Annotated in this window: 50 protein-coding genes; 16 read left to right on the top strand and 34 right to left on the bottom strand. The window is 72.8% G+C overall.

What is annotated here, in order from left to right; genetic code table 11:
- Positions 1-343: hypothetical protein (locus tag E1285_RS09345; RefSeq protein WP_132150171.1), on the bottom strand; the 343-nt coding region annotated here is incomplete at its 3' end.
- A gap of 31 nt (positions 344-374) precedes the next feature.
- Entirely contained in the window at positions 375-1,616 is a 1,242-nt protein-coding gene (locus tag E1285_RS09350; protein ID WP_243722666.1) for an MFS transporter, read from the bottom strand.
- Positions 1,617-1,798: 182 nt separating this feature from the next.
- Here E1285_RS09350 and E1285_RS09355 point away from each other — a divergent pair, with 182 nt between their 5' ends.
- Together E1285_RS09355 and E1285_RS09360 are read left to right on the top strand one after the other, a co-directional pair.
- The gene (locus E1285_RS09355) at positions 1,799-2,371 is read left to right on the top strand and encodes a dihydrofolate reductase family protein (protein WP_132150173.1); all 573 of its coding nucleotides are present in this window, start codon (positions 1,799-1,801) and stop codon (positions 2,369-2,371) included.
- A 133-nt stretch (positions 2,372-2,504) separates the two neighbouring features.
- A complete protein-coding gene (locus E1285_RS09360; RefSeq protein WP_347814069.1) occupies positions 2,505-5,345 on the top strand; it encodes an FAD-linked oxidase C-terminal domain-containing protein in 2,841 nt (946 codons plus the stop codon).
- On the opposite strand, the gene E1285_RS09365 is transcribed toward E1285_RS09360, so the two are convergent.
- A complete protein-coding gene (locus tag E1285_RS09365) occupies positions 5,342-6,094 on the bottom strand; it encodes an IclR family transcriptional regulator (RefSeq protein WP_132150177.1) in 753 nt (250 codons plus the stop codon). The genes E1285_RS09360 and E1285_RS09365 overlap by 4 nt on opposite strands.
- A 113-nt stretch (positions 6,095-6,207) precedes the next feature.
- Here E1285_RS09365 and E1285_RS09370 point away from each other — a divergent pair, with 113 nt between their 5' ends.
- The 5 genes from E1285_RS09370 to E1285_RS09390 all read left to right on the top strand — a co-directional run bounded on the left by E1285_RS09370 (position 6,208) and on the right by E1285_RS09390 (position 10,536).
- Positions 6,208-7,005, top strand: a complete 798-nt coding sequence (locus E1285_RS09370; protein WP_132150179.1) for a 2-keto-4-pentenoate hydratase — start codon at positions 6,208-6,210, stop codon at positions 7,003-7,005.
- Positions 7,002-7,898 carry an acetaldehyde dehydrogenase (acetylating) gene (locus E1285_RS09375; RefSeq protein WP_132150181.1) on the top strand — a complete coding sequence of 299 codons (897 nt, stop codon included), beginning with the start codon at positions 7,002-7,004 and terminating at the stop codon, positions 7,896-7,898. The genes E1285_RS09370 and E1285_RS09375 overlap by 4 nt, the downstream gene beginning before the upstream one ends.
- Entirely contained in the window at positions 7,895-8,926 is a 1,032-nt protein-coding gene (gene dmpG, locus E1285_RS09380) for a 4-hydroxy-2-oxovalerate aldolase (protein WP_132150183.1), read from the top strand. The genes E1285_RS09375 and dmpG overlap by 4 nt, the downstream gene beginning before the upstream one ends.
- Before the next feature lie 77 nt (positions 8,927-9,003).
- The gene (locus E1285_RS09385) at positions 9,004-9,594 is read left to right on the top strand and encodes a TetR family transcriptional regulator C-terminal domain-containing protein (protein WP_207946495.1); all 591 of its coding nucleotides are present in this window, start codon (positions 9,004-9,006) and stop codon (positions 9,592-9,594) included.
- A 93-nt stretch (positions 9,595-9,687) separates the two neighbouring features.
- A complete protein-coding gene (locus E1285_RS09390) occupies positions 9,688-10,536 on the top strand; it encodes an SAM-dependent methyltransferase (protein WP_132150185.1) in 849 nt (282 codons plus the stop codon).
- A gap of 72 nt (positions 10,537-10,608) precedes the next feature.
- On the opposite strand, the gene E1285_RS09395 is transcribed toward E1285_RS09390, so the two are convergent.
- The 7 genes from E1285_RS09395 to E1285_RS48390 form a co-directional block, all read right to left on the bottom strand.
- Positions 10,609-11,457, bottom strand: coding sequence for a universal stress protein (locus tag E1285_RS09395; RefSeq protein ID WP_132150187.1), 849 nt, complete (start codon positions 11,455-11,457; stop codon positions 10,609-10,611).
- Between the two features lie 75 nt (positions 11,458-11,532).
- The gene (locus E1285_RS09400) at positions 11,533-12,393 is read right to left on the bottom strand and encodes a universal stress protein (protein WP_132150189.1); all 861 of its coding nucleotides are present in this window, start codon (positions 12,391-12,393) and stop codon (positions 11,533-11,535) included.
- A 153-nt stretch (positions 12,394-12,546) separates the two neighbouring features.
- Positions 12,547-14,148, bottom strand: coding sequence for a class I adenylate-forming enzyme family protein (locus E1285_RS09405; RefSeq protein ID WP_207946496.1), 1,602 nt, complete (start codon positions 14,146-14,148; stop codon positions 12,547-12,549).
- Positions 14,149-14,161: 13 nt separating this feature from the next.
- Entirely contained in the window at positions 14,162-15,409 is a 1,248-nt protein-coding gene (locus E1285_RS09410; RefSeq protein WP_132150191.1) for an ABC transporter substrate-binding protein, read from the bottom strand.
- Positions 15,410-15,422: 13 nt separating this feature from the next.
- A complete protein-coding gene (locus tag E1285_RS09415) occupies positions 15,423-16,619 on the bottom strand; it encodes a branched-chain amino acid ABC transporter permease (protein ID WP_243722667.1) in 1,197 nt (398 codons plus the stop codon).
- Positions 16,612-17,502: a branched-chain amino acid ABC transporter permease gene (locus E1285_RS09420; RefSeq protein ID WP_132150193.1), complete on the bottom strand. Its 891-nt coding sequence runs from the start codon at positions 17,500-17,502 to the stop codon at positions 16,612-16,614. The genes E1285_RS09415 and E1285_RS09420 overlap by 8 nt, the downstream gene beginning before the upstream one ends.
- A 19-nt stretch (positions 17,503-17,521) precedes the next feature.
- Entirely contained in the window at positions 17,522-19,213 is a 1,692-nt protein-coding gene (locus tag E1285_RS48390; RefSeq protein ID WP_132150195.1) for an ATP-binding cassette domain-containing protein, read from the bottom strand.
- Between the two features lie 193 nt (positions 19,214-19,406).
- Here E1285_RS48390 and dacB point away from each other — a divergent pair, with 193 nt between their 5' ends.
- Positions 19,407-20,933, top strand: a complete 1,527-nt coding sequence (gene dacB, locus E1285_RS09430) for a D-alanyl-D-alanine carboxypeptidase/D-alanyl-D-alanine-endopeptidase (protein ID WP_132150197.1) — start codon at positions 19,407-19,409, stop codon at positions 20,931-20,933.
- Between the two features lie 61 nt (positions 20,934-20,994).
- On the opposite strand, the gene E1285_RS09435 is transcribed toward dacB, so the two are convergent.
- From E1285_RS09435 to E1285_RS09465, 7 genes are all read right to left on the bottom strand, one after another.
- Positions 20,995-21,981 carry a hypothetical protein gene (locus tag E1285_RS09435; protein ID WP_132150199.1) on the bottom strand — a complete coding sequence of 329 codons (987 nt, stop codon included), beginning with the start codon at positions 21,979-21,981 and terminating at the stop codon, positions 20,995-20,997.
- A complete protein-coding gene (locus E1285_RS09440) occupies positions 21,978-24,425 on the bottom strand; it encodes an SMC family ATPase (RefSeq protein WP_132150201.1) in 2,448 nt (815 codons plus the stop codon). Before E1285_RS09440 ends, E1285_RS09435 begins: the two co-directional genes overlap by 4 nt.
- Positions 24,425-25,600, bottom strand: coding sequence for an exonuclease SbcCD subunit D (locus tag E1285_RS09445; RefSeq protein WP_132150203.1), 1,176 nt, complete (start codon positions 25,598-25,600; stop codon positions 24,425-24,427). Before E1285_RS09445 ends, E1285_RS09440 begins: the two co-directional genes overlap by 1 nt.
- A 30-nt stretch (positions 25,601-25,630) precedes the next feature.
- A complete protein-coding gene (locus tag E1285_RS09450; protein WP_132150205.1) occupies positions 25,631-27,388 on the bottom strand; it encodes an ATP-binding protein in 1,758 nt (585 codons plus the stop codon).
- Between the two features lie 199 nt (positions 27,389-27,587).
- Positions 27,588-28,610, bottom strand: coding sequence for a phosphotransferase (locus tag E1285_RS09455; protein WP_132150207.1), 1,023 nt, complete (start codon positions 28,608-28,610; stop codon positions 27,588-27,590).
- Entirely contained in the window at positions 28,607-29,686 is a 1,080-nt protein-coding gene (locus tag E1285_RS09460; RefSeq protein WP_132150209.1) for a TIGR03857 family LLM class F420-dependent oxidoreductase, read from the bottom strand. Before E1285_RS09460 ends, E1285_RS09455 begins: the two co-directional genes overlap by 4 nt.
- A 76-nt stretch (positions 29,687-29,762) precedes the next feature.
- Positions 29,763-30,398 carry a TetR/AcrR family transcriptional regulator gene (locus E1285_RS09465; protein WP_132150211.1) on the bottom strand — a complete coding sequence of 212 codons (636 nt, stop codon included), beginning with the start codon at positions 30,396-30,398 and terminating at the stop codon, positions 29,763-29,765.
- 143 nt (positions 30,399-30,541) lie between these two features.
- Between E1285_RS09465 and E1285_RS09470 the strand changes: the two genes are divergently transcribed.
- The 3 genes from E1285_RS09470 (at position 30,542) to E1285_RS09480 (ending at position 34,565) form a co-directional block, all read left to right on the top strand.
- A complete protein-coding gene (locus E1285_RS09470; RefSeq protein WP_132150213.1) occupies positions 30,542-31,636 on the top strand; it encodes a hypothetical protein in 1,095 nt (364 codons plus the stop codon).
- A gap of 47 nt (positions 31,637-31,683) precedes the next feature.
- The gene (locus E1285_RS09475; protein ID WP_132150215.1) at positions 31,684-33,465 is read left to right on the top strand and encodes an FAD-dependent oxidoreductase; all 1,782 of its coding nucleotides are present in this window, start codon (positions 31,684-31,686) and stop codon (positions 33,463-33,465) included.
- A gap of 119 nt (positions 33,466-33,584) precedes the next feature.
- Positions 33,585-34,565: an LLM class flavin-dependent oxidoreductase gene (locus E1285_RS09480; protein WP_207946497.1), complete on the top strand. Its 981-nt coding sequence runs from the start codon at positions 33,585-33,587 to the stop codon at positions 34,563-34,565.
- A gap of 62 nt (positions 34,566-34,627) precedes the next feature.
- On the opposite strand, the gene E1285_RS09485 is transcribed toward E1285_RS09480, so the two are convergent.
- The 5 genes from E1285_RS09485 to E1285_RS09505 form a co-directional block, all read right to left on the bottom strand.
- Positions 34,628-36,766 carry a hypothetical protein gene (locus tag E1285_RS09485; protein WP_132150217.1) on the bottom strand — a complete coding sequence of 713 codons (2,139 nt, stop codon included), beginning with the start codon at positions 36,764-36,766 and terminating at the stop codon, positions 34,628-34,630.
- Between the two features lie 70 nt (positions 36,767-36,836).
- Positions 36,837-37,445 carry a GNAT family N-acetyltransferase gene (locus E1285_RS09490; RefSeq protein WP_132150219.1) on the bottom strand — a complete coding sequence of 203 codons (609 nt, stop codon included), beginning with the start codon at positions 37,443-37,445 and terminating at the stop codon, positions 36,837-36,839.
- A gap of 67 nt (positions 37,446-37,512) precedes the next feature.
- Positions 37,513-38,076 (bottom strand): GNAT family N-acetyltransferase, encoded by a 564-nt coding sequence (locus E1285_RS09495; protein WP_243722668.1) that lies wholly within the window; start codon positions 38,074-38,076, stop codon positions 37,513-37,515.
- 30 nt (positions 38,077-38,106) lie between these two features.
- Positions 38,107-38,781 carry a response regulator transcription factor gene (locus E1285_RS09500; RefSeq protein ID WP_132150221.1) on the bottom strand — a complete coding sequence of 225 codons (675 nt, stop codon included), beginning with the start codon at positions 38,779-38,781 and terminating at the stop codon, positions 38,107-38,109.
- Positions 38,778-39,908 carry a histidine kinase gene (locus E1285_RS09505; RefSeq protein ID WP_132150223.1) on the bottom strand — a complete coding sequence of 377 codons (1,131 nt, stop codon included), beginning with the start codon at positions 39,906-39,908 and terminating at the stop codon, positions 38,778-38,780. The genes E1285_RS09500 and E1285_RS09505 overlap by 4 nt, the downstream gene beginning before the upstream one ends.
- 218 nt (positions 39,909-40,126) lie before the next feature.
- Here E1285_RS09505 and E1285_RS09510 point away from each other — a divergent pair, with 218 nt between their 5' ends.
- On the top strand, positions 40,127-40,510 hold the full coding sequence (locus tag E1285_RS09510; RefSeq protein ID WP_207946498.1) for a DUF6223 family protein: 384 nt from the start codon (positions 40,127-40,129) through the stop codon (positions 40,508-40,510).
- Between the two features lie 49 nt (positions 40,511-40,559).
- Here E1285_RS09510 and E1285_RS09515 read toward each other — a convergent pair whose 3' ends face one another.
- A complete protein-coding gene (locus E1285_RS09515) occupies positions 40,560-40,997 on the bottom strand; it encodes a MarR family transcriptional regulator (RefSeq protein ID WP_207946499.1) in 438 nt (145 codons plus the stop codon).
- Positions 40,998-41,098: 101 nt separating this feature from the next.
- On the opposite strand from E1285_RS09515, the gene E1285_RS46500 reads away from it, so the two are divergent.
- Positions 41,099-41,446 (top strand): hypothetical protein, encoded by a 348-nt coding sequence (locus tag E1285_RS46500; protein ID WP_207946500.1) that lies wholly within the window; start codon positions 41,099-41,101, stop codon positions 41,444-41,446.
- The gene (locus E1285_RS46505; protein ID WP_243722672.1) at positions 41,443-41,772 is read left to right on the top strand and encodes a class I SAM-dependent methyltransferase; all 330 of its coding nucleotides are present in this window, start codon (positions 41,443-41,445) and stop codon (positions 41,770-41,772) included. Before E1285_RS46500 ends, E1285_RS46505 begins: the two co-directional genes overlap by 4 nt.
- A 5-nt stretch (positions 41,773-41,777) precedes the next feature.
- Here E1285_RS46505 and E1285_RS09525 read toward each other — a convergent pair whose 3' ends face one another.
- The 6 genes from E1285_RS09525 to E1285_RS09550 form a co-directional block, all read right to left on the bottom strand.
- Positions 41,778-42,167 carry a VOC family protein gene (locus E1285_RS09525; protein ID WP_132150227.1) on the bottom strand — a complete coding sequence of 130 codons (390 nt, stop codon included), beginning with the start codon at positions 42,165-42,167 and terminating at the stop codon, positions 41,778-41,780.
- Complete coding sequence (locus E1285_RS09530; protein ID WP_165966530.1) at positions 42,164-42,931, bottom strand: ArsR family transcriptional regulator; 768 nt, start codon at positions 42,929-42,931, stop codon at positions 42,164-42,166. Before E1285_RS09530 ends, E1285_RS09525 begins: the two co-directional genes overlap by 4 nt.
- Positions 42,932-43,004: 73 nt before the next feature.
- Complete coding sequence (locus tag E1285_RS09535; RefSeq protein WP_132150229.1) at positions 43,005-43,733, bottom strand: methyltransferase domain-containing protein; 729 nt, start codon at positions 43,731-43,733, stop codon at positions 43,005-43,007.
- Positions 43,733-44,083: a metalloregulator ArsR/SmtB family transcription factor gene (locus tag E1285_RS09540; protein WP_132150231.1), complete on the bottom strand. Its 351-nt coding sequence runs from the start codon at positions 44,081-44,083 to the stop codon at positions 43,733-43,735. The genes E1285_RS09535 and E1285_RS09540 overlap by 1 nt, the downstream gene beginning before the upstream one ends.
- Before the next feature lie 60 nt (positions 44,084-44,143).
- Positions 44,144-44,557, bottom strand: a complete 414-nt coding sequence (locus tag E1285_RS09545) for an arsenate reductase ArsC (protein ID WP_132150233.1) — start codon at positions 44,555-44,557, stop codon at positions 44,144-44,146.
- Positions 44,554-44,946, bottom strand: a complete 393-nt coding sequence (locus tag E1285_RS09550) for a metalloregulator ArsR/SmtB family transcription factor (RefSeq protein ID WP_132150235.1) — start codon at positions 44,944-44,946, stop codon at positions 44,554-44,556. The genes E1285_RS09545 and E1285_RS09550 overlap by 4 nt, the downstream gene beginning before the upstream one ends.
- Before the next feature lie 123 nt (positions 44,947-45,069).
- On the opposite strand from E1285_RS09550, the gene E1285_RS09555 reads away from it, so the two are divergent.
- Positions 45,070-45,537, top strand: coding sequence for an ArsI/CadI family heavy metal resistance metalloenzyme (locus E1285_RS09555; RefSeq protein WP_132150237.1), 468 nt, complete (start codon positions 45,070-45,072; stop codon positions 45,535-45,537).
- Between the two features lie 31 nt (positions 45,538-45,568).
- Here E1285_RS09555 and E1285_RS48115 read toward each other — a convergent pair whose 3' ends face one another.
- Together E1285_RS48115 and E1285_RS09565 are read right to left on the bottom strand one after the other, a co-directional pair.
- Positions 45,569-45,928 carry a DUF397 domain-containing protein gene (locus tag E1285_RS48115; RefSeq protein WP_132150239.1) on the bottom strand — a complete coding sequence of 120 codons (360 nt, stop codon included), beginning with the start codon at positions 45,926-45,928 and terminating at the stop codon, positions 45,569-45,571.
- Positions 45,925-46,752 (bottom strand): helix-turn-helix transcriptional regulator, encoded by an 828-nt coding sequence (locus tag E1285_RS09565; protein WP_132150241.1) that lies wholly within the window; start codon positions 46,750-46,752, stop codon positions 45,925-45,927. Before E1285_RS09565 ends, E1285_RS48115 begins: the two co-directional genes overlap by 4 nt.
- Positions 46,753-47,325: 573 nt before the next feature.
- Here E1285_RS09565 and E1285_RS09570 point away from each other — a divergent pair.
- Entirely contained in the window at positions 47,326-47,736 is a 411-nt protein-coding gene (locus E1285_RS09570; RefSeq protein ID WP_132150243.1) for a hypothetical protein, read from the top strand.
- A 180-nt stretch (positions 47,737-47,916) separates the two neighbouring features.
- On the opposite strand, the gene E1285_RS48120 is transcribed toward E1285_RS09570, so the two are convergent.
- Genes E1285_RS48120 through E1285_RS09585 form a run of 3 tightly spaced genes read right to left on the bottom strand, consistent with a single transcriptional unit; the run spans position 47,917 to position 50,143 of the window.
- Positions 47,917-48,300, bottom strand: coding sequence for an ABC transporter ATP-binding protein (locus tag E1285_RS48120; RefSeq protein ID WP_279510013.1), 384 nt, complete (start codon positions 48,298-48,300; stop codon positions 47,917-47,919).
- Positions 48,213-49,274, bottom strand: coding sequence for a tellurite resistance/C4-dicarboxylate transporter family protein (locus E1285_RS09580; protein ID WP_207946502.1), 1,062 nt, complete (start codon positions 49,272-49,274; stop codon positions 48,213-48,215). Before E1285_RS09580 ends, E1285_RS48120 begins: the two co-directional genes overlap by 88 nt.
- Positions 49,275-49,294: 20 nt before the next feature.
- Positions 49,295-50,143, bottom strand: coding sequence for a universal stress protein (locus E1285_RS09585; RefSeq protein WP_132150245.1), 849 nt, complete (start codon positions 50,141-50,143; stop codon positions 49,295-49,297).
- Between the last annotated feature and the right edge of the window lie 106 nt (positions 50,144-50,249).

Below are 50,249 nucleotides of genomic sequence, written 5' to 3' on the forward strand. Positions count from 1 at the left end.
ACCAGGAGAACGACGCGCCCCGCGGGCAGCCGCGCGGCTCGTACTCCGGCCGGTCCGGGCCCACCGACGGGTAGTCGGTCTGCTGCGCCTCCCAGGTGATGATGCCGTCCTTGACGTACACCTTCCAGGAGCAGGACCCGGTGCAGTTCACCCCGTGGGTGGAGCGCACCACCTTGTCGTGCGACCAGCGGTCACGGTAGAAGGCGTCCGCCTCCCGCCCTCCCGCCTTCGTCACCGTCCGGAGATCGGACGACACCTGGGCACGGGTGAAGAATCTGCGGGTCCCCACCAGCGCCTCTTCCAGCGGCCCGTCCAGACCCGGCCTGCCCTTGGTCGAACTCACCCTCGAATCCCTTCCTTCCGCATCATGCGCACTAGGCGGTCGCGCGGCTCGCCGCGGCCCGCTTGACGGCCGTCGCGGTGAACACGCCGGCCGCCGCCGCCACGATCGCGAGCAGCAGCAGGCCGATCCGGTAGGACCCGAGGCTTCCCCACAGCGCCCCCATCACCAGCGGCGGGACGAACCCGCCGAGGCCGCCCGCCGCGCCGACCACGCCGGTGACCGCGCCGACCTTGTCCGCCGGGGCGAGCCGCCCGACCAGCGCGAACGTCGCGCCGCTGCCCGCGCCGAGCGCCGCCGCCATGGTCAGGAACGCGATCGTCCCGAGCGGCATCAGCGCCGGGGCGAACGACTGGACCGCCGCGCCCGCGGCCGTGACGGCCAGGGAGGCGGTCATCACCGTGACCGCGCCGACCCGGTCCGACAGCCAGCCGCCGAGGGGACGCAGGAGCACGGCCAGCAGCACGAACCCGCCCATCCGGGTCGCCGCGTCCGCCTGCGAGAGCCCGTACTCCGCCTTCAGGTAGGTGGGCAGGTACACCGAGAACGCCACATAGCCGCCGAACGCCACCGCGTACAGCGCCGACATCTGCCACGTGACGCCGAGCCGGACCGTGGCCGCCAGCCGCCTGGCCATCGACTCGGCCGGCGCCGTCCGTCCCGGCGCCTCCCGCAGGACGAACCACGCCGTCACCGCGTAGACCGCGAGCAGCACGGCCATCACCTCGAAGGCGAACGCGATCCCGAAGGCGTCGACCTCCCTCACCGTCGTCAGCGCGGCGATGGCCGTGCCGCCCATCCCGGCGCCGAAGACCCCGAGCGCCAGCCCGCGCCGCTCCGGCGGGAACCACCCGCTGACGAACGGCACACCCACCGCGAACACCGTCCCGCCGATGCCGAGGAAGAACCCGCCCGCCAGCAGGGCCCCGAGCGACGAATGACCGAGGAGCCCCAGATAGAGCACGGGCAGGATCGTGATGAGCGACAGCGCCGGGAACATCACCCGCCCGCCGAACCGGTCGGTCAGCGCCCCCACCGGGATCCGCCCGAGCGACCCGACCACCACCGGCACCGCGACCAGCAGCGCCTGCTCGAACGACGACAGCCCCAGCGACTCCTGGAACCGGGGTGCGAGCGGGCTCAGCAGCGCCCACGCCCAGAAGTTCACCGCGAACCCGAGGGTCGCCATCGCCAGCATGACCATCGGCCGGCCGGCGCCCTCGGCGCGCCCCGGTCCCGGCGGACCGGTCCCGGCGTTCCGCCGCGTCTCCGTCACGTCCCCGCACCACTTCCGTCACAGCAGCAGAATTTCCGTTGGACCTTCCCTGCCGCCAACCGGGTAACCATGATCGGCTTCCTGCCGCTCCTCACCCCGGCGGATCCGCCTGCACCCGCCGCCGATGATTCTGCGCCCCCCTGGCGGTCTGCCTGAGAGCACGCCACGAAGAGGAGGTACGTATGCGCAAGCTCGTCGTCACCGAGAACATCACCCTCGACGGGGTCATCGACATGGCCGGGAACTGGTTCGATCCGCTCGACCCGGACGTCGACCAGACCGACATCACCGCGGCGAACACCGAGCATCAGGAGGCCGCCGACGCGCTGCTGGTCGGCCGGAACACCTTCGAGTCCTTCCGCGGGTTCTGGCCGGCCCAGACCGACGACCCGACGGGCGTGTCGGCGTACCTCGACACGGTGGACAAGTACGTCGTCTCCAGCACGCTGGACGATCCCGGATGGCAGAACTCCACCGTCCTGCGCGGTCCGCTCGCCGACGAGGTCAAGGCACTCAAGGAGGCCCCGGGGCGAGACATCGTCGCCACGGGCAGCATCCGGCTCGTGCACGCCCTGATCGCCGCGGGCCTGGTCGACGAGTACCGGCTGTTCGTCTTCCCGGTGGTCGTCGGACACGGCGCGCGGCTCTTCGAGTCGGGCGCCGTGCGGCTGGAACTGCTGGAGACCCGCCCGTTCCATTCGGGCGCCGTGCTGCTGCGCTACTCGGCGGCGGGCGGGAACGGCCACCCGGCGTGAGACCGGCAGATCAGGTCCGCCGCCGGCGGCGCCGGTCCGCGGCTGATGACCTACCGTTATGACCATCCCATCGAAGGAGTTCAGCGCGGGGTTCGCGGCCGGGCGCGGCGGCCCCCGGAGAGGGAGGCCGGGCTTGACCGATCACCAGGGGGACCTCGTCGCGGCGCTGCGGCGGGCCGGGGTGAGCGGGGTGGACGACTCCGCGCTCGCGCGGTCGATGTACTCGTCCGACGCCTCGCTCTACCGGGTGCCGCCGCGGGTCGTGGTGACGCCCCGGGAGGCGGGCGAACTGCCGGCGGTCCTGGGGGTGTGCCGGGAGTCCGGAGTGCCGCTGACGCTGCGGGGCGGGGGGACGTCCATCGCGGGCAACGCGGTCGGGCCCGGTGTCGTGGCGGACGTGAGCCGGCATCTGAACCGGGTCCTGGAGATCGACCCGGACGCGGGGACGGCGCTGGTCGAGCCGGGGATCGTGCAGGCGCGGCTCCACCAGGTGGCGGCCGGGCACGGGCTGCGGTTCGGGCCTGATCCGTCCACGCGGACGCGGGCGACGCTCGGCGGGATGATCGGCAACAACGCCTGCGGGTCGCGGGCGCTCGGATACGGGCGGACGAGCGACAACGTGCTCGGGCTGGACGTGGTCACCGGTTCCGGGGAGCGGCTCCGCCTCGGGGACGTCCCCGGCGGCGGCGGGGAGTCGGTGCTGCTCGAGCGGCTGCGTGGGCTGGTGGGCGAGAACCTCGCCCTGGTGCGGACGGAGTTCGGGCGCTTCGGGCGGCAGGTCTCCGGATACTCGCTGGAGCATCTGCTGCCGGAGAAGGGGTTCGACGTCGCGCGGGCGCTGGTGGGCACCGAGGGGACGCTCGCGCTGACCCTGGCGGCGCGGGTGCGGATGGTGCGCGAGCCCGAGTGCCGCGTGCTGGCCGTCCTCGGGTTCGGGTCGATGGCGGAGGCCGCCGACGCCGTCCCGGCGATCCTGCCGCACGGGCCGGTGGCGTGCGAGGGGCTGGATTCGCGCATCACGGGCGTCGTGCGGGAGCGGCGGGGGGCCGTTGCCGTGCCGCCGCTGCCGGACGGGTCGGGGTGGCTGCTGGTGGAGCTCGCCGGGCCGGAGACCGGGGCGCTGCGGAGCACCGCCCGGAAGGTCGTCGCCGAGTCCGGGTGCCTTGACTCGGCGCTGGTCGAGGACATGGCGCTCGCCGACGCGCTGTGGCGGATCCGCGAGGACGGCTCCGGGCTGGTCGCGCGGACACCCGGGGGCGAGCAGGCACACGCCGGGTGGGAGGACGCGGCGGTGCCGCCCGAGCGGCTCGGCGTGTACCTGCGGGAGTTCGAGGCGCTGCTGGGCGAGTACGGGCTGTTCGGCGTCCCGTACGGGCATTTCGGGGACGGCTGCATCCACGTCCGCATCGACTTCCCGTTCGGGCGGGCGAACGGGCGCGGCGTCTTCCGGGATTTCCTGGGTGAGGCGGCGGCGCTCGCCGCCCGGCACGGCGGCACGATGTCCGGCGAGCACGGGGACGGGCGGGCGCGCAGCGAGCTGCTGCCGCACATGTACTCGCCCGAGGCGCTGGCGCTGTGCTCGGCCGTCAAGGACGTCTTCGACCCCGATGACGTGCTCAATCCCGGCATCATCGTCCGTCCGGCGCCCGTGGACGGCGGCCTGCGCGCGGTGCAGGCCGTCCCGTTCGAGCGCGGCCTCGCTCTCGCCTACCAGGACGATCGCGGGGATCTGTCGCGGGCGGTGCACCGGTGCACAGGGGTCGGCAAGTGCCGCGCCGACAACACTGCGGCCGGTGGCGTCATGTGCCCCTCGTACCTGGCGACCCGGGAGGAGAAGGACTCCACGCGCGGGCGGTCCCGGGTGCTGCAGGAGGTCGTCAGCGGGAAGCTCGGGCCGGACGGCTGGAAGTCCGAAGCCCTGCACGACGTGCTCGATCTGTGCCTGTCGTGCAAGGGCTGCGCTTCCGACTGCCCGACCGGCATCGACATGGCGTCCTACAAGGCCGAGGCGCTGTACCAGCGGTACCGGCGGAGGATCAGGCCGCGCGCCCACTACGCGCTGGGCCGGCTGCCCCGCTGGACGCGGCTGCTCGGCAGGGCCCCCGCCATGATCAAGATCGCCAACGCGGGGATGCGCTGGTCCCTGATGAGGCCCCTGGTCTCGTGGGGCGCGGGCATCGACCGGCGGCGCACCCTGCCCGCCTTCGCGCCGGTGACGTTCCGCCGCTGGTTCGCGTCCCATCGGAGCGCGGACGGACGCAACGGCGAGGTCGTCCTGTTCGTGGACAGCTTCACCGACGCGTTCTCGCCCGATGTCGGCAAGGCGACCGTGAGGGTGCTGGAGCACGCCGGATACCGGGTCACGGTGACCGAGCGTCCCGTGTGCTGCGGCATCACGTGGATCTCGACCGGGCAGCTGGACGGGGCGCGCAAGCAGGCCCGGCGCACCGTCCAGGCGCTGCTCCCGCACGTCCGGCGCGGCGCCAAGGTCGTCGGGATGGAGCCGTCCTGCACGGGCGTGCTGCGGTCGGACGCGGAGGAACTGCTGAGAGGGGTGGACGCCGCCGCGGCGCGCGAGGTGGCGGCCGCGACCCGCACCCTCGCCGAACTGCTCGCCGAAACCGGGGACTGGACCCCGCCCGACCTGTCGGAGGTCACCGGGATAGCGCAGCCGCACTGCCACCACCACGCCGTCATGGGCTGGACGAAGGACGCGGCGCTGCTGGAGAAGGCGGGAGCCGAGGTCGGCCGGCTCGGCAACTGCTGCGGGCTCGCGGGCAACTTCGGCGTCGAGAAGGGGCACCACGACGTCTCGGTCGCGGTCGCCGAGTACCAGCTGCTCCCGGCCGTGCGCGGAGCGGGTGAGGACGACGTCGTCCTGGCCGACGGGTTCAGCTGCCGCACGCAGCTCCGCGAACTGGCGGGCCGCGACGGCGAACACCTCGCGCAGCTCCTGGCCCGGCACCTGCCCTAGCGGGTCCGCTGCCGCTGGCCGAGCGTGCGGGACAGGGTGAGGGCGGCGGTGTGGACGGCGGGGGCGACGACGGCCGGGCGCATCCGGTTCGACCATCCCGAGACCGACAGGGCGCCGACCGCCAGGCCGTCGGGGCCGAGGACGGGGCTGGCCGCGCAGACGATGCCGGAGCCGGACTCCTCCCGGTCGTAGGCGACGCCCTCGCGGTGGATCGTCTCCAGTTCCCGCGCGAGCAGGCCCGGCGCGGTGACGCTGCGCTCGCTGGCCTTGACCAGCCCGGCGTCCAGGACGGCCTTGACCACGTCCGGCGGGGAGAACGCCAGGATCGCCTTGCCGACGCCCGTGACGTGCGCGGGCAGCCGGCCGCCCACCTGGGACGGGAGCCGCGGCCCGCCGGACGAGCCGAGGATCTCCACGTAGACGACCTCGCCGCCTTCCAGGACCGCGAGGTGCACGGTCTGCCGGGTGGCCTCCCGCAGGTCCGACATGTACGGGACGGCCGCGTCCCGCAGGACCCGCTGGCGCGGTACCCGCTGCCCGATCTCGAACAGCTTCAGGCCGAGCCGGACGCGGGTGCCCTGGCGTTCCAGCAGCCCGGCCCCGACGAGGTCCAGGGCGATCCGGTGGGCCGTCGACCTGGGCAGGCCGCTGCGGCGGGCGAGTTCGGCGGAACCGAGGCCGTCGTCGTCCGCGCGGAACGCGGTCAGCACCGAGACGGCGCGGCGCAGGAAGGTCTCGTCGGACGCCATGGCCCCAATCTAGGCGAGTTGTCCCACCACGCGGGACGGCGGCGTTGCCCGCGGCGGCCGGGGCGGGAGAGGCTCGGACCTGCGCGGACGGCGCAACGAGGAAAGGACAGCCCATGGACCCGGGTTCGGTGGAGAAGGCCGCGGCCGCGCTGCTCGACGCGTACGCGACCGGTACTCCCATCTCGCCGCTGACGGCGAATCATCCGGACATGTCGGTCGCCGACGCGTACGCGGTCCAGCTCGCGCAGGTGGAGGCGTGGACCGGCGGCGGGGCGCGGATCAAGGGCCACAAGGTCGGGCTGACCTCGGCGGCGATGCAGCGGCAGATGGGCGTGAACCAGCCGGACTTCGGCGTGCTGCTGGACTCGATGTTCTTCCAGGACAGCGCCCCGATCGACACCGGCCGGTTCCTGCAGCCCCGGATCGAGCCGGAGGTCGCGTTCGTGCTCGGCCGCCCGCTGGCCGGTCCCGGCGCGACCGCCGCCGACGCGGTCGCCGCCGTCGAGTACGTGCTCCCGGCGCTGGAGGTGATCGACTCCCGCATCGCGGACTGGAAGATCACCCTCCCGGACACGATCGCCGACAACGCCTCCAGCGGCGGTGTCGTGCTCGGCACCCGCCCGGTCCGGCTGGACGGCCTGGACCTGTCGCTGATGGGCTGCCTGCTCCACCGCGACGGCGACCTGATCGACACCGGCGCGGGCGGCGCGGTGCTGGGCTCGCCGATCAACGCGCTGGTCTGGCTCGCCAACGTCCTCGGGGAGCGCGGGGTGGCGCTGGAGGCGGGCCACGTGGTGCTGCCCGGCTCGATCACCGCCGCGGTTCCGGTCGCGCCGGGCGAGACCCTCACCGCCGCGTTCGCCGGGATCGGCACGGTCACCGCCCGTTTCGGAAAGGAGGCACAGGCATGAGCAAACTGAGCGCCGCGATCGTCGGGCCCGGCAACATCGGGACCGACCTGCTGGTCAAGCTGATGCGCAGCGAGCTGATCGACGTCCATTCGATGGTGGGGGTGGTCCCGGAGTCGGACGGCCTCGAACGCGCCCGCGAGCTGGGCGTCCCGGCGTCGGCGGAGGGCGTGGACTGGCTGGTGTCGCAGCCGGCGCTGCCCGACATCGTGTTCGAGGCGACGTCGGCGAAGGCGCATCTGGCCAACGCCCCGCGCTACGAGGCGGCCGGGATCACCGCGGTCGACCTGACGCCCGCCGCGACGGGGCCGCTGGTGTGCCCGCCGGTGAACCTGGACACGCTGTCGGACGCCCCGAACCTCAACATGATCACGTGCGGGGGGCAGGCGACGATCCCGATCGTGCACGCGGTCTCCTCGGTGGTGCCGGTGCCGTACGCGGAGATCGTCGCGTCGATCGCGTCCCGCTCGGCGGGTCCCGGCACCCGCGCCAACATCGACGAGTTCACCCAGACCACCGCCCGCGCCATCGAGAAGGTCGGCGGCGCCGGGCGCGGCAAGGCGATCATCATCCTGAACCCGGTGGACCCGCCGATGATCATGCGGGACACGGTGTTCTGCGCGATCCCGTCCGACGCCGACACCAGGGCGATCTCCGAGTCGATCGAGAAGATGGTCGCCGAGGTCGGCACGTACGTGCCCGGGTACACGCTGCGCGCGGAGCCGCAGTTCGACGAGCCCCGCGACATCTGGAACGGGATGGCCCGCGTCGCGGTGTTCCTGGAGGTCCGCGGCAACGGCGACTACCTGCCGCCGTGGGCCGGCAACCTCGACATCATGACCGCGGCCGCGGCCCGGGTCGGCGAGCAGCTCGCGCGCAGGAAGGCCACCACATGAGCGACACCGCACAGAAGATCAGGATCACCGACTCGACGCTGCGCGACGGCAGCCACGCGATGGCGCACCGCTTCAGCGAGGAGCAGGTCCGCGGCGTCGTGCACGCCCTGGACGGCGCCGGTGTGGAGGTCATCGAGGTCACGCACGGCGACGGCCTCGGCGGCTCGTCGTTCAACTACGGCTTCTCGCTGGAGGACGACGTCAAGCTCGTCGCCGCGGCCGTGGACGAGGCGACCCGCGCCAGGATCGCCATCCTGATGCTGCCGGGCGTCGGGACGGTCGAGGACCTGAAGCTGGCGCACGGCGCCGGCGCGGCCGTCGCCCGCATCGCGACGCACTGCACCGAGGCGGACGTGTCGCTCCAGCACTTCGCCGCCGCCCGCGACCTCGGCATGGAGACCGTCGGGTTCCTGATGATGGCGCACCGGGTCGAGCCGGAGGAGCTGGCGAAGCAGGCCCGGATCATGGTGGACGGCGGCGCGCAGTGCGTCTACGTCGTCGACTCCGCCGGCGCGCTCGTCCTCGGGGAGGCGCAGGACCGGATCAGCGCGGTGGTCAAGGAGATCGGGCGGGAGGCGCAGATCGGCTTCCACGGCCACCAGAACCTGTCGCTGGGCGTCGCGAACTCGGTGCTGGCGCAGCAGAACGGCGCCCTGCAGATCGACGGGGCGCTGTGCGCGCTCGGCGCGGGGGCGGGCAACTCCCCCACCGAGGTGCTCGTCCCGACGTTCGAGCGGCTCGGCGTCCCGACCGGGGTGGACGTGCAGGGCGTGATGGCCGCCGCCGACGACGTGGTGAAGCCGTTCCTGCACCGGCTGCCGTTCGCCGACCGCGGCGCGATCACGCAGGGGTACGCGGGCGTGTACTCCAGCTTCCTGCTGCACGCCGAGCGCGCCGCCGAGCGCTACGAGGTCCCGGCGCACGAGATCCTGCAGAAGGTCGGCGAGGCCGGGTACGTCGGCGGCCAGGAGGACATGATCATCGACGTGGCGCTCCAGCTCCGCGCCGAGCGCGAGCGCGCGTCCTGACCGCGGCACGGGAGCCCGCCGGCCGGGCGGGCTCTCGTGATCTTTGCACGATGCAAACGCTGGGATAGCTTGGCTGGATGACCCACGAGGACCATCGCGCGTCGACTCCTCGCGGGCGGGCGCGCCGCGACCAGCTCATCCGGATCGGACTCGATCTGCTCGCCGAGGGCGGCTGGGCCGCGATCACGGCCCGGGCCGTCGCGGACCGCGCCCGCACCCGGCCGGGCCTGCTCCACCACTACTTCAACGGGCTCCCCGGGCTGCACGTCGCCGTCGCGCAGCGCGCCAGCGAGATGATCGTCGAGCCGGTGGTGGACGCGCTGGTCGCGGCGCCGGACACCCCGGCCGCGGTGCGCGCGGTGCGCGAACTCGTCCCGGACATGGTCGCGGGGGAACGCAAACTCAGGCTGGCCGCGGAACTGCTGGTCAGGGCGCTGCGCGACCCGCGGATGGGGGCCGAGCGGCGGGACTGGTCGCGCGCCCTGCGCGGCCGGATCGCCGCGCGGCTGGAGGAGCTGTGCCCGGACTGGCCGGCCGAACGCCGCGAGGGCACCGCCATGCTGTTCACCGCCCTCCTGGACGGGCTGCTGCTGCAGCTGATCCTCGACCCGGACCTGCCGACGGACCCGGCGCTGGACGCGACCGCCGCCCTGGTGGCGAAACCATGATCGTTCTCTGCCGGACCGGAGGCGCGGCGGGCCCCCGGCCGCTAGCCTGAAACCCCTACATAACGGCGTCTTTCGGACGGTCAGGAGCGCACGGTGGGCACAGACGGAGTCCCGGACGAGATCCCCCACGACATTCCCACGTCCGCCCGCGTGTACGCGTGGGGGCTGGGCAGCAAGGACAACTACGAGGTCGACCGGCAGTTCGCGCTGCAGAGCCTGCCCCACTTCCCCGAGTTCGTCGACCTCGCCCGGCAGAACCGCCTGTTCCTGTACCGGGCCGTCCGGTACCTGGCCGCCGAGGCGGGGATCCGGCAGTTCCTCGACATGGGCTGCGGGCTTCCCACCGACAACAACGTCCACCAGGTCGCGCAGAAGTTCGCGCCCGACTCCCGCGTCGTCTACGTCGACATCGACCCCATCGTGCTCGTGCACGCCCGCGCGCTGCTGGCCGGCGACAACTCCACCACGGTGATCACCGCCGACATGCGCGACCAGGCGGCCGTCCTGGAGCACGACGACGTCAAGCGCCTCATCGACTTCGACGAGCCCGTCGCCGTGCTGTTCCTGTCCATCGGCCACCACCTGCTCGACGCCGACGACCCGCCCGGCGTCCTGCACCACGTCATCGACCGCGCCGTCCCCGGCAGCCACCTGGCCTTCACCCAGGTGGTCTGCGACGATCCCGAGCGCCGCGCCGAGCTGGACGCCACCGCGAACGGCGCCGGCATGCCGTGGCGGGGCCGCAGCCGCGCGGAGGTCGACGCGCTCTTCCGGAGCGACCTGAGGCCCGTCGAGCCGGGGCTGATCGACATCGTCAACTGGCGTCCCGACCCCGACCAGCCGCCGCTCGCCCCCGTCCCGGAGGAGCTGTCCGCGTTCGCCGGGGCGTCCAAGATGGGACGCGACCTCACCGAGTACGGCGGCATCCTCCGCAAGCCGTGACCGGACCGCCGCCCCGGTGACCGGCCACGGTCATCAGGGACCGGTCATCAGGGATCGGCCATCCGGCGTCGGTCATCCGGCGTCGCGCGGCGGGCGCGCGACGAGCACCGGGCTGGAGGCGTGGTGCAGGAGGGCCTGGCCGACCGAGCCGAGCAGCATGCTGCGGAAACCGCCGAGCCCGCGGGACCCGACCACCAGGAGACCGGCGTCCACGGCGGCGTCGAGCAGCACCTCGCGGGGCTCCCCGGTCAGCACCGCCGTCCGGACCCGCAAGCCGGGGTACTTCTCGCTCCAGGGCGCGACGAGCCGGGCGAGCCGCTCCCCGGCGAACTCGCGCAGCGACTCGGCGTCCACCAGCGGCGCCGGGCCGACCTCCACCTCGCGGGGCCAGGCCGCCAGCGCCACGACGTCGGCGCCGCGCAGGGCCGCCTCCGCGAACGCCAGGCCGAGGGCCTCCAGCGATGCCGGGGACCCGTCCACGCCGACCACCACCGGCCCCTCCGCCGGGTGGTCACGCACGACCACGACGGGGGCGGGTGCGTGCGACGCCAGCGACGCGGCCGTCGATCCGAGCACCAGCCCGGCGAACCCGCCGCGTCCGCGCGAGCCCACCACGACCAGGTCCGCGCCGGCGGCGGCCTCCATCAGGACGGTCGTGGCGCCGCCCCGCCCGATCACGGTGTGCACGTCGCCGGTCTCCTCACGGGCGTGCGCCCCGCCCTCGGCCACGATGTGCTCTCCCGCCGCCAGCAGATCGTCGGCGGGAACGGAGTAGGGGCCGACGGCCGGGAACAGGTCCCACGCGTGGACGACCGTCAGCGGCACGCCACGCAGCCTCGCCTCCGCAGCCGCCCAGCGCACCGCCGCCTCACTCGACTCGGACCTGTCGTATCCCACGACGACACCGCCGCCACCGCGCATGATGCGCCTCCTTGGTCGTCCGCACGCTTCCGGGCTCGCGGCGCGGAAGGGATCCCGGTCAGATGCTTGGATTCGTCAGTTCCGGGACCTCCGGCCCGGGACGATCGCGACGGGGCACGAGGCCTGGCGGAGCATCTCCGAGCTGGTCGCGCCCAGCCGGCCGGGGCCGCTCCCCCGGTCGCCCAGCACCAGGAGCCCGGCGTCCTCCGCCGCCTCCCCGAGCGCCTCGCCCGGCCGCGCCAGCAGGAGCGACACCGTCATGCCGATCTCCGGGTGGCGTTCCCGCCACGGCGCGACGCTGGCCTCCAGCTCGGCGGTGCGCGTCTTCTCCAGGAGCTCCCTGTCGTTGAACAGGGCCAGCTCCGCCTCGCTCACCGCCCCCGGCTCCCAGCATCCGTGGACCACGTGCAGGTCCCAGCCGCGCAGGGCCGCCTCCTCGAACGCGAAGCCGAGCACCGGCTCGCAGCTCGCCGTCCCGTCGGTCCCCGCGACGACCTTCCCGGGCCGCTCCCGCCCGCCCGGTACGACGATCACCGGCCGTTCCGCCCGCGCCGGCAGCTCCACCGCGGTCGCGCCCGCGCCGGGCCAGTCGTCCGGGCCGATCACGATCAGCTCCGCCGTGCCGGACGCGCGCAGCAGCGCCTCGTTCGCCGGCCCGCGCGTCAGGCGCCGCCGCACCGTCCCCGGCGCGCCCAGTTCCCGCGCGCGGCGGACGCCCCGCGCCAGCAGGTGCTCCCCCGCCCGCTTCATGATCGTTTCAGCGTCCGGGTCCTCGTGGCCGCGCGCGTAGGGCCAGTGCCAGCAGTGGCAGACCACGAGGTCGAGGTCGCGCAGCCGGGCCTCCTCGACCGCCCAGCGCAACGCGGCGTCGTTCTCCTGCGTGCCGTCGTAGCCGAACAGGACGTGCGGCCGTCGAATCCTCTCCACGCCGTTCATGTTCCTGCCCTCCTACCCTCCAGTCTGCGCGCATACCGGACGCGGGAGAAGGGCCGAACGTCCCACGGCATGATCAGCGCACGAGGGCCTCTCGACGCCGGCCCGCGCCGCACGGCCGCGCGGACGGCGGCGCCGTCCTGACGTGCCGCCGCGTCAGTCCCGCCGCGACGCGGCGGCACGGCGCCGCAGCTCGGCGCGCTTGACCTTGGCCGAGGCGGTCAGCGGCAGCTCGCCGACGACGGTCCAGCTCCGCGGCACCTTGAACGGGCTGAGCCGTTCGCGGCAGTACGCGGCTACCGCGTCCGCGTCGAAGTCCGTGCCGGGCTCGGGGACGACGAAGGCGGCCACCAGCTCGCCCCACCGGGCGTCCGGGACGCCGACGACCGCCGCCCGCGCCACGCCGGGATGGCCGGTGACGACCTCCTCGACCTCCTCCGGCGCGACGTTCTCCCCGCCGGTCTTGATCATGTCCTTGAGGCGGCCGGCGATGCGCAGCCGGCCGCGGGCGTCCATCACGGCCAGGTCGCCGGTGTGCAGCCAGCCGCCGGGGTCGATCGCGCGGGCGGTCGCCTCCGGGTCGCCGTGGTAGCCCCGGGTCAGCCGCGCGCCGCGCAGCAGGAGCTCCCCGGCCCGGCCGACGGGGGCGACCTCGCCGCCGGCGTCCACGACACGGACGTCGGTGCCCTCGATGGGGGTGCCGACCGTGGTGCGGCGCGCCTGGGCGTCATCGGCCAGCGGTGCGGTCTGCAGGGCGCAGCCGCACGTCTCGGTCATGCCGAACGTGACCGACAGCGGCGCGCCGAAGCGCGCCTCGATCGTGTCGACCATCGCGGGGGTCAGGGTCATGCCGCCGGTGAACACGACCCGCAGGTCGCGCATGGCGGTGGCGGCGAAGTCCGGGTGGCCCATCAGCAGGTGCAGCAGCGTCGGCGCGGCGGACAGCAGCGTCGCCCGCCGCGCGGCCACGGCCGCCAGCACGGCGGCCGGCTCGAACCGCAGTACGACGTGCTCGGCGCGCTGCCACAGCGCGCCCATCGCGCCCAGGACGTTGCCCGCGGTGTGGAACAGCGGCATCGGGTCGACCCACGCGCCGCCCGGCGGCAGGCCGATGCGCCGGGCGAACGCGTGGGAGGTGTCCACCATGCCGCGGTGGTGGATCCGCACACCCTTGGGGCGTCCGCTCGTCCCGGAGGTGAACTGGATCTGGGCGGGCGAGTCCGGGTCTACCGCCGGGAGGACCGGTGCCGGCCCTCCCCACCGCAGCGCACGCCAGTCACCGTCCAGGCGCACCACCTCGCCGAGCCCCGGCAGCCTGGACGCGGCCCGCCCGGCCGGGTCCGCGTCCTCGGCGCCGACGTACAGGCAGGCGGCCTCCGACAGGCCGAGCGCGTGCGCCAGCTCGTCCGGCCGGGCCTTCGGGTTGACCGGTACCAGCACCATGCCGGCCAGCGCCACGCCGAACTGCAGCAGGACCGCTTCGGGCCCGTTGTGCAGGTACGTCGCGATGCGCGTGCCGGGCGGGTGGCGGCGCAGCAGCGACGCCGCCACGGCGGTGGCGTCGGCCAGCAGTCCCGCCGCCGTCCAGCTCGCCGGATCCCGCCCGGCCCGGCCGGGGCCGGCCGGGCCGGGACTGGTCAGGACGACGTCGTCCGGTCCCATCCGGGCGGCCCGGCGGAGCACGTCGCCGACCACCGCCTCCTCAAGGGGCGGGCTCGGCGGGCCGTGCAGTTCCGACCACTGGAGCGCGACCGTCACGGTGCCGATCCGTTCACTCGAACTTGTAGCTGACGGCGCTCGGGCCCTCGACCGTGTCGACGGTCTTCAGGCCGCCCGGCGCCTCCGGGTCCGCCTTGGAGACGAACACCTTGCGTGTGGGCGGCTGGCCCTCCTCGGTGTAGTTCAGCGTCCCGGCGAACAGTCCCTGGGTGTCCAGGTCGGACGTCTTTCGCATCGCGTCGACCACGCCTTCGGGCGTGAGGTCACCGGCCTTGCACGCCGCCTCCAGCGCCGCGGCGAGCAGTTCGGCCTGCCCGTAGGCGAGCGGGACCTCCCAGCCCTTCGTCCCTTCCGGCGCGTTCTTCTCGAACATCGCGGTGGCCTTCTTCACCCCGGCGCCCTCTCCGCTGTAGGGGGCGACGGTGGTCGTGGTGTAGAAGTTCTTGAGCAGGCCTTCCCTGGCCGGCGTGTCCAGCAGCGCGGGGTTGAACGTGGGCGTGTTCCCGATGAGGGGGACGTTCAGGCCGTTGGAGGCGAGCACGCTGGCCAGCGAGGACAGCTGCGACGGGGCGGCGCCCAGGATGACGCCCTTGACGTCCGCCCGCTTCAGCGCCGCCGCCTGGGCGGACATGTCGGACTCCTGCGGGGTGATCTTGATCGGGTGGATCTTCAGCCCGCGCTCCTTGGCCGCGTGCTCGGCGCCGGCGAGCGAGTCGCCGCCGAAGTCGCCCTCGAAGTAGACGTGCCCGATCGTGCTGCCCTCGGGGACCTTCAGCGTGTCCACGAGGTAGTCAACGGCGTTGGCGGCCTCGATGCTGTAGGTGGTGCCGGGGATCTGCGCGACCCTGTACTTCAAGGAGACGCTGGGCCAGCCCATGCCGCCGACGTAGAGGTCGTCCTTCTCGGCGAGCGGAAGGATCGCCGCGACGACGGGCGAGCCGAGGACCTGCTGGAGCGCCACGATGTCCGGCGACATGCTCCGGTACAGCGACACGGCGCGCTGCGGGTTGTAGCCGTGGTCGCGCACGTCGACCGTGATCTTCCGGCCGCAGATGCCGCCCTGCGCGCTCTTGGCCGCCCAGTACGCCTTCTTCTCCTGCACCTGGACCGCGGCGCCGGCCTTGAACGGCCCGGACAGGTCGGTGAGCACGCCGATCTTGATCTCGGAGTCGGTGACGCCGTTGCCGGTGCGGACCCCGCTGCCGTCGCCTCCCCCTTCGCCGGCGTTGGGGTCGGTGGTACTGCATGCCGCGAGCGCCGCCAGGCACAGCGCCGCCGCGGCGAGGGGACGGATCGTCATGGGGAGGTCTCCTTCAGGCTTGAACGTTCGGAACCCGTGGATCGGGCCGGTCCTCGTGGGGGGACGACCCCCCACGCCCCCCGGAACGGCCGGGGTCACCCGTCCACCCGGTGCGGACCCCCACGTGGCGCAGTGCCCCCGCGAGCCCGCCGCGCAGGAGGATCAGGACGGCGACGATCGCGACGCCGTAGACGAACCGGCTCAGCGTGGCGGCGTCGAGACCACCGGAGCCGGGTGCGGACAGGAAGGGGAGCTGCGCGCTGTACTGCACGAGCAGCAGCGGCAGCACCGAGACGAACACCGCCCCCGCCGAGGCGCCCGCGATCGAGCCGGCCCCGCCCAGCACGATCATCACCAGGTAGTCGATGGACACCGTCAGCGCGAACGAGTCCGGCGCGATCCGGCCGAACGCCAGCGCCGTCAGGGCGCCGGCGACGCCCGCGTAGACCGAGGAGACGGTGAACGCGGTGGCCTTGACCCGGGCGACCTGGATGCCGACGGACGCCGCGGCGGTCTCCCCGTCGCGGACGCCGGCCATCGCCCGGCCCGCCCGGCCGGCCTTGATCCCGCGGCCGAAGAACGCGGCCAGCAGGGCGATGGCGAGGAACAGGTACCAGAGGCGGTGCAGCTCCCCGAACGCGGTCCCGAGCACCGCGAGGTACTCGGGGTTCTCGTCGCTGAAGCTGAACCCGGGCACCGCGAACGCCTCGACGGTGCGGCCGTTGTACCCGCCGGTGACGTCCTCGGCGTTGAGCCAGACGTGCCGGCCGAGGAACACCAGCCCGAGTGAGGCGAGGCCGAGGTAGATGCCGCGCAGCCGTCCGGCGATGGGGCTGAACGCGGCGCCCGCCGCGCCCGACACCGCCGCGGCGGCGACGAGGGCGAGCAGCGGCGGCAGCCCGAAGCCCGACATCCCGTCCTCCCGCTCTCCGGCGAGCAGGGTGTAGGTGTAGGCGCCGACGCCGAGGAAGAACGCGTGGCCGAGCGAGAGCTGGCCCGCGACGCCGACCAGGAGGGTGAGGCCGATCGCCCCGACCACGGCGGCCATCGCGAACAGCCCGGCCTGGAGCCAGAAGTCGGTGAGCCACAGCGGTCCGGCGACCGCGAGGACGAGCAGGACGGCGCCGGCGGCCCGGGTCGGCGTCACCGGCCCGAGCGGCCCCGCCGGCCGGAATCGCGCGAGCCCGGGCGCGGGCGGCTGGTCAGACACGGATGGCCTCCTTCTGGCCGAGCAGCCCGTGCGGGCGCAGTAGCAGGACGAGGACCATCACCGCGTAGGGGACGACCTCGCCGAAGCCGCTGCCGAGGAAGTGCAGTTCTGACTCGTAGCCCACGGCGAGCGCCTGCGCGACGCCGATGACGAGGCCGCCGACGACCGCTCCGGGCACCGAGTCGAAGCCGCCCAGCACCCAGGCGGGGATGGCGGCGAAGGCGATGACGGAGACGCCGGGCTCGACGCCGGGTGTCGGGTAGGAGGTGAGGAACACCCCGGCCACGGCCGCCAGCGCACCGGCGAGGCCCCACCCGATCGCGCTGGTGCGGCCGAGCCGGATGCCCATCAGCGACGCGGTGTCGGGGTCGGCCGCCGCCGCGCGCATCGCGATCCCCCAGTCGGTGCGTGCGGCCAGCACGCCGAGCACGGCGAACAGGACCAGCGCCGTGCCCGCCGCGACCGCCCGGGACGCCGGGAGGCTGACCCCCGCAGCCGTGACCACCGAGGCGCCCCACGGCGCCCCGATGTTGAGGACGTCGTTGCCGATCTGCCGGGTCAGCTCGGTGAGCAGCAGGATGTCCACGCCGATGGTCAGGATCGCGAACACGCCCGGGTCGTGTTCGGCGACGTGCCGCACCAGCAGCGTGTTGATCAGTGCCGCGACCAGGGCCGCGCCCAGCACCCCGACCGCGAGGGCGCCCCAGAACCCGAGCTGCGGGTGCAGCCGCGCGACGAGGTAGGCGCCGAGCAGCAGCACCGATCCGTGCGCGAAGTTCAGCACCCCGGTGGACTTGAAGACGACCACGAAGCCCACCGCGATCAGCCCGAGGACCAGCCCGAGCGACACGCCGTTCACCAGCTGGGTCAGCAGATAGCTCATACCGTGCACCCCTCTTCCCTCATGCGGCCTCCGACCCGAGGTAGGCCCGCAGGACCGCGGGGTCGCGCTGGATCTCGGCGGGCGTGCCGTCGGCGATGAGGCGGCCGAAGTCCAGGACGGTGACGCGCCCGGCGAGGCCCATCACGAACGGCATGTCGTGCTCGACGAGCAGGATCGAGATCCCGAGTTCGCGCTGCACCGCCGTGATCGTCCCGGCCATCCGGGCGGACTCCTCGTGGTTCATGCCGGCGACCGGCTCGTCCAGGAGCAGCAGGGTCGGCTCGGCGCACAGCGCACGTCCCAGCTCGACCCGCTTGCGGTCGCCGTAGGAGAGGGTGTGCACGGACCGGCCGAGCAGGCCGGTGAGGCCGAGCAGCTCGGCGACCCGCCCGGCCTGGGCGCGGTGCTCGCGGTCCTCCCGGCGGGCGCGCGGCAGGCCGAGCGCGCCGCCGAGCACGCCGGACCGCATCAGCCGGTGCCGTCCGGTGAGCAGGTTGTCGGCGACCGTGGCGTCCAGGGAGAGCGAGATGTTCTGGAAGGTCCGGGCGACGCCGAGGCCCGCGATCTGGTCCGCCCGCAGCCCGGTGAGCACCCGGTCGCCGTAGCGGACCGTCCCGGCCGCGACCTTGTACGCCCCGCCGAGGACGTTGATGCACGTCGACTTGCCGGCCCCGTTCGGGCCGATGAGCGCGTGCACCGTGCCGGGCGCGATCTCGAAGGAGACGTCGCAGAGCGCGTCGACGCCGCCGAACCGGACGGTCACCCCGTCCACGCGCAGCGCCTCGGCCCGCACGGCACGGTCGCCGGAGCCCGCGTGCACGGCCGCGGCCAGATCCGTCAGCCCGCCGTCCGGCGTGGCGGCGGTGTCCGTTCCGGGGTCGGCGCCAGGGTCGCCGTCGGCGTCGCCGCCGTCGGCGTCGCCGGTGGCCGCGGTCGAGCCGCCGCCGAGGTAGCGGCTGCGGATCTCGTCGGTGCCGGCCAGCACCTCGGCGGGTCCGGACGCGGCCACCTCCCCCACCTCCAGGACGTAGGCGCCGCCCGCGACCCGCAGCCCCATGACGGCGTTCTGCTCGATCAGCAGCACCGCCGTGTCCTGCCGGTTGATCTCCGTGATGATCTCGCCGATCTGCGCGACCAGCTGCGGCGCGAGGCCGAGCGAGGGCTCGTCGAGCAGCAGCAGGCGGGGGCGGCTCATCAGCCCGCGGCCGATGGCGAGCATCTGCTGCTGGCCCCCGGAGAGCAGCCCCGCCCGCTGCCTGCGCCGGCCGGCGAGGTCGGGGAACAGCTCGAAGACCCGGGCGAGGGACTCGCGCTTGACCCGTTCCGGCGCGGTGAACCCGCCGGCCCGCAGGTTCTCCTCCACCGTGAGGTCGCGGAAGACCCGCCGCCCCTCGGGGACCTGCGCCACGCCCGCCCGCACGATCTCGGCGGCCGGCAGCCCGCCGATGTCGCGGCCGTCGAAACGGACGGTCCCCGCGGTTATCGCGCCGCCGACCGAGCCGAGCGACCCGGACACAGCGCGCAGCAGGGTGGTCTTGCCGGCGCCGTTCCCGCCCAGCACGGCGACCACTCCACCGCGCGGGACCTGCAGCGACACCCCGCGCAAGGCTCGTACCGCACCGTTGTAGCCGACGTCGAGACCCTCGACGTCGAGGAGCGGGTCACCGTCGCCGGCGGCGGTGTCCCGATCGGGTTCGGATCTGGTGGGCATGAGGCCTTCCCTCCACGCGGGGCGATCGGGACGATTACCTCGACAGCCAGGAACGCTAGACAGAGTAGTGTCGCGCGTCAAGGGTAGTTTGTATATTAATGTGATTGAGATCACCTGACCGAACGGCGAGCCGGGGGCCGCCGGTTCAGCGGAAGTGCTTGGGGAGCCGCCGCCGCGTTCCTAGACTCGGCTCATGATCAGAAACGCCGGGATCTCCGTCCTGCTGGGAGCGAGTCTGCTCATGGGCGGCGCCGCCGCCGTCCCCGCCCACGCCGCCCCGGCCGGGGACCTGGCGGACGATCTGGACGCGATACTCCAGGACGACCGTCTCCAGGGCGCCACCGTGGACGTGGTCGTCCGGGACGCCGAGACGGGCGGGGTGCTCTACGACCGCAACGGCGACGGGCAGGTCACGCCCGCCTCGAACAACAAGCTCCAGACTTCGGCGGCGGCGTTCGGCATCCTCGGCCCCGGATACCGGTTCCGCACGGCGGTGGGCGTCAAGGGCGGGAACCTCTACCTCAAGGGCACCGGCGACACGACCATGCGGGCCGCCGAGTACGACCGGCTCGCCGCCGCCGTCGCCGCCGAGGGCATCACCACGATCAAGGGCGACCTCGTCGCCGACGACACCTGGTTCGACGCGAAGCGGACCCCGGCCGACTGGGACCCCGCGGATCTCCAGTACGCCTACGCCGGGCAGACGTCCGCGCTCACGGTCTCACCCAACGACGACTTCGACGCGGGCTCGATCGAGATCTCCCTCGTCCCCGGCGCCCGGAAGGGGGAGCCGGTCCGTGCCGGGCTCACCCCGGACACCGACGTCGTGAAGATCGACAACAGGGCCGTCACCGGCGCACCCGGGTCGCCGTCCACCCTCGAGGTCGACCGGAGCAACGGCTCCAACACGATCGTCGTCACCGGCTCCCACCCGGCGGGCGGACAACCCACCAGCGTCCTGCGGACGGTCGAGGGGCCGACGCTGTACGCGGCGGACGTCTTCCGCAAGGCGCTGAAGGCGCACGGCGTCCAGGTCGCCGGGACGACCGAGCGCGGAAAGACCCCCGCCGGCGTCAAGAAGATCGCCACCCGTACCTCGATGCCGCTGTCGGAGCTCGCCACGCCGTTCCTGAAGCTGAGCAACAACGTCATGGCCGAGACCCTGGTCAAGGCGATCGGCCGCAAGGTGCGGGGCAAGGGCGCCTGGGAGGCCGGGCTGCCCGCGATCACCGCCTACCTCGGGCGCCTCGGCGTCGACACGGCCCAGGTGACCCTGACGGACGGATCGGGCCTGTCGCGCGGGAACCACACGACGGCCACGCAGCTCAGCACCCTGCTGCGGAACGTCCGGAAGCGGCCCTGGTTCCCCACCTGGTACGACGCGCTGCCCATCGCCGGGCGGCCCGGCCCGCTGGTCGGCGGAACGCTCGCGGGGCGGATGCGCGACACCGCCGCAGCCGGGAACGTCCACGCCAAGACGGGCACGATGACCGGCGTCACCGGGCTGTCCGGCTACGTGAAGGACCCCGGCGGCCGCACGCTGGTCTTCTCGAGCGTCTTCAACGGCTACTCCGGGGGCGCGCCGAAGGACATCGAGGACAAGATCGCCGTGCGCCTCGCCACGGGCGACGGTGACGACGCGCGCACCGTCCTCCGCCGCATGGCCCCGGTCGACGGCGGAGACCTCGAACCCACCTGGCTCGACGGCCGCCTGCCTTAGTCGGGCGCGCCGGAACCAGGCGCGCCGGAACCAGACGCTCCGGAACCCAGGCGGTCCGGAATCAGCCGCTCCGGGCCTGCGTGGCGGTCCGGAGGGCGCGGTAGAGGAGGCCGGGGTCGCCCAGCCGGTGCCGGAGAACCTTCTCCAGCCCGCCGATCGGGACGAGGTTCTGCGGTGCCCGCGGGTCCTTGTAGCCGACCCCGGCCATCCCCGGGAGGATCGCGGCGCTGTGGTCGGCGAGGTCGATCACCGCGTCGCGGGGCAGGTCCGCGGCCGCCTCGCAGCGGGCGATGCCCGCCCAGGGCGCGGTGGACGGGGTCGGCAGCCGGAGATACCAGGAGTGCCGCGCCCAGCTGGTCGTCATGAGGAACACCGGCGTGCGCTGACCCGGCCGCAACGCCGTGAGGACGTCCGTCTGCGGGTCCTTCAGGTAGGCCGCGTGGTGGGTCTTGACGTACCCGACGGTGCGCGGCAGGTGGGCGCGGCCGCGCAGGGGGCCGTCCACGATGAGCAGGTCGTCGGGCCCCGACGCGGTCCGGTAGCGGGTCGCGAGCGTCACCTCCAGGTCGGTGAGCTGCCGCTGGAGCGCGAGGGACAGCTGTTCGGCGGTGCCGCCGCCCGCGCGGGCGGCCGTGTACGTACCCGCCCAGGTGTCCAGGTCGGCGGCGTGCCGGGACGGGGTGAACAGCGAGCGGCGCACGTCCACCTCGGCGAGTTCGGCTAGCCCTCCGGGCGCGCAGCGGACCAGCCCGGCGGCGCACGACGCGGCGATCCCGGGCGCGGGCATGCCGCCGGACGGGTCGCCGACCCACACCCGGGCCTCGATCCGGCGCACCCCGTCGGCGACGATCAGGCCTCCGGCCGGAAGGCCGGTCGCCGGAGGGGAGACCGGGCGCCAGCGCTCGGACGGCAGCTCCACGTCGAGGTCGAGCTGGACGGACGTGGCGTCCAGCTCGCCGATCGCCTCGGCGGTCAGCGAGGTCGCGTACCCAGGGTCCCAGGGGTCGATGGTGATGGCGCCGGTCGCGGCCGGCGGTGCCGTGGTCACGTCGATGTCTTCTCCAGATGCGAGCCGGTGTTGTCGCGGGACACGTCGAAGCGGACGGGGACGCGCTCGGCGAGCGCCGGAACGTGGGTCACGATGCCGACCATACGGTCACCCCCTGACGTCAGGCGTTCGAGCGTCGTCGCGACCGTGTCGAGGGTGACGGGGTCGAGGGTGCCGAACCCCTCGTCCAGGAAGATCGAGTCCAGGCTCCGGGCGGCGCCGCCGCCGAACCGGGCGACCTGGTCGGACAGCGCCAGCGCGAGCGCGAGGGACGCCTGGAACGTCTCGCCGCCGGACAGCGTCCGGACGCTGCGGCGCAGCCCCGCCTCCGCGTAGTCGATCACTTCGATGGCGTTCCTGCCGTCGAGGACGAGTGCGAACTGGCCGTCCGACAGCTCCCGCAGCGTCCCCGACGCGGTGTCGACCAGCAGCGACAGGGCCTCGCCGCACAGCCAGTTCTCGAAGTTGTTGGCGCGCAGGTGCCGGGCCAGTTCGCTCGCGACCCGCGCGTCCCGCTCGTGGGTGCGGATCTCTCCGGCCAGTTCCTCGGCCAGGCGGCGGTCCCGCCTGACGCGCTCCAGCCGGTGCTCGGCCTGGTTCCGGGCGTTCAGGACGGCTTCGCGCACCGTCTCGGGCTCGATGGACGCGGGCGCCGCGACCTCGTGGGCGTCCAGTTCGGCGGCGAGCGCCCGGCGCCGTTCGTCCCGCCCGCGCCGCAGGCCGCCGAGCGCGTCCTCCAGCGCTTCGGCCGCCCGCCTGCGGCCTTCCGCCTCCTGGTCGCGCCAGCCGAGGAGGGTCCTCCAGGCGGCGTTCAGGTCGGCGCGGTCGACCGCCGGGGCGCCGAGGCCGACCACGCTGTCCCGGGCGCCGTCCAGTTCCGCGAGCGCTCTTGCGGCCTCGGCGTCCAGCGCGGTGCGCCGTTCCTTCGCCTTGGCCAGGGCGGTCCTGGTCGTGCGCACGGTCTGCCGTGCCGTGTCCGCCTCCTGCCTGGCCGAGGCGATGGCGTCGAGGCGCGTCCGCACGTCGTCCGCGTCCGGATGGGCGCGAAGGCGCTCGGCGTGATCGCCGAGCTGCCGTTCGAGACCGTGGAGGTCCGCTTCGCGCCTGGACAGGTCACGCTCCAGGTCCCGGAGCCGCTTCTGGGCCGTGTCGAGTTCGCGGGTTCGGGCCTGGACGTTCCGGTCCGCGGCGCCGAGAGCGGGCGGGTCGTGCCGTTCCGGCAGGTGGGTGACGTCCTGCCGGCAGACCGGGCAGGGTTCCCCGGCGGTGAGGCGCCGGGCGAGGTCGGCCGCGGTGTCGGCGTCACGAACGCGCTGCCGCTCGGCCTCGGCCTGTTCGAGGTTGGTGCGGGCGACGGCGGCGTCCGCGTCGGCGTCTTCGGCTTCTCGGCGGGCCTCTTCGGCCTTGGGCCGGGCGGCCGCCCGCTCGCCCGTGAGGCGGGTGTGGTCGTGGTGGGCGCTGATCGCCATCTGGAGGACGGTCTCATCGCCGAGGTCCGCGAGCCTGTCGCGGGCTTCGGACTCGGTCGCCTCATGCCGGGCCACCTCCTGGGCGAGCCGCTCGGCCTCGGCTTTCGCGGCGGCGAGGTCGTCCGCGAGGGTCGGGACGTCCTCGGGCATGGCCAGCGCCGTCAGGGCGTCGAGCGAACGCGCCGCCTCGGCCGCCTCCGCTTCCCGCTCGCGGATCTCGCCGTCGGTTCGCTGAAGCTCGTCGAGGGCCGAACGCACACGGCCGTCGAGGGCCTTCATGCTCTCCAGCCGCCGCGCGGCCTCGGTCTCGGCGGCCTCGTCGGCCTCGGTCAGTTTGGCCCGCTGCGCCCCGGCCGCCTGCGCCCTGGCGGTCGCGGCCTTCGCCTCCTCCCCCGCCCGCCGCATGATGAGTTCGAAGGTCTTCGCGTCGAGGAGCTGGACGAGGAGGTCCTGCCGCTTGCTCGGCTCGGCTTGCAGGAAGTCCGCGAACCGGCCCTGCGGGAGCACGACGCACTGCATGAAGAACTTGTACTCGAGCCCGGTGATGCGCTGCACGGCGGGCGTCACCGCGTCGCCGTCGGCGATCGTCCGGACCTGCGCCGCCAGCATCTCCTCGATGCCGTCCGCCGGATCGACCGACGGGTCCAGCTCGTCCAGGCGCGCCTCCCGGGTGGTGACCACGCCCCGGTTGCTGCGGGCCAGCGCCCGGACGGCCCCGTAGCGGCGGCCCGCCGACTCGAAGACGAGCGCGACCTTGCCGGAGTTGGCGGACGGCGCCAGAGCCAGCCGGATCACGTTCTCCTTGCCCCACCGCGGCACCGAGCCGTACAGGGCGAAGCAGATCGCGTCGATGACGGTGCTCTTGCCCGAACCCGTGGGGCCGACCAGGACGAAGTAGTCCACGTCGTGCAGGTGGACGGAGGTCGGGGTCCGGTAGCTGCAGAAGTTGTCCATGTGGACGCACAGCGGACGCATCAGCCGTCCCCCTCCCCATTCCTGTCCAGTTCGTCGTACAGCCGGTCGAACAGCGCCTCGACCTGCCCGTCCTCGTGGCCCTGCTCCTTGAGGTAGGTGCGGAACAGTTGGCGCGGCGTGGGAGGCTCTTGGGCGGCGGCCGCCGCGCGCCGGGGCGCGGAGGTGGGCCGGAACGCGTCGTCGATGTCGACGGTGAGCGCGTCGGGGAGGATCTCCCGCACGTCGTCGGCGAGCCCGGCGCGCGGCTTCTCGGCGACCACGACGCGCAGCCAGGCGTCGCCGAGGCCGTCCGCCATCGCCTCCAGCTCGTCCAGCGAGCCGCTGACCGTGCGCAGGACGCGGGCGCTGCCCAGCGTCACCTCCCGCACGTCGGCGGGGCGCCCCGGCGCGACGTCGACGACCAGCGCGCCCGGCGTGTTGTGCTCCTCCCCGAAGTCGACGGCGATCGGGGAGCCGCTGTACCAGATGGGGCACGGGCCGGGCATCTCCTGCCGCCGGTGCAGGTGGCCGAGCGCGGCGTAGTGGGCGGTCGGCGGGAACGCCGACGACTCGAAGTAGTAGGAGAAGATCGTCTGCGCCTCCCGCTCGCCGCCGCCGAGCCTGCCGCCCGGCAGCGTGCCGTGCGCGGCGATCAGGTTGACGGTGTCGGCGGTGAAGCCCTCCGTCAGCGCCCCGGCGAGCCGCCCGAACCGGTGGGCGTAGTCGCGGTTGTGCTGGTCGGGCGTGCCGGTGAGCGCCTCCAGGGCCCGGACGACGTAGCGCTGCGACAGGAACGGCATGGCGGCGAGCCTGACCGGCTCCCCGGTCCGGGCCGTCCAGGACAGCAGGCCGCCCGCGTCCGGCCGCCGGAACCTCCCGATGATCCGGATGCCGAGCTGCCGGAGCACCGGCCGGTACACGTCGTCCAGGAGCCGCGGATCGTCGTGGTTGCCCGCGAGGACGACCACCTCCCGGCCGCCCTCCTGGAGCGCCATCAGCGTCTTCATCACCAGCGCCTGCGAGGGCGGCGTCGGGACCGCGCCGTCGAAGACGTCCCCGGCCACGATGACCGCGTCGACGTCCTCCTCCCGGGCGACCTCGACCAGCTCGCCCAGCACCTTCGCGTGCTCCTCGGACCGTGACCGGCCCCGGAGCACCTTGCCGACGTGCCAGTCGGCGGTGTGCAGGAACTTCATGTCCGCTCCCGGTGGATCAGAAGGGGTGGATCAGAAGGGGGGTACCTCGTCGTCGTCTCCGCCGAGGCCGTCGAACGGGTCGCGGGGCGGCCCGGAACGCGCGGCCTCTCCGGAGCGCGCCGGATCGCGCGGGGCCGCCTCGGCGGGACGCGTCGCCCAGGCGGGGAACGGGAACTCCACGGCGAGCGGCACCGGCAGCTCGGGCTGCCCGACGAACATCGTCCCCGGCTTGGCGATCGTGGCGCGGGCCCGCGCCGCCGGCGGCAGCCACCCGTACTCGCCCCGGGACGCCTCCGCCGCGTCCAGCCGCCCGGCCACCCGCACCGCGCAGTTCGCGACGATGCGGCGCTCGACCTCCGACGCCGTCTGCTGAGCGCCGATGAGGATCACCCCGAGGGAGCGGCCGCGCTCGGCGACGTCCAGCAGGATCTCCTTGATCGGGGAGTCGCCCTCGCGCGGGGCGTACTTGTTCAGCTCGTCCAGCACCACGAACAGCAGCGGCCGCGCGCTGCCGGTGCTCTCCTTGCGCGCGAACTCGCCGCGCAGCACCACCCCGACGACGAACCGCTGGGCGCGTTCGGGCAGGTTGTGCAGGTCCACCACGGTGACCTGCGCGGCGGACGTGCTGATCGACCGGCCGTCCCTCTCCGGGAGGTCGCCGCGCAGGACCGGCGACAGGGGCCGCACCGACGACCGGAGCCGCCGCAGGAACGCGTTGACGGTGCCGAGGCCCATCAGCTGCGCGCCCCAGGCGCGGCGGGAGTCCTCGTCCGTCAGCGTCTCCTCGATGAACCGCACGAGATCGTCGTAGGTGCGGCACACCTGCCCGCCGTCGCCGACCTTGACGGCCCCGCCGTCCCCCACGGGTTCGGCGTCGCGGGCGAGCCTGGCCGCGACCTGCCCGATCAGCATCGTGTACTGCGACCGCTCGTCCTCGGTGTCGGCGAACACGTAGCGCAGCAGTTCGTCTTGGCAGAACTCGGCGAGCGTCCAGTAGAAGGGGCTGACGTCCTGGGTGCGCGCCGACACGTGCGGCGTCCCGTTGGGGTCGCCGGGCCGCGGCGGCGCGAACACGTGCACGCTGCCGAACGGCCCCGGCTGCAGCCCCAGCCGCCGGTACGCGGCCCGCGCGGTGTCGTCCAGCCGGGTGTTGGCGTGGTCGAGGAAGAGCAGGTCCTCGCCCTTCACGGAGAAGATCAGCGCCTTGGTGTTGTGCGCCTCCGCGCCCAGCGCCCCCGAGTTGAAGATCGAGTAGAGCAGGAAGGTGGCGAACGACGTCTTGGTCGCCACCCCGGAGATCCCGGAGATCGACACGTGCGCGCCGCGCGTCCCGTCCAGGAACTCCAGGTTCACGTGGATGGGCTCCCCGTCCCGCCCGAGCCCGACCGGGATCCGCCGCTCCATCACGTCGAAGTACAGCGCCCGCTCCCGGTCCTGCGCGCCCGCCCGGCGCGCCGCCGAGCCGGGCAGCGGCGGCACGTACACCTCGGGCTCGACCCGCGTCACCGTGACCTCGGCCGACTCGACCACCGCCGCGGGCAGCACCCCCTGGACGATCAGGAACACGTCCGAGTCGTAGGCGGCGCCCTCGTGCCTGGCCTCCACGCTCGTGACGACCCCCGCGATCAGCACCTCGCCCCGCCCCGGCACCTCCCGCCGCGCGGCGATCACCTCGTCGAGCTGGACGACCGTGCCGGGCTCCAGCCCGACCCAGAACGACAGCGGCGTCGCCGACTGCGTCCCCAGCACCCGCCCGACGACGTCCCCGCCGGCCGTCTCCTCACCCATGACCGTCCTCCCCCACCCGCCACCATCCGCCACCATCCGAACGACGGGCTCGGCTCGGCCCACCGGACCACACGGAACCACGCGGAACACGCGTTTCACCGCAGGCTATCCACGCGGACGGACAAACCCGACCAGGTCCACCGAATGACCGGAACCCGCCATACGGCGGCGTCGGTTCTCGGGGAAGAGAAGGTTCGCGTCAGGTCAGTGCTTCGAGGTCGCGGATGGCGGCGCAGGCTCGGGTGGCCATGGTGAGGAACATGGCGTCACCGCGTTCGGTGGGGTTGCCGTAGGCGCAGCCCAGGACGGTGATGAGGGGGCCCTGCAAGAGGGCGAACCGGTAGTCGTCCCAGCAGAGGTCTAGCGGGTAGTCGGTGACGCCGTGGGTGAGGAGCGCCTCGTGGTAGCGGGTGACGAGGTCGCGTTCGTGGGTGCGGCGGGCTTCGGTGGTGAGGCTGGTGGCCAGGAAGTAGGAAAGGTCGCGGGCGGGGAGGCCGATGGTGAGGGTCTGCCAGTCGACCGTGGTCGCGCCGGCGCCGTCCGGCGGGAAGAGCAGGTTGTCCAGGCGGTAGTCGCCGTGGACGAGGCCGAAGCGGTCGGCGCGGGCCAGGAGCCAGGGGCCGATGGTCTCGGTGGTCCGGCGGAGGGTGTCCTGGTCGGCGGGGTGGAGGCGGCCGGTGAAGCGCTCGATGAAGATCTCGACGGCGGGGGCGTATCCCTCGGCGAGGGCGTCCGCGTCGGCCTCGGTGTTGTGGTGGAGGCCGTCGATGTCCAGGAGGGACGCGTCGCACCAGCGGGGGCCGTGCAGGCCGGCCAGGGCGAGCACGCAGCCGTCGGCTTGCCGGATGCCGCAGCCGGTCAGCTGGTCGCCTTGGATCGCCGGCGAGAGGTCGTCCAGGAGGAGGACGAAGTCGAAGGTCTCCGGGTCGATGGCGGCGTGGTGGCAGTGCGGGGCCCGGATGGTGACGGTGTCCGCGATGTCCCGGTAGAAGAGCAGCTCGGTACGGTAGGCGCCGCCGAGGAAGGCGCGGGCGGCGGGGTCGGCGATGGGGAGCTTGGCCACCAGCGCGGCGGGCACGCCGTCGCCGGTCAGGGTCAGCCGGAAACACGAACCGATCTGGCCGGTGCCGATGGCCTGCACGTCCACCGTGTCGACCTGGGCGCCGAGCACCTCGCCGAGCCAGGAGGCGGTCAGCTCCTCCGGCTCCGAGATGATCTTCACCGGCTCCGGCCCGGGTTGCGGGGAAGATCGTCGAGGCCCGGCGGGCGGACGAGGCGGTAGGCGTCGAGTACGGGCGCCAGCTCGGCCGGGGTCGCGCCGTGCAGGATGACGCCGTCCGCGCCCGCTTTGAACTGGTCGAGGACGCGGGCCGCGCACCGGTCGGGGGTGCCGGTCGCGGACGCGGCGAGCCATTCGTCCGGGAGCAGTTCGGCGACGTGGTTCAGCTCCTGCGTGGTCCCGACCGCGTCGAAGGCGCCGGGGTAGCCCGCGACCAGGTCGTCGGCGCGGAAGCGGGCCAGGACGGCGGGGTCCCATCCGTTGACGCGCACCAGGAGGTCGCCGTATCCCTGCAGGTAGGTGGCCAGGCGGCCGACCAGTTTGCGGAGGCGGAGCTCCTCGTCGAGGTGGTCGCCGACCGTGGCCAGCACGGACCAGACGCGGACGGACGCGGGCTCGCGGCCGGCTTCGGCCGCTCCGCGGCGGATGGTCGCGACGGACCTGGCCAGGGTCTCGTCGGTGAAGAAGGTGTGCAGGACGACGCCGTCGGCGATCCGCCCGGCGAACTCCAGGGTCCGCTCCCCCATCGCGGTGAGGATGATCGGGATGTCCTCGTCGAAGGACGGGTCCTGGTGGAGGAAGGGGAAGTTTCCGGCGGGGCCGTCGTGCGCCGCCACCACCTCGCCGCGCCACAGGCGGCGCAGGATGCCGGTGACGTCTTCGAGCTGCGCGGAGGTGACGCGGGGCAGGCCCATGACGTCGAAGAGCATGTCGAAGCCGCGTCCGAGGCCGAGGGCGAAGCGGCCGCCGGACAGGCGGTGCATCGTCGTGGCGAAGGTGGCGGTCAGCAGGGGGTGCCGGGTGTTGTGGTTGGTCGCGGCGGTGGCGATGCCGATCCGCTCGCTGACCGCGGCGGCGGCGCCGGAGAGCGTCGCGGCCTCCTTGGTCGTGAAGCGTTCGGACAGGAAGGCCGCGCCGAGGCCCAGGCGCTCGCCTTCGGTGATCTCGGCGAGCAGGTCACGGGGGGTGGCCGAATGCCCGGCCAGTCCGTAGAAGCCCAGTTCGGGGAGTTCGTCCATGGGCGGTTCCTCGGGTCAGGGGCGTCGGCCCGGCCGCTTCGCGATACGCGGACTTTAGTCTGGACAGTTGTCCAGATCAAGGCGGGGGCGCGGGCACTCCGTAGACCGTCAGCCAGATCGCGCGGGCGAGGCTGCGGGCGACCCGCTCGTCCCCCGGCCCCTCGTCGTGGCGGCAGCGCGCCTGGATCGCCTGCTCCACCATCCCTGTGAGCACCTGGGCGGTCGTCGGGACGTCCATCCCGGGGTCGACGGCGCCCGCCCGCTGCTCCGCGTCGAGCCGTTCCCGCACGACGTCGGTGAACCGCCGCCTGCGGTCCCGCCAGAAGGCCGCGACGTCCGGGTCGTACCCGGCGACCTCGGACAGGGCGGCGAGGACGCGGCGGTGCTCCCGGTAGGCGGCGATCATCTGCCGCATGGCGTGCGCGACGCCCTCGACGCCGTCCGCGTGGTCGGCCCGCCACCAGGTGACGGCCTCGCCGAACAGCCCCTCGACCGCCTCCTCGGCCAGCGCGATGAGCAGCCGGCTCTTGTCGGGAAAGTGCAGGTAGAACGTGGACCGTGCCACGTCGGCGCGCTCGGCGATGCGCTGGACGGGCAGCTCGGTGTACGGGGTCCCGTCGGCCATCATCTCGGCGGCCGTCCGCAGCACGCGGTGCCGGACGTCGTCGCGCCGTTCGCGCACCTTGCGGCGCGGCCGTGTGGTGGAGGACATGGCGGCAGCGTACCCGCGTCCGGCCGTTGTCGGACAGTGTGTCGACAGAGTGCTTGACAGCATCCGGCGACCGAATCACACTCGGTCCACGGCTCCACCCCAGGGGCCGGACGTCACGGGGGGCTCGGCCGAGGAGGCTCAACGTGGTACGTCACGACACCGTCCGCCGGAAACTCGCAGTCCTGCTGGCGCTGCTGCTGGCCTTCACCTCCCTGGTCGCCGCCGTGACCGGCCGGCCCGCCCGCGCCGGCGGCGGGGACGATCCCGGCTCGTGGATCCCGCGCACCGACATCACCCGCTCGGACCTCACGCAGGTGCCCGGCAAGCTCGCCGAGCCCCGCGACGACGGGCCGCACCCTGGCTCGGCCACCGAGTGGTGGTACACGCACGTCATGGACCCGGAGACCAAGCGGACGTTCATCGCGATGCTGTTCACCGAGCCGGTCCCGACCGCGGTGATCTTCTGGTATCCGGAGGAGGGGCAGAAGCTCGTGCTCCCCGAGCCGGCCTTCGATGTGACCGCGGCCGACGGCCCCGTCGTCCGCAGCAGCGCCGGTGACCTGGTCTACGACGAGGAGCGCGGCGCCTACCACCTGACGTGGCACGGGCTCTTCGCCAAAGCCGACATCTGGTTCGACGACGCGCTGCCCGGAGTGACCGGCGGGCCGATCGAGTACGACAACGGCCAGACGATGTACTGGACGTCGCCGGTCGCCACCAGCCACGTGAACGGCTGGCTCCAGCCGCCCGGATCGTCGTCCCCCATCAGCGTGGACGGGTGGCGCGGCTACCACGACCACAACTGGGGCAACTTCAACGTCCTCGACCAGAGCTACTCCGGCTGGGAGTGGGGCGTCTCCCACGAGCCGGACGGCACGGCCACCCTTCTCGGCGGTGTGGTGAAGGGCGACGGGACCTGGCAGGGCGTCGTGGGACGGGTGACGGAGCAGGAGACCTACGGCTGCATGAGCGAGCTGGAACTGTCGGACTGGCGGGTCTCCGGCCTGTTCAGCTACCCGCAGACGACCACGGCGACCTGCGAGTCCTCCCTCCTCGCGACGCCCGAGGGCCTCATCGGGGAGCGGCCGGGGCTGAGCAGGAGCTTCCACGTCACCGACCCGTTCATCCTGGACGTCGGCCTGCTCGCGCTCCCCGAATCGCTGGGCCGCACCGTCCCCGGCTCCATCGGCCTCATCGAGCACATCCGGACCCTGATGGCGCGGGTGCCCCGCTCCTGACCCGCGACCCTCGCCCGCACTCCCACCACCCCACGAGGACGGCGATCATGCCCCTGCCCGACGAGCACCCGGCACACGACGGCATCACCCGGCGGCGGATGCTGTACGGCGCGGCGGCGGCCGGCGCGGCCGCGCTGCTGCCCGTCCCGTCCGCCCATGCGGCGCCGGGGCGGAAACGGAAGGTGGCCGTGCTGGGCGGCGGCATGTCCGGCCTGGCCGCCGCCCACGAGCTGGTCGAGCGCGGCTTCGACGTCACGGTCTTCGAACGGAAGGCGCTCGGCGGGAAGGCCCGGAGCATCCCGGTCGAGGGCACCGGCAAGGGCGGGCGGAAGGATCTGCCGGGCGAGCACGGTTTCCGGTTCTTCCCCGGCTTCTACCGGAACGTCCCCGACTCGATGCGGCGGACCCCGTTCCCGGGCAACGCCAACGGCGTCCACGACAACATGTTCCCGCTGTCGTCGACGCGGATCTCCCGCAACGGCGGCCGCTCCGACATCATCGTGCCCGAGCTGACCGGCCCGGACGGCGGCGGGCTGGACCTGGCGGTGCTGGCGGAGACGCTGACGGGTCTCGTCGAGCAGGCGGGCGCCCTCCCGCCGGAGGAGATCGGCCTGTTCGTCAACCGCTTCATCGTCTACGTGACCAGCAGCGAAGAACGGCGCCTGGGGCAGTGGGAGAACGTCACCTGGTGGGACTACGTGCAGGCGGAGGGCAAGTCCGAGGACTACCGGGCCATCGTGGCGCGGTTCCTGACGCGCGGGCTGGTCGCCGTCAAGGAGAAGGTCGCCAGCACCAAGACGGTCGGAGCCATGGGCCAGGCGTTCCTGCTGTCGGGCATCGGCCTGGGCGCCGACGGCGGCCTGGCCCGGATGCTCAACGCGCCCACCAATGAGGCGTGGATCGACCCCTGGGTGAGTCATCTGCGCGATCGCGGGGTGCGGTTCGAGGTCGGGCAGACGGTCGAGGCCCTGGAGATCGCGTCCGGCCGCGTCCGGTCCGTCCGGCTGGTGGACGCGGCGGGCCGCCGCCGCAGCGCCGCCGCCGACTGGTTCGTCAGCGCGATGCCGGTCGAGCGGGCGCGGGCGCTGCTGTCTCCCGCCGTCCTGGCCCTCGACCCCGGGCTGGAGTCGATCAAGGACCTGCACACCGAGTGGATGAACGGCCTCCAGTTCTTCCTGCGCCGCACCCCGGACGGCATCCCCGAAGAGGTCAACTTCATGGACTCGCCGTGGCAGCTCACCGCCGTCCTGCAGAGCAAGCTGTGGGACAGGGACATCCCCGCCGAATACGGCGACGGGAACGTCCTCGACTCCCTGTCGCTGGACATCTCCGACTGGGACACCCCGGGGATCGTTTACGGCAAGCCGGCCAAGCAGTGCAGCCCCGCCCAGGTCGCCGAGGAGGCGTGGGCGCAGATGAAGGACCACCTGGAGGACACGGGCCGCTCCGTCCTCCCCGACGACCTCGTCCACTCGTGGTTCCTCGACCCGGCGATCAGCTGGGACGCGTCCGCCGGGCGCAATTCCAACGCCGAGCCCCTCATGGTCAACACGGTCGGAAGCTGGGCGAAGCGGCCGCACCCCCGGACGGAGATCCCGAACCTGTTCATGGCGGGCGACTACGTCCGCACCGGCGTCGACCTGGCCACCATGGAGGGCGCCAACGAGTCCGGCCGCGCGGCGGTCAACGCCCTGCTGGACGCGGCCGACTCCCCCGCCGAGCAGGTCCAGGTGTGGCCCCTGTACCAGCCACCCGAACTCGACGGCCTCAAGGAGATCGACGCCCGCCGCTTCCAGGCAGGCCAACCGAACCTGTTCGACACGAAGTGACCCGGCGAGCACCGGCCCGCACGCGTCGCCCCGGCCGCCGCTGGACGGCTGTCTGATCAGCTGCCTAGATTGGTGCGGCCCTGGATCTGGGGCAGTCGGATTCCGTGGGAGGGGGCGCCGTGGCGTTCTTCGTGATGCGTTTCGACATGCGGAATCCGGCCGAGGCGGGGACGAGCATGGCCGACCGCTACGAGGCCGCCCTCGACATGGCCGAATGGGCGGATCGCATGGGTTTCTACACCATCGTCCTGTCCGAGCACCATGGTTCGGAGGACGGCTACCTGCCGAGCGCCCTGACGATGGCGGCCGCGATGGCCGCGCGCACGAAGCGCGTGCGGATCCGCGTCGCCGCTCTCGTCGCGGCCTTCCACGATCCGGTCCGGCTGGCCGAGGACGCCGCCGTCGTCGACAACCTGTCCCGCGGAAGGCTCGACCTGGTCGTCGGCGCCGGCTACGTCCCGTCGGAGTTCGACATGTTCGCCGTCGACATCAAGGACAGGGTCCGCCGGACGGTCGAGGCCGTCACGGTGCTGCGCGATGCCTGGTCGGGACGGCCGTTCGAGCACCGCGGCAGCACGATCAGCGTGACCCCGGCGCCGTGCACTCCGGGCGGTCCGCCCCTGGAACTCGGCGGCAGCTCCGAAGGCGCCGCGCGGCGCGCGGCCCGGCTCGGCGTCGGCTTCATGGCCGCCGACGCCGGGATCTGGGCGTTCTACCGGGACGAGACGATCCGGCTCGGCCGCCCGGACCCCGGCCCCTACCTCGGCGGCGACACCGGCTTCGTGCATCTGGCGCACGACGTCGAAGAGGGGTGGCGGCGCATCGGCCCCCACGCCGTGTACGAGAGCAACGCCTACGGCCGGTGGCTCCACGAGTCCGGTCCGGGCACGGCCGACGTGTACCGGCGGGCGGACTCGGTCGCCGATGTGCGCGCCTCCGGGCAGTACCGCGTGCTGCGTCCGGACGATCTCGTCGCCGAGCTGGCCGAGCGGGGGCCGCTGGCCATCGGGCTGATGCACCCGATGATGGGCGGCATCCCGCCGGAGGTCGCCTGGGACAGCCTGCGCCTCCTCGAAACCGAGGTCCTGCCCAGGCTGTGAGCCCTCGGTGCCCAGGTGACGGCTTCGCCGCGACGGTGGAGGTCACCATGGTGACCGGCAGGTCACCTCGTGGCATCCCGGGAGGTGTGCGGCCCTTGTGGTCGGGCGGAGGTGGTGGTGTTCCGCTGGGACGCGCGGGCGCAGGTCAGGGCCAGTAGGGGGAGCAGGGTGATCAGGCCGAAGGTGATCAGGCGGATGCCGTAGTCGTTCACCACGGCGCCGACCGTGCAGGTGGTCAGGGCCGCGATGAGGGTGGGGCGCAGGGCCGGCCATTCGTGGAGGGCCGCGTCGAGGTAGGGCGGCGAGAAGCGGTCGGGCCATGCCAGGGCCAGGACCAGGAGGACGAGGACGGCCGCCGTGCCCCACGCCAAGGGGCCGCCTGCCAGGGAGCCCAGGGCGTAGCCCGCTTTGCGCTCTATGAGCTGCCAGGCTTGGCCGTCGAGGATCTCCTGGACGAACCGTCCGGCATGGGTGCGGGAGGCCTGGGGGCGCAGCCAGTCGGCGACTCCGACGGCGGCAACCACCGTCACGGCCGAGGCGGCGACGACCAGCAGGCGCACCGGGGTCAGGCGGGTCCCGGCGACCGCGAAGGCCAGCACGGCCACACCGGGGATCAGGGCGAGGCCGCCTCCGACGTCCGCTCCCCAGGCGGGCCAGGTGTCGACGGCGACCGCGACGGCGCCGATGGCCACCACGGAGACGGTGGCGGCGCGGCGGCGGCCGCGGGAGGCCAGTTCGGCCGCGGCCGTCCCGGCCAGGACCAGGGCGGCGACGGAGAAGACGGCGAAGGTGGAGTTCCCGAAGCCGTAGTAGCGGCCGCCGTACAGGGCGGACGGGCCGAACGGGCTGGCGCGGTGCAGGAGGGTGCCGGTCGCGGCGTCCACCACCAGGACGGCGAAGGTGAGGAGGCTGACGGCCATCGGCACCCGCCAGAGCGGCCGGGGCGGCAGCAGCCGGATCGGGACGGCCGCGGTCGCGACGGTGAGGGCCAAGGCGGTCCAGAGCGTGACGTCCGGCAAGGGGCTGTGCCACCAGCGGGTCAGCGACACCAGGTACACCGACACCGGCAGCACCGACAGGACGACCGTCGCGTTGATGAAGCGGCGCCTCCAGGGCCGCTTGGTGCGTCCCGCCAAGCGCCACGCCAGGGCGTACAGGACGAGTTGGGTCGCGGCGACCGCCAAGAGGAGTGTGCCGGCCCAGCGGCGGAGTGTCTGGTCGGTGGTGGTGACGGCACCCAGTTCGTGGACGGTCCGGTCCGGGTCGGTGGGGCGTGTCCGGCCGAGGGAGATCGGGGCGCCACTGAATTCGGCGGGTTCGGGGGCGCCGACGGCGTCCAGGAGGGTGCTCGGGATGTCGAGGAGGCGGACGACTCCGCCCCAGCGGGTCGAGGTGACGGTGAGCAGCGCCGGACGTGACGCGGTCGCGGGGCCGGCGACCATGCTGACCGCGAGATGCGGCGTTCCGCCGGGCGGTTCGGTGACGCCCTGCACCAGGACGGTGGTGTCCGCGGGGAGGCGTTCCAGGACGCCGCCCGCGTAGGCGTCGATCTTCGCCAGCGAGCCGAGGCGCCCGGAGCCCGACTCGACGACCTGGCCGGCGTCGATGACGGTGATCGGGCAGTCGAGCGCGGTGCCGTCCAGGGTGGGGCGGTAGCGCTCGACGGTGCCGTCCGGGCCCGCCAGCGCGATGGCGGCGCCAGGGCCGACGGCGGTCTCGCATCCGTCGTGTTCCGACAGTGCCCGGCCGAGTTCTCCCGGACGCGGCGAGAATTCGGATTGCTCCTGGGCCTCCACGAGCCGGGCCCAGCGGTCCACGCGCATGTCCCCGTCGATCTTGCGCACCGCCGGGAGCGGAACGCATTCCTCGTCGTCCGTCCGGGGTCCCACGCCGGCCTGCCCGGCGGACAGGGACAGCCAGCCGTCGGACGCGCAGGCGGAGCCGCCGGTGGTGCGCACCGTCGCGGCGCCGGTGGCGGCGCCGCCGCTCAGCAGGCGCCACAGGTGCGGGGTCTGGTCCGCGCGGATGTCGCCCCAGGCCAGCCCGGCGACGCCGATCACCACAACGGGCGCCTGGACGGGACGGGCGCCGGTGTCCGAACGTCCCGCGATCTGCACCGCGGCCGAGCCGATGACCAAGGACAGGAGCACCGCGCACCACACCACCGCGATCCCGCCCCGCCGCCGCACCTTCTCGATCATGCGACTCAGACTGCGGTGCCGGGCCCCGACCGGCAACCCGAATGCCGGATGTCCCCGGGGAGGACGGTGCCTAGCCGGTCCCGGCGGGGTCGGGGCGGCGGGTCATGCACCAGGTGCGGGGGCCGCCGCCGGGCAGGTGGACGTCCGCGACGACCTCGAAGCCGGACCGCGCGTAGAACCGGACGTTGCGTTCGTCGGCGGTCTCCAGGTAGGCGTCATGGCCGGTCCGGTCGGCTTCGGCGAGACCCGGAGCCAGGACGGCGCGGCCGAGACCGCGTCCCTGGTGGTCGTGGCGGACGCCGATGGTGGCCAGGAACCAGGAGGGCTCGGACGGGCGGTAGGGCGCGAGGAACTCCTCGGCCTCGATGGCGTGCGCGGCGCGGTCGCCGTAGAGGGCGGCGAGCTCGGAGTTGGTGAACACCTCGGGCGGGACGTCGGTGCCGGGCGTCGTCCACACGGCCACGGCGGCGTTGCCGCCGGCGGTCCAGACGCGGCCGTAGGGAAGGCCGACGCGTTCGGTGAAGTAGAGCTGGAGTGCGCGCAGGCGGCGCGGGTGGTCGTCGGCGGCGACGGTCCAGCGGGTCCAGGGATAGTCGGCGAACGCGTCCGCCAGGGTGTCGGCGATGGCGGGCAGGTCCGCGGGTCCGGCGAGACGCGCCCCGGCACTGTTGTCGATCATCACGGCCCAGGCTAGGAGGGAGTTCGGCCGATACCAAACCGGTTTCCGGACGGCCCGAGATCTCCGGCTATCCGGCGTGGTCGAGGTGCCACGCGGCGGCGGTCCTCCGCCACAGCACGTGCCTTTTCAGGCGGTGGCCGTCAGCGACGAGCGGATGGTCGAAGTCGTCGGCGGTGTCGTGGGTCATGCCGATCCGCTTCATGACGGCCTGGGATTTGAGATTGGTCGTGCTGGTGAAAGAGACCACCTCGTCGAGGTGAGCGTCGTCGAACGCGAAGCGCAGAGCGCGGCGGGCGGCCTCGGCGGCGTATCCGTGGCCCCAGGCGGAGCGGGCGAGCCGCCAGCCGATCTCCACCGCGGGCGTGAACGGCGCGTCGAAACGCACGACCCCCAAGCCGGTGAATCCGATGAACCGGTTGGTGTCAGCGGTTTCCAGGGCCCAGAAGCCGAAGCCATCCTCTTCGAAGCGGGCTTCGATCCCGTTGACCATGGCGTCGCTCTCCACACGGGTCAGCGGGGCGGGGAAATGCTCCATGACCTCGGGATCGGCGTTGAGGGCGGCGAAAGCCTCCCGGTCGCCCGCTTCCCAGCGACGCAGCACCAGCCTGTCGGTTCGCAGAATTCGACGCACCGGGCGACTGTACAGAATCGTCCGGCGGTTTCAGGCCCGGCGCGGGGTCACCAGGCCGGATTCGTAGGCGAGGACCACGAGCTGGGCGCGGTCGCGGGCCTGGAGCTTCATCATGGCCCGGTTGATGTGGGTCTTCGCCGTCACCGGGCTGATCACCATACGGCCGGCGATCTGGTCGTTGGACAGGCCCTGCGCGGCGAGGGCGACGGCCTCGCGTTCACGGTTGGTCAGCTCCTTCAGGCCCGTGCCGGGGCCCGCGCCGACACCCGTGCCGAGCGGCTGGGAGACGTACCGGTCGATCAGCTTCCTGGTGATCGACGGCGCGAGCAGCGCGTCGCCCCGGGCGGCGACGCGTACGGAGTGAAGCAGGTCTTCCGGCTCGATGTCCTTGACCAGGAATCCGGCCGCGCCGGCGCGCAGCGCGTTGAAGACGTACTCGTCGAAGCCGTAGTTGGTCAGGATGACGACGTGCACCCCGGCCAGGGCCGGGTCCGCGGCGATGCGCCGGGTGGTCTCTATGCCGTCCATGACCGGCATCTGGATGTCGATGAGCGCGATGTCGGGCAGGTGCTCGCCGATGAGCGCCAGGCCCTCCTCGCCGTCGGCGGCTTCGGCGACCACCTCGATGTCGTCCTCGGCGTCGAGCAGCGCCCGGAATCCCCCTCGGAGGAGCGACTGGTCGTCGCACAGCAGGACGCGGATCACGACGGCCGGCCCACGGGGAACTCGGCCTGGACGCTGAAGCCGCCCTCGCTGCGCGGTTCCGCGCGCAGGCGCCCGCCGAGGGCCGTGACGCGTTCGCGCATTCCGAGGAGCCCGGCGCCGGGCACCGGCGCGGTGCCCGGCGTGGCCTTGCCGTCGTCATCGACGCTTATGGCGAGGGCGTCCGGGCGGTAGTCGATCCGGATCGACGCCGTGTCCGCGGCGGCGTGGCGGGCGGTGTTGGTGAGCGCCTCCTGGACGATCCGGTAGGCGGTCCGGTCCACCGCGACCGGCACGTGGTGCCGTTGCCCTTCGATCATCAGCGTCGTGTTCAGGCCCGTCCCCCGGGCCCGTTCCACCAGGTCCGGGACGTGATCGAGGCCGTGCGACGGGGTTGCGGCGTCGTCGCGCAGGGTGTCCAGGGTCGCTCGCAGTTCGCGGTTCGCCTCCCGGCCGGCCTCCTGGATCGCCAGCAGCGCCTCCGGTACGTGCTCGCCGCGCTTGCGGGCCAGGTGGACGGCGACGCCGGCCTGCACCTTGATGATCGAGATCTGGTGGGTGAGCGAATCGTGCAGCTCCCGCGCGATGTGCAGCCGTTCCTCGGTGGCGCGCAGCCGGGCGGTCTCCTCCCGGGTGCGCTCGGCCTCGTCCGCCCGCCGCTCGGCCTGCCGCAGCGCCTCGCCCGCGGCGCCGGCGGCGATCAGCCAGGCCACTTCGAGGACGCCCCGGGCCTGCGCGAACGCCTCCCCCGCCGACCCGTCCAGCGGGGAGACCATGATCGCGAGCGGGAGGGCGGCCAGCAGGGCGACGCTGGCCGCCGCCGTGATGATCCGGTGCCCCGCGCGGACGGCGGCGTAGACCGCGAACAGGTACGCGACGGCGGGCACCTCGAAGCCGATCGCCTGGTAGCCGAGCGCGCACAGCCCGGTGACGGCCAGGACCGGAACCGGGGCCCGGCGGGCGGCGGCCAGCGCCAGGCCGCTCAGCACCACCAGCGCGTAGCCGACTACGCCGAGGTCCGTGGCGGGGTGATCCCCGACCAGCGCGGTGACCAGCAGCACCGCGGCCACGCAGACCGCGATCCCCCAGCCTCTGACCCTGGTCCAGGCACCGGACAGTCCCGTGCTCATAGGCGAACACTAGCCGCGGTCACCCCGCGTGCGACTCCTGCTCACGGACGAGTGGGCGTCTACCGCGCACGCGGTACTTTCGCGGCGCCTGCGGCGTGCGCGGTGGCCGGGTGTGCCGTCGGCGGTAGCGCGAACTGACTGCGTCCGGACGACGACCGGCGGCGGGCCCGGCGGACATGATCGGGCCACGTTCATCCGCAAGAGGGGAAGGGCACCTCATGGCAGTCCCATTCGTGTACACCGTGGCCGAAGCCGTTCTGACCGGGCCGGCCGCCGGTGGCATCGGCACCGGCGAGGGGCGGACGGGCTCCATCGTCGCCGGGGTGGCGGCGCTGATCGGCGTGGCCATCGGCGGTCTCGCTCTGGCGCGCGCCACCCGCCGTACCGGCGATGTTCGGACCGGAGCGATCGCGGCCGGGGTCGCGTCGTTGACCGGGCTGGTCATCGGCGGGCTGCACCTGGCCAACTCCGCCGGTGGTTACGGCACCAGCAACGGGCGAGCCGGGGCGATCGTGGCCATCGCGTTGAGCCTGGTCGGCATGGCCCTCGCCGGGCTGGCACTGGCCCGCTCCCGCCGCACGTCCGACCGGCGAACCGTCTGACCGGCGAACCGTCGTGCGCTCCGACATCACCGAGGCGAGAACGCCGGGCTCAGCAGGTCTCTTGGGCGACGCGTTCCAGGAGGTGGTCGACGGTCGCGACGAAACCGGCCAGCTGGGTCTCGGAGAGGCCGTCGAACAGGCGGACCGCGCCCTCGTCGTACTCGACGCTGAGGCTCCCGACGGTGTCGCGCCCCCGGTCGGTGAGGTCCACGAGCGTGGCCCGCCGGTCGGCGGGGTGCGGTGCGCGGGCGACGAATCCGTCGGTTTCCAGCGCGTCCACCAGCCCGGTGACGTTGCGGGGGGTGACGCCGATCGCTGCGGCGAGTGCCCGCTGGGTCATCGGCCCGCCGTGGTGCAGGTTCCACAGGACCGACGCCCGCGCCCTCGAAAGCCCGCGCGCGGCCAGCCCGGCCTCCATGAACTGGTGTGTCACCACCGCCAGCGCGAACAGCTTCTCCAGCGCGTGCTCCGCCCCGGCCTCGTCCACAGAATCGGAACCAGCATCATTGTGTATGGACTTCACTATGTTGTAACCTCCCGATATGAGCATAGTCCCCGTATCCGGCAGGTAGAAGGAGACGGCACCCCATGGAGCACACCACGGCCCCGAGCGTCCGGCGGGGCCATCCGCTGTTCGCCCGCTTCTATGCCCGCGTCAGCCCGGCCATGGACAAGGGCGGCGTCACCGAGCACCGCCGGGCGCTGCTGGCCTCGGCCACCGGACGGGTTCTGGAAGTCGGCGCCGGCGCGGGCGCCAACTTCGCCCACTACCCGCCGCAGGTGACCGAAGTGGTGGCCGTGGAGCCCGAGCCCCTCCTGCGGGCCCTGGCCGAGCGGGCGGCGGCGGACGCCGGGGTCCCGGTCGTTGTCAGGGACGGGGTCGCCGAGCATCTGGCCGCCCGGACGCCGACTTCGATGCCGTGGTGGCCTGCATGATGCTGTGCTCGGTACGGGACCGGAAAGCCGCGCTGGCGGAGATGCTCCGCGTCCTGCGGCCCGGCGGGCGCCTGCATGTGTTCGAGCACGTCCGCGCCGAGGGCGCCGGGCTGCGCGGTGCGCAGCGCGTGCTGGACGCCACCGTGTGGCCGGTGCTCAACGGCGGCTGCCACCTGGGCACCGACATCGTCGACGCGATCGGCCGCGCCGGGTTCACCGACCTGCGCCTGGAGCGCGTGGACTGGCCCGAGAGCCGGGTTCCGCTGCCGTTCGTCCCGCACGTCCTGGGCACCGCGACTCGGCCCACCCCCGCCGACCTCCCGTGACGGGGTCAGGAAGTCCTCTCCGGCGCGGGTTCGAACAGTTCGACGAGGTTCCCGGCGGGGTCGGTGATCAGGATCTGCCGTCCGCCGGGGCCGGAGACCAGGTCGCTGTGGAAGGTGAGCCCGGCGGTGCGCAGCCGGTCGATCTCGGCGTCGAGGTCGTCCACGATCAGGTGGATGCGGTTGCGGCCGGGGGTGGCGGGGTCGGGCGTGGCGCGGGCGCCTGAGCTGGGCGGTCCGGAGAGGAGCAGCCGCAGCGGCCCGCGTACGACGTCGGCGAAGGCGGGCGCGGCGCTCATGCGCACCGTGAACCCGAGATGGGTGGTGTAGAAGTCGATGGCCGCCTGGACGTCGTCGACGAGGTAGCGGACTCCGGCTAGCTGATCGGGTGTCGTCATTGCTTGGCCTCCCGTGATGGTTGGACGAGTTGCGGCAGCAGGTGGCGGATGCGGGTGTCGATCTCCGCCGCCGTCCGCACGAAGGTGGATTCGCCGCCTCCGGACACGGCCGGGTCCGGCATGCTCCAGTGAACGCGGCGGGGGCCGCCGGGCAGATCGGGGCAGACCTCGCGCACCTTGTCGCACAGGGTGATCACGTAGTCGAACCGCCGGCCGGCCACGGTGTCCAGGTGCCGCGGACGCCGGTCGGTGACGTCGATGCCGTGACCCTCGCGAAGCACCCGCACGGCCGCCGGATGCAACTGCTGTTTGGGATGGCTGCCCGCGCTGGTCACCTCTACGTGCCCGCCGGTGCGGCGGCCCAGGAGGGCTTCGGCGATCGGTGAGCGGGCGCTGTTGCCCGTGCAGGTGAACAGCACGGCGGGACGCGAGCCGGACGCGATGTGCGGCGCAGGCGGGGCCGGGTCGAGGCCGAGTGCCGGATGCAGGGCGGCACCGGCCGCGGTCAGCGCGTCCGCGCAGCGCTCAAGGTCGAGGTGGTAGTAGCTGTCGCGGGCGTCGAAGCTGCTGCGCCGCGCCGTGACCAGCCCGCCGCCGCGCAGCAGCCGCAGATGGTAGGAGACCAGGTTCTGCGGCTGGCCGACGAGGTCCACCAGCTCGCGGACCCGGTAGTCGCTGGTGGCCAGCTCGCTCAGCAGCCGCCACCGCAACGGATGCGCGGCCAGTCGCACGAAGGCCGGTGCGCCTTCCTCCGAAGACTCCACAACCTACAGAATACATCAATCGGGTTTGATGCAAATGCCGTCAGCAGGAGCATCTGGTGAGGCGCGCCTCGACTCAGGCGGGTTTGGCGGCCTGCACGACCGCCGAGTGGAGGCCGGGCGCGCCCTGGTCGTACGGGGTGATGGTGGCGTCGGTGAAGCCGGCGGCGAGCAGGTGGTGGCGGTACTCCTCGGCGGTGAGGGTGCTCGCGGAACAGCCGAGGCTCCGCTCCGCCTCGGCGCGCTCGCCGGGGTCGAGGCCGGGGTCGGCGATGATGTCGCTGACCCCGAAGCGTCCGCCCGGACGCAGGACGCGGAAGGCCTCGGCGAGCACGCGGGCCTTGTCGGTGGCGAGGTTGATCACGCAGTTGGAGATGACCACGTCCACGCTCGCGGCGGGAAGCGGGATGTCCTCGATGTGGCCGCGCAGGAAACGGGCATTGCCGAGGCCGGCCTCGGCGGCGTTGGTGCGGGCCAGGGTGAGCATGGCCTCGCTGGCGTCCAATCCGTAGGCGGTCCCGTTCGGGCCGACGCGGCGAGCCGACAGCAGCACGTCCAGGCCGCCGCCCGAACCCAGATCCAGCACGGTCTCGCCAGGGTGGAGGTCGGCGACGGCCAGGGGGTTGCCGCAGCCCATGCTCGCGCGCAGCGCGGCCTCGGGGACGTCGTCCTCTCCGGGGTAGGCGGCGCCGCCGGAACAGGAGTCGCCGCAACTGGCGCCGTCTTCCGGGGTGCCGCCGGCCAGCGCGAACCGCGCCAGGCCGGAGTACCGCTCGACAATGGCCTCGGTGTCGTTGTCATCCATCAGGTACCTCCTTCGGGCGGGCAGGACGGCGTGACCGGTGCGGGGCGTCCCATGACGATGTCGGCGGCGGTCGGGAAGCACTCCACGCAGGCGTCGTTGATCCGGTAGTAGCGGGCGGTGCCGTGCTGGTCGGCCAGCACGAACCGCACCTCGGACAGCACCTTGAGGTGCGCCGACACGGTCGACTGCACCACCTGGACGGCCTCGACGATCTCGCCGACGTTCATCGGCCGCCCCTGCCGCGCCAGCAGCGACACGATCTGGATCCGCGTCGGGTCGGCCAGCGCCTTGAACCACGACGCGTACTCGGTGGCTGTGGACCGGTCGAGCGGCCCCTTCTCTTCACTCATCGTTAATCGACGATAAACGATGGAAGCGCCACGCGAAAGGGGCCAGCGCCGGACGGCCGTTCAGGAGCCGCCGGGCAGGAGTTCGGCGAGCAGGGTGCGGACGCGGGCGTCGATCTCGTCGCGAATGGGACGGATCTGCTCGATGGCCTGGCCGGCGGGGTCGGGGAGCTGCCAGTCGAGATAGCGCTTGCCGGGGAAGACGGGGCAGGCGTCGCCGCAGCCCATGGTGATGACCACGTCGGCGGCCTGGACGGCCTCCCCGGTGAGCGGCTTGGGGAACTCCTTCGACAGGTCCAGTCCGAGTTCGGCCATCGCCTCGGCGACGACGGGGTTGATGGCGTCCGCGGGCGCGGATCCAGCCGAGCGCACACGGACCCGTCCGGCGGCGTGGTGGTCCAGCAGCGCGGCGGCCATCTGGGAGCGTCCGGCGTTGTGGACGCACACGAACAGCACCTCGGGCACTACGCCGGTCATGATGCCGCCACGGCGGTCATGCGCGGCCCCAGGATCACCGACAGCCGCTCCAGCACTCCGGGGTTGAGCCAGTAGTACACCCAGGTCCCGCGCCGCTCGGAGTCGATGAGACCCGCCTGCTTGAGCACCTTCAGGTGGTGGCTGATCGTCGGCGCGGTCAGGTCGAAGGCGGCGGTCAGGTCGCAGACGCACACCTCGCCGCCGTCGTGGCTGGCGATCAGCGACAGCAGCCGCAGGCGCACCGGGTCGGCGATCGCCTTGAACAGCGGCGCCAGCTCGCCCGCCTCGGCCTCGCTCAGCGGCTCGCACACCAGCGGCGTGCAGCAGGCCGCCTCACCGCCACCCGCTCCCCCACCCGAGCTCACGATCGGCAATACCTGTTTAGACATGCCTCTAATTTGACATCCATCTATCCACGACGCAAACTCAACCTCGGCGGCTACTTAGACAGCCATCTAAGTAGTGTCCGGCCGGATCCGGTCGGTGCCGCCCACGACACGAGGAGGAATCGCATGTCCCGCGTCCAGCTCGCTCTGCGCGTGTCCGACCTGGAAGGCTCGGTCGCCTTCTACTCCAAGCTGTTCGGCGCCGAGCCAGCCAAGCGCCGTCCCGGGTACGCCAACTTCGCGATCGCCCAGCCGCCGCTCAAGCTCGTCCTGATCGAAGGCGAGGACGGCGAGCCGACCCGCATGGACCACCTCGGCGTCGAGGTCGAGGACTCCGGTCTCGTCCATGACGCGACCAAGCGCCTCGCCGACGCCGGGCTCGCCACCCTGGAGGAGAACGACACGTCCTGTTGCTACGCCCTCCAGGACAAGGTCTGGGTCCACGGCCCCGGCGGCGAACCCTGGGAGGTCTACACGGTCAAGGACGACGCGGACACCCTCGCCAAGGCCGATGACTCCGCGTGCTGCGCCACCGCCGAGCCGCCCACCGACGCCGAGCCGTCGAAGGCCGTCGCAGCGCCAAGCTGCTGCTGATCCGACGTCGCCTTACGAGTGTCGCCTTGCGTCAGACCAGGTCAAGGACCCCGCCCTTGACCTGGGACGCGAACGCCTGCCACGCGGACGGCCCGAACACCAGCTTCGGCCCGTCCGGGTCCTTGGAGTCCCGAACAGCCACCGCCGCCGCCAAGTCCGCCACCTCAACGCACTGGTCCCCAGTGCTCGTACTACGGCTGCTCTTCTTCCATTCAACTGCCGAGATCGGCACCATGGGCGCCACCTCAACGCATTGGCCTCCGGTATCAGTGCTGTGGCTACTCTTTCGCCACCCTGACGGAACCAACGCGATCTCAACGCACTCTGCGCCCGATGAATCGCTGCGACTGCTCTTGCGCCACTGCACAGCCCACGGATGCTGTGTGTTCACAGGCTCTCCAAGATCGTCCGGAGGAGGTTCAGGGAGTCCTCAGCACTCATCGCCGACGCCCTGATCAAATCGAAACGTACCCCATACTTCCGGACAACTGCAGGGGGATCAACGAGCTGTCCGCCTACATGCCCATCGACGAACACCGCGTCCGGCTCGTCACGAAATGCCAGGATCGTGAATGCACCGGGCAACCCTGCATAGGCTCCCTTGGCGGTCGGAACGATCTGGATCGTGATATTGGGCAACTCCGCCAGCTCGATGAGGTGCTGGATCTGCTCCTTCATCACCTCCGGGTTACCGATCGGACGACGGATGGCGCCTTCGTCGAAGATCGCGAACACGTGCGGCGGGTCCTCTTGATCAAGGATTTTCCGTCGTTCCGTCCGAGCTGTGACTAGCTGGTCCACCACGTCGGGGGTCTTCCCGAGCTTGAGCACCTCGCGTGCGTACTCAGGCGTCTGGAACAGACCGGTGATGACCATGGTCTCGAAGACGTGGATCACTTCGGCTTCTCGTTCCCGCGAGATGAAGTCGGGGAAGCCCGGGGGCAGTACGGCGAGGCGTCCGAAGTCCTGGATCCACTGCCAGAGGCGGTGGAACGTCCCGTCGGTCTTGAAGAAGACGTCGCAGTCCTTGGCGAAGTCCTCGGACGGGGGGCTGCCGCCCGATTCGATCTGGCCGATGCGCTGGGGCGTGTAGCCGAGTTTCTCGGCGAGCTTCGGTCGCGACAAGTTGGACAATTCCCGCTTAGCGCGCAACTCCGCACCGAAGTATTCGACGGGCGAGGACGGGACGCCGATGTCGCGGGGACGACGAGGCATGGGGGGGACCTCCGGGCATTCGAAAATAAGATCGTTTCCTGACGGGGAGTCGCGGGTTTTCCTGCGTCTTCTTTCCCGCTCTTCCGGATAGTAGCCCGATTACAGCAGGCTTGAAAGCGGTAACGGAGAGAAATCGCGACGAAAGTTCGAACTCATCATGGACACGCCCGTCAACCACGCTGACCAGGCGTTGGCCCGGCTCCGTCAGGACTTCCCGGGTCACCGAATCTGGCGCGCTACGCGCTACGACGGAAAGCTCGGCGATTGGGTCGCCACTCTGCACGACCCAAAGGCCGGTGTGGAACCGACCCTTGTACGCAACAGCGCAGAGGAACTACGCAAGGCGCTTAACGTCGAACGCAATCGCGTGACCAATCGACCCACGGGCCAGCGCAGTAGGTGGGACCGATGGTAAAGCGATGGAACGAACCGTCATGTCGCTCTACGTCGACATCCACTTCCTCTGTAACGACCCATCTCGACAGGCTGTCGACGGAAGTCGTCCGGGAAGGCTGGCAAGCTCTCCCCCGCTATGACGGGCCGCACCCGCTTCTGCGGGTGTTCGATCCGGCTGTGCCCCATTTCGGAGAAAGCGTCAGCCTCGTCCGGGAATCGGCGTCTCGTACGTGGTGGTACCGGTCGAGTACGGGCGAGAACCTCGCTCCCTACGACCGGCCAGGGCTCGCGGCCGCGAGGATCACCCGCATCCTCATCCCGTTCGTCACGGCCGTGCTCGCCGCGCGGACGCACCAGAAGTCGGCGATCGACGTGACGTGCCCGGACATCCCGAGCGCGCCGGACCCGGCCCAGGCGGTCACCATCGCCAACCTTCAACAGCGCTTCGCGGGCGTCATCTGCTGGTGGGGCGCCTCGACCAAAGAGTGGTGGGCGCTGATCCCCGGCGGGACGCAGTGGAAGATCGTCAACGCGCCCGACCCTGACGACCTCGTCCAGGCCGTGCTCAGGGCTCGTCCGAACGGGTGACCCCCTACCGCCGCGCGGCCGGGAGCCGCCCCTCAGCTCCCCGCCGCGCGGCTCTCGCGCCTTGAGAGCGCACCCGGCAGCGCCAGGCCCGCGCCCGCCCGTGCCGGGTCGGCGTCGCCGGGCACGGCCGAGACCGCCCGGCCGACCGCGGGGGACCCAGCCCCACCAGCGGGGCGGCGGTCAACAGGATGGCGTACCGGTCCGACCAGCTGCGGCGGCCAGCGCGAGGCTGCGGGCGCCGTCGGCGAACCGCGGGTCGTGCGTCACCATCACCACGGTGCCGCCTTCCGCGGCGTACTCGGCGAGCAGCCCCGCGAGCCGCTCCCGGAACGCCGCGTCGAGCCCGCGCTCCGGCTCGTCCAGCAGCAGCACCAGGCTCGGCCGCAGTAGCGCCATGGCCAGTGACAGGCGCTGGCGCTGCCCGGTCGAGAGCGAGAACGCAGGCCGGTCGGCGCAGTCGGCGTGACGGCACGTGGTCAGGCGGGGCTTGGACGTCCCAGGGTGGTGGCCAGGTGGGCGAGCATGGCGAGGAACGTCGCCGTCCAGACGGCGAGGGCGATCCAGATCTCCGTCTCGCCGATCACGCGGACGATGGGCAGGTGGTCGGCCGTGCCGAGGTAGTGGCCCGCGAGGCCGTACATGCCGAGCGGGAACACCACGCTCCACAGCGTCGCGTCGTAGCGCAGCGGGACGCGGTGGGTGACGTGCCGCCACCAGCCCGCCGCGACCAGCGGCGGGATGAGCCAGGTGCCGAACGCCCACACCACCACGGAGACCCCGGCGATCAGGCCGCGTGTCGCGACGACCATGGGGGTGTCGGCCATCTCCACGATCCGGGCCCCGGCCAGGACGGTGATCGCGGTGGCGCCCATCGCCACCCAGTACGGCGGCGTGAGGTCGTCCGGGCGCAGCGGGTAGAGCAGGAGGCGGGCCGCGACGAAGACGCCGACACCGGCGTAGAGGAACATCCCCACCGACCAGGCCCCGACCGCGAGCACCGAAAGCTCGTGGCGGCCGAAGCCGACGGCCGGTTCGAGGACGGCCGCGAGCACGGCGACGGACTGGCTGGCGACCACCCAGATGAACCACGTGCCGTTCGCCCCCGCGACCACCGGGCGTTCCGCGCGGCCGAGGACCGCCGTCCACGGGACGACGTAACCGAGGACGATCCAGGCGAGACACCCGACGACCAGGAGCGCGAACGCCGTCCCCATCTGATCGGCGGCGACCAGGCGGGTGCCGAGGACGTTGGTCGCGGCGACGAACGTGAAGAACCCGAAGCCGCGCCGCGGGTCGGTGAACTCGGTCCTCAACTCGCCGCGGAACGCGATGATCCGCCAGAGCGTCAGGGCGACGAGGACGACGTAGCCCGCTGCGGCGAGCCACAGCAGGATGGCGGACAGGACGGTCAGGCCGTGGGTGCTCACCCCGATCGACAGGATGCCGGTGCCCATCACGAACGCGAAGTAGCCCGGGTTGAGCGTGGCCGCCGCCTGCTTCACCGCGGCGAGGTGGGCAGCGGCGGGGCTGGAGCTCACGCCGGTACCGTACGCCCCCGTCACCTGGGAGGGATCACCGCTACCGGGGAACGCGCGTGGTGGATGATTCCGTGGCTGGTGGAGCCGAGGCGGGGGGCGTTCCAGCGGCGGGCGTGCGCGCCCGCCACGAGCAGGCGGGCGGTGCGCGAGGCGTTCGACAGCGCGCTCACCGCATGCTTCAGGACGATCTCCTCGACGACCTCCACCTCCGGATGCCGGGACCGCGCGGGCGCGTACGCGGCGACGACCTGGTCCCGCAGATCCTCCCCGACCGCCTCCTCCTCGGCCGTGTAGCCGGCGTCGACGAGCGTCGGGGACAGCTGCCACGCGTGGATGACCCGCAGCCGCGCGCCGTAGAGCGCGGCGGCCTCGAAGGCGTAGTCGAGCACCGCGGCCGTCTCCAGCGGCAGGTCGATCCCGACGACGACGTCGCGGCGCGCACCCGCCTCCGACCGGACGATCACGAGCGGGATGGTGGCGCGCGCGGCCATCCGCAGGCTGGTGGACCCCAGCAGCAGGCTGGCGAACCCGCCCCGGCCGCGGCTGCCCATCACCAGCTGGAACGCCCCCTGCGACTGCTCGCGCAGGGCGTTCGCCGTGTCCTTGGCGAGCAGGGCGGTCGTCGTCTCAAGGTCCGGCCAGCGTGCGTGGACGCGTTCGCGGGTCGCCTCCAGCACCGCTTCTCCGGCGTGGGTCACGCGCTCGGCCTTCTCGCCCGGCGCGAGCCGCGGCGCCTTGTAGGGCCAGCTCTTGACGGCGTGGACGATGTGCAGAGGGCGGCGGCGCATGACGGCTTCGGCGGCCGCCCAGTCCACGGCACCGTCCGACTCACCGGACCCGTCGGTGCCGACGACGATCGGTTCGGGCATCGGGGTACTCCTCTTCGTGGGTCCTACTGCGAACCCTCCCCAGAGCGGGCAGATCTCATGCCGCCGAGGCGGTCCGGGCGAAATATAGGACCTCCGGCGATGGGCG

The organism is Actinomadura sp. 7K507 (assembly GCF_004348425.1).
In the GTDB taxonomy this organism is placed as follows: domain Bacteria; phylum Actinomycetota; class Actinomycetes; order Streptosporangiales; family Streptosporangiaceae; genus Spirillospora.

Excerpts from the sequence above, each read along its gene's own strand:
- E1285_RS09355 (WP_132150173.1), top strand. The coding sequence starts at position 1,799 with ATGCGCAAGCTCGTCGTCACCGAGAACATCACCCTCGACGGGGTCATC.
- E1285_RS09365 (WP_132150177.1), bottom strand. The coding sequence starts at position 6,094 with ATGGCGTCCGACGAGACCTTCCTGCGCCGCGCCGTCTCGGTGCTGACC.
- E1285_RS09370 (WP_132150179.1), top strand. The coding sequence starts at position 6,208 with ATGGACCCGGGTTCGGTGGAGAAGGCCGCGGCCGCGCTGCTCGACGCG.
- E1285_RS09375 (WP_132150181.1), top strand. The coding sequence starts at position 7,002 with ATGAGCAAACTGAGCGCCGCGATCGTCGGGCCCGGCAACATCGGGACC.
- dmpG (WP_132150183.1), top strand. The coding sequence starts at position 7,895 with ATGAGCGACACCGCACAGAAGATCAGGATCACCGACTCGACGCTGCGC.
- E1285_RS09385 (WP_207946495.1), top strand. The coding sequence starts at position 9,004 with ATGACCCACGAGGACCATCGCGCGTCGACTCCTCGCGGGCGGGCGCGC.
- E1285_RS09395 (WP_132150187.1), bottom strand. The coding sequence starts at position 11,457 with ATGCGCGGTGGCGGCGGTGTCGTCGTGGGATACGACAGGTCCGAGTCG.
- E1285_RS09400 (WP_132150189.1), bottom strand. The coding sequence starts at position 12,393 with ATGAACGGCGTGGAGAGGATTCGACGGCCGCACGTCCTGTTCGGCTAC.
- E1285_RS09410 (WP_132150191.1), bottom strand. The coding sequence starts at position 15,409 with ATGACGATCCGTCCCCTCGCCGCGGCGGCGCTGTGCCTGGCGGCGCTC.
- E1285_RS09420 (WP_132150193.1), bottom strand. The coding sequence starts at position 17,502 with ATGAGCTATCTGCTGACCCAGCTGGTGAACGGCGTGTCGCTCGGGCTG.
- E1285_RS48390 (WP_132150195.1), bottom strand. The coding sequence starts at position 19,213 with ATGCCCACCAGATCCGAACCCGATCGGGACACCGCCGCCGGCGACGGT.
- dacB (WP_132150197.1), top strand. The coding sequence starts at position 19,407 with ATGATCAGAAACGCCGGGATCTCCGTCCTGCTGGGAGCGAGTCTGCTC.
- E1285_RS09440 (WP_132150201.1), bottom strand. The coding sequence starts at position 24,425 with ATGCGTCCGCTGTGCGTCCACATGGACAACTTCTGCAGCTACCGGACC.
- E1285_RS09445 (WP_132150203.1), bottom strand. The coding sequence starts at position 25,600 with ATGAAGTTCCTGCACACCGCCGACTGGCACGTCGGCAAGGTGCTCCGG.
- E1285_RS09450 (WP_132150205.1), bottom strand. The coding sequence starts at position 27,388 with ATGGGTGAGGAGACGGCCGGCGGGGACGTCGTCGGGCGGGTGCTGGGG.
- E1285_RS09460 (WP_132150209.1), bottom strand. The coding sequence starts at position 29,686 with ATGGACGAACTCCCCGAACTGGGCTTCTACGGACTGGCCGGGCATTCG.
- E1285_RS09465 (WP_132150211.1), bottom strand. The coding sequence starts at position 30,398 with ATGTCCTCCACCACACGGCCGCGCCGCAAGGTGCGCGAACGGCGCGAC.
- E1285_RS09475 (WP_132150215.1), top strand. The coding sequence starts at position 31,684 with ATGCCCCTGCCCGACGAGCACCCGGCACACGACGGCATCACCCGGCGG.
- E1285_RS09485 (WP_132150217.1), bottom strand. The coding sequence starts at position 36,766 with ATGATCGAGAAGGTGCGGCGGCGGGGCGGGATCGCGGTGGTGTGGTGC.
- E1285_RS09490 (WP_132150219.1), bottom strand. The coding sequence starts at position 37,445 with ATGATCGACAACAGTGCCGGGGCGCGTCTCGCCGGACCCGCGGACCTG.
- E1285_RS09505 (WP_132150223.1), bottom strand. The coding sequence starts at position 39,908 with ATGAGCACGGGACTGTCCGGTGCCTGGACCAGGGTCAGAGGCTGGGGG.
- E1285_RS09510 (WP_207946498.1), top strand. The coding sequence starts at position 40,127 with ATGGCAGTCCCATTCGTGTACACCGTGGCCGAAGCCGTTCTGACCGGG.
- E1285_RS46500 (WP_207946500.1), top strand. The coding sequence starts at position 41,099 with ATGGAGCACACCACGGCCCCGAGCGTCCGGCGGGGCCATCCGCTGTTC.
- E1285_RS46505 (WP_243722672.1), top strand. The coding sequence starts at position 41,443 with ATGATGCTGTGCTCGGTACGGGACCGGAAAGCCGCGCTGGCGGAGATG.
- E1285_RS09525 (WP_132150227.1), bottom strand. The coding sequence starts at position 42,167 with ATGACGACACCCGATCAGCTAGCCGGAGTCCGCTACCTCGTCGACGAC.
- E1285_RS09535 (WP_132150229.1), bottom strand. The coding sequence starts at position 43,733 with ATGGATGACAACGACACCGAGGCCATTGTCGAGCGGTACTCCGGCCTG.
- E1285_RS09540 (WP_132150231.1), bottom strand. The coding sequence starts at position 44,083 with ATGAGTGAAGAGAAGGGGCCGCTCGACCGGTCCACAGCCACCGAGTAC.
- E1285_RS09545 (WP_132150233.1), bottom strand. The coding sequence starts at position 44,557 with ATGACCGGCGTAGTGCCCGAGGTGCTGTTCGTGTGCGTCCACAACGCC.
- E1285_RS09550 (WP_132150235.1), bottom strand. The coding sequence starts at position 44,946 with ATGTCTAAACAGGTATTGCCGATCGTGAGCTCGGGTGGGGGAGCGGGT.
- E1285_RS09555 (WP_132150237.1), top strand. The coding sequence starts at position 45,070 with ATGTCCCGCGTCCAGCTCGCTCTGCGCGTGTCCGACCTGGAAGGCTCG.
- E1285_RS09565 (WP_132150241.1), bottom strand. The coding sequence starts at position 46,752 with ATGCCTCGTCGTCCCCGCGACATCGGCGTCCCGTCCTCGCCCGTCGAA.
- E1285_RS09585 (WP_132150245.1), bottom strand. The coding sequence starts at position 50,143 with ATGCCCGAACCGATCGTCGTCGGCACCGACGGGTCCGGTGAGTCGGAC.